We start from the raw sequence: 48,322 nt of genomic DNA, 5'->3' as shown, positions 1-48,322 counted from the left end.
AATGCGGTGAAATATAAGGAACAACGTGAACATATTTTACTGCGTTGCAATCCGCCAACTGATAAGGCGGCAGTTCAACAACGGTCGTAATGACTGCTAAAGCCCAGCTAGCTAAGTGCGTATTATGTATCTTATGTTAAATAGAATTCTTAATACAAAGCACCATATGGTCATTCGCCTATCCTAAATACATTAATGATATAGGCATTGGATGCTTTGTTCATTGATGCTCTGTGAAGGAAGTGCGTCTTACGTGGTAATCGATACCGAAGCGTATCTTTTAGCAACGTAAAATACGTTAGGCAAACTGTTTTGTTCCATCCAATGCCATTTGGGAATATGTTAAATGTCATCATTTCCATTATCAAGTCGTACCGCTACGAGTATTGTTTCCCTTAATTGAGATCAATTAAGGGAAACTGTCGATGAAATATATCTGTATGAACTGCGCTAGTGAATACACACCCACCCTACTATTAATTAAGTGTACATGCGGTTCTGCTCTATGGGTTAAACCGGAAACTTCATTCAATAAGAACGACTTAATTGAGCACGATTTAACGATATGGCGGTATTCCCACGCTTTTCCGATAAGAGAACATGACACTCAGGTTTCGTTCAATGAGGCCATTACACCGCTTGCGAAAGCAAAAGTATCGGGTGTTTCGATACTGGCAAAGATGGATTCACTACAACCAACCGGATCATTTAAAGATAGAGGTGCGGCACTTGTCATCAATTATCTCAAAAATCTAGGTATAAAAAGTATTGCCGAAGATTCAAGTGGTAATGGCGGCAGCGCCTATGCTGGTTACGCAGCGAAAGGGAAAATAAAGTGCAACATATTTGTACCTGCAGGTACATCTCTTGGAAAAACCACACAGACCAGAATGTACGGTGCAAATTGTATTGAAGTTGAAGGTACGCGAGAAGACGTTGCTCAAGCCGCAATAAATAGTTCTAAAACACATGGTAGTTACTATGTAGGTCATAACTGGCATCCACTCTTTATAGAAGGCGTAAAGTCCATTGCTTATGAAATTTGGGAACAGTGTGGATATAAAGCACCCGATAATTTTGTTGCACCTGTTGGCAACGGAAGCTTATTAGCTGGGTCTTATTTAGGTTTCTCAGAATTACTTAGAAATGGAGAAATAGACAAGCTACCTCGTTTATTTGGAATTCAGAGTGAAGGTATTCAACCATTTGTCCAAGCTTTCAATGGCAAGGAAATTAAAACAATCTCTATGAGTACCATCGCTGAAGGCATCAAGATTCAACGCTCTTCCCGCCTGAATGAAATCATCGAATTTGTACGAGCTTCTGAAGGCCGTTTTATCAGTGTCAGTGACCACCAGATCAAAGTAGCTTTAAAAGAAATGGGCCAACAAGGCTTCTTTATCGAGCCCACATCAGCAGCAGCATTTGCTGGTATTACTCTTCTTTTAGATCGTGATGACATTGGAAAAGAAGACTTAACGGTAGGCGTGATAACCAGTAATGGGCTTAAGACGACGAATGCCATCCAACAGTTACTCAATGAACCCACAGATTAGGGGGAAAACTATGAAGTATATTCAAACGGATGATGCGTTAAAACCCGCCGGGCATTACTCTCAGGCGATTGTTCATAATGGGTTAGTCTACGTGTCGGGGCAATTGCCAATCAACGCGGAAAGCGGTGAGAAAGTGACTTGTGAAATCGAACTACAAACCCGCCAAGTATTTGATAATTTGATTAATATCCTTGATAAAGCAGGGACGAATTTAGATCAAACCTTGAAGCTTGTCGTCTATATTTCGGATGTCCATAACTGGAATAAAATTGATGCAATTTGTGGCCATTACTTTAAAAACCATAAACCAGTGCGGACAATAGTGCCAACGCGAGAGCTTCATTTCGGTTTAGGGATTGAAGTGGATTGCATCGCGATATGCAGGTGATAATAACAACTTGGTTGTCGCACTGTCTGAAATAGTGGCAACCACCTTTTGTATTCGTTCTAGTCGATAGTTATTTTGTCTAACACAAATAGTTATTGGCCTGAAAAGAGGTTTGAGCTCGTCATATTTGTGCAAGTACTTTTCTTTTATTCGCAATGCTTTCACAATAGAAAGTGGCACAAGTGCCGGCGCAGTACCCTGCAATGATAATTGAGCCGCCGCCGTATAGGAATCTAGTTGCATTACTGGTTGTATATTTAATTTTTCTAAAATGGCTGCCTGATAAGTGTTTGCGCCGTTGTTTAGGTCAGTAGTGATTAAAGTGTTAGGTAACGTTTTCAATGGTAATTTACTCACGATATAGAATGGTTCATCAAAAAGGTGAAAAGTGACTAAGCCATGGCTAGAGGGTAAGTTACCGGCACATAATCCTAGTATGGCTTTACCTGATTTAACATTTTCAACAATTCTTGGTGTGTGATTTGTGGTAATAGTGAAATTAGAGTCGTCTTGAAAACATTTTGTTAAAGCCGAACTGAAATAACCGGCGACGAGTGTTTCGGAACAATCCATTCGAAGAAGTGTGTTGTTTTCAAGTGTCTGCTGTTCATATATCTGTCCGCATAGTTCACTAAACGTTGGGCCAACACTTTCAATTAACGCCTTAGCATCAGCAGTTAGCCGTACATAACGTCCATCTGGTTCTATCAGCTTCTTTCCAAGGCGTTTTTCTAGTTTCGTAATGCGTTTGCTAACAGCCGATTGGCTAATATACAGTACACTTCCCGTGCGACTCATGGTCTTTTCTTGACCAAGAACTAAGAGGGTTTCAATACCTTCGAGCAACATAACATCAACAATGAAAATAAGGAATGATTCAAAAATTCTATTCGTATTTTACGTAGGTTACAATCATATTCTGATTGGCATTATTGAAAACTGTCTAAATTAATTACTAACCACTACCCTGTTTCGACCTTCACTTTTGGCAGTATAGAGAGCAGTATCTGCTCTTAATAAAAGTTGATTGCGAGATTCATCGTTTCGGTTCATCGCTACGCCCATACTTGCCGTCACCGAATATTGACCGTTTAAATCCAGTGTCTCAATTGCTATTCTCAATTTCTCTGCCAGGCTGCTAGCACCTACCAGTTCAGTATTCGGACAAATCACCAGAAATTCTTCACCGCCCCAGCGTCCAACAATATCCACTTTACGTACGGTTTCCTTTAGTGCCTTCGCTACCGCAACCAGCGTGTCATCTCCCGCCTGATGGCCCCAACTATCATTAATTGATTTAAAATAGTCCAAGTCGATAAGAATGACTGAGAACTTATGGGGGTAGCGGTTAGAGCAGTTAGTTTCTTCAGTCAATACTTGATCTAACCTATGTCTGTTAGATATTTGAGTCAGCGCATCGGTCACCGAATAGTACTTAAGTTTCTTTTCTAGCTCAACTTTCTTGGTTACATCTTCAATTACCGCCTGCATCGCAGGCTCACCATCCCACTCAATTCGATTATCGTAAACATTGAAGTAACGTTTTTTTCCATCGAAACAAATATTTTCAAGTACTGTATTTACTCCCTGAATCTTACCACTAATAATGTCGGTGTATTGTTGTCGTGCAAACTCATGTTCGCTCTCTGGGATGAAGTCCATGAGACTCACGTTGTTGAGTACATATTCTATTGATGGAGCATGCATTAAATCGACCCATGCCTGATTGACCATCACTGGTATAAAGTTCTTGTGAACCGTTATACCTTGTCCTGACGTCGTAATAAGCCTCTTGTATTTGCGTTCATTTTCTTTCAATTGTTGGTGAGCTTTTTCAACGATTGACATATCAATAACGGTAACTTGGATAGCGGGTTCCCCCTCCCATTCGATCACGTGATCGATAGTAAATACAGTGAAGGTACGGCCATCACGGTCAATGTTTTTAAATGTTCTACCGCGGGGAGTCATTTTACCACTTATCTGTAGGTAGTAGTTGTCACGGGCGGCTTGATGAAATTCAGGGTCAATGAAATCCAGAAATGAGCCAATACTACCCATTAACTCCGTCGCCGAGTTATACCCAAATATTCGCGCATAGTTGTCATCAACATAAACTGGCTCAAGATCTTTGAGTACGATTACACCATAGGTTGAATCGATAGTTAGTTCAGGCATAAAGCTTACAACTCCAAAGAAGGGACAGTATTACAGCTAGTTAATATACAGGTAGAATTGTGTGCCGCAACATATCCAAACATAAAACTATCTACTTTCATTGATTTGTCGTTAATTACCCTGCGAATTTCGGTGATTACAAATACATGATAGTAAATCTCCAGCGACAAAGAGAACCTAGACCTTGACGATAGGAAGGTTTGCTTTTACATCCGTAACGTCTTAAATTAATTCGTTTTACTTCGCCCACACCAACATAAAATTATTCGCTGGCATCGCTATTTTGGCAAGCAATTCCATACCTTTCGCCCAAGAGATCAAGTCTTCAATGTCTCGAATCCCTCCAAACCCTTTCCTAATTAATGACTCGTCAAATTCTTGGTTGCTATTGCTCGTGTACTCACCATTGACCATCATTGGTCCATACTGACAAAAAATACCACCTTTAGGGAGTTTTTTTGCAATCATTCTCATCATCAATTGTGCTTCGTCCTGTTGCATAATATGAGTCGTGTTTGCCGTAAATACAGCATCAACCTCTATATTAGGCCAACTATCCTGGCCAATTTTAAGTTCAATTGGATTGCGGATAATTTCTGAACCAGACTCTGAGATCCATGCATTAATACTTAGATGGTTTTCAGGCATATCACTGGTGTACCAACAATCAAGATTAGATATTTTAGGAGCAAGGAAGACGGCATGTTGCCCCGTTCCCGAGCCGATCTCCAAAACATTCCGACTGTTCTTAAAATAGATAGAAAGCTGTTCGAAGACGACTTGTTTGTTTCTTTCAAAGGACGGGCTAAAACACTTGGACATGGTTATATTCCTGATTGTTTTTGAATAAGTATGAACGGCACTCTATAGCAAACGAAACATCGTCCATTCTCACACAACGTAATGAAAGCCGCGTTTAATGAGTACTGAATATTATATTGCCGTAATAGGATTCTGCGTTGCTCCCGCTGTTATCTGTATCCGTCATAATGGCAACCATGTCTATATATCTATAGGCTTTTAGGTTCGACTTCTCGCTCCCTTTATCGCCGAAGTATTCGATTAAGTCATTGTATACATTTCGTTTTTCATTGTACCAACGTCCTAATTGAGCTCCCTGCCCTCTAACCGCGATCATTTGGACACTTGACCCAGTAAACGCGTTATCCCATACCTGCCCCTGACTTTGATTGCTAGACCAAACATAGCTTATCGATTTTGTTGTCCAGAGCATTAATCCGCCATCGATAACCACATAAACTCTAGCGACGTAATCATCGCCTTCCTTATTATGCTCGTTTAATAATGGCAGTTTACTTTCTGTTAACCAACGCCAGCTCATATAAGGAGTTTTGAGTAGGTCAATTTTCTTTTTTAAAACAAGGCCCGATGCCGAATTATCACTTATTACCTTTAAAGCAATGTGGCCTTTATAGGTAAGTACTTTGTACGTTGATTCGCCGGAAATGACTTCGTGTTCCCACTGTTTAATACCATTGTCATTTAATGACGTTAAGTTTAAAGATGCACTGGTATATAAAGATGTCACTAAACTGATGAGCAAAGCGATATATCTAACCATTTCATTCTCCACCTGTTGCCATTTGTCTCATTTTAAATAAGTAATAAAACCCAGCCCTTAAGATACTATGCAGATGCGGGGTAGATTTTTTTAAAATGCATCATCTTCATTATAAACACTGACAACATGATCACCATCCACAGTTTCAGATATCAAAAAAACAATGGGCTTACAACATACTTGACAATCTTCAATATACTGCTGATTGACGTCCGTGGAATCGATTAGAACAGCAATTAATTCGGCACAGTATGGGCACACTATAGTTTTTTCAACTAGTTGATCCATTTTGAAATCCCTCGAAATACACTCAAATAATTAGCACCGCAGTTACGCAATGACTATTATTGAGAAATAATTGAATTTATCCTCTTCGCACGATGAAATCAAAGAATAACCAGAAATGTTGCATGTACTAACGTGAGTTGAACGCTAAACTGAATAATAATCCACCCGATATTTCAGGCTGATAGATGAAAATAACCCATCAAATAAAGGTATCAATGCTTGTCGTGCTAATGGCGAGTACTGTTCACGCATATGAAGTGGAAAAAGTGAGCGACGGACTAATCATACCATGGGGATTGGCCTATATCGACGATAACACTATGCTCATAACGGAGAGAAGTGGTGCAATCAAAAGACTCAACCTGTTAACCGGTGAACATAAGACTTTGGCTGAGATTCCAAATGTTTGGGCGAAAGGACAAGGTGGACTTTTAGACATCGCACTCTCCCCCTTCGATGACAACAAAATATACGTTACCTACAGTAAAGAGAACAATAACAAAGGCACTTTAACCCTTGCATCAGCTACTTACCAGAGTGGGTTATTATCAGATTGGAAGGATATATTTGTTTCAATATCCCAAACCGATACCAATAGACATTTCGGAAGCCGAATTACATTTGATAATAATAGTCTTTACCTTTCAATCGGAGACCGTGGTGAACGAGAAAATGGTCAGAACACCCTGAATCATGCCGGCTCAATCTTGCGTTTGTACCCGGATGGTAGTACGCCACCAGATAACCCGTTTGTCAGCAACAAAAATGTACTAGACGAAATATGGAGTTACGGGCATCGCAACCCACAAGGATTATTCTTCGATCATAAGACCCAACAGCTCTGGTCAATTGAGCACGGGCCACGCGGTGGGGATGAAATTAACTTAATCAAAGAAGGCGCTAATTATGGATGGCCAATTACCTCACACGGTAAAGAATATTGGGGCCCAATCAATGTTGGCGAAGCAACTGAAAAAGAAGAAATTGAATCACCAATTAAGATATATATCCCTTCAATCGCTCCAAGTAGTTTGGTCTTGTATCGAGGTGAGATCTTTCCGGAGTTAAAAGGCAGATTACTATCTGGTGCGCTTAAGTTGACGCATATTAATGTCGTCACACTCAATAAGGACAATGACGATATCGCGGAAGACCGAATTCTATTAAATCTTGGTGAACGAATCAGAGACATTGAAGTGTCCCCAAACGGGGAGATATTTTTCAGTACTGATTCTGGTAACATCTACAAGCTTAAAAGGTGAAAACGTTATAGTTATTCTACTATTTACTAAAAATACTCAGAGAGGATCCCTACAACCTCGTCTAAGTGAGCAACGATATGATTTGCGATATCAAACTCCTTAGATGCCTGCTCAGGTATGGCTATTGTGGTTATTTTTGCGCAAACAGCAGATCTTACCCCGGTAATACTATCTTCCAAAGCAATGGCATTGTTAGTGGAAACACCCAACCGACGGCACACTTCTAAATATACATCAGGTAAAGGTTTTCCGTTTTCAACTTCATCAGCGCTTAGTGTAAGCTCAAAGACATCCATTATATCCAACTTCTCTAGAACCGCGGATATGATCGGATAACTGGATGAGGTTGCTAACGCAATACGGCAGCCTTTTTTCTGTAGGAAGTCGATCAACGCATGAACCCCTTCTCGGGCCGTCGCTCGTTGACATATTAAAGTGGCCGTCTTTTGCAAAAGAGAACTAGCGAATATGCTTTGATCAACCGTTAAGTTAAAACGTCCGATCCAAAACGCGGCAATATCATCTATACGCTTGCCCATTGTGTACAGAATGCATTCTTCTTCAGTTATATTGATACCAAGCTGTTCCAATAACTCAATTTGAGCTTTACGCCAATGCGGTTCGGAATCAAGCAACACTCCGTCCATATCAAAAATAAATAATTCTTTTCTATACATGTAACCTCTGTTAAAAACTTTACCGTTAAGTTGTTATTTATATTGGTTTATTTTAACGGAATTGTTCAATAAAAGCGTGATAATTAGGAAAAGCCAACCCAATTTGATTACACGGATTTGTAATGTAACGTTTCATTTATAAAAGAAAATAGCGCTTAAAAGGTGACAGGGTAACCCAAAATCAGCGGTGGTATAAAATACTGCAGCCCCTAATTAAAGGCTGCAGATTTATTTAATACATTAATTGATTCTATTGCCGATAAGGTTTCTTGTCTCCCGATAACATTGAACAACCCGTTCTCGCTGAACACTGGCACTTGTTACCTTTAAAAGCTTAGCGTCTATATTATTTTTATAATGATATATCGAATAGTGAGGCCTTCTCGATTTTGTCAGAATATGTTCTAAGAAAACCAACGTCGCTATAAGATGAAAAATTTGACGCGGAAGTTGATATGTCAACCGACTCATTGGTTCAAAACATTCGGGATAACTGAAGGTTAACTCTTGTGCCGCCGATTTATCCATACCAACAGAATGAAGAATGTCATTCACATTTTCTCTACACCTGCTTTTCTCCAAATATTCGAACATACGCCTCCCCAAAACAACATAACATTGGGGTAAATAATAACGTTGCGTTAGCGAGTTATTGTACGCGTGATGTCAGAAATAACTTTGATTTGTAAACAAATATTACACGACAATAAAAGTGGGATTATTTACCGCAACATTTCTTGTATTTTTTCTTACTACCACAAGAACAAGGATCATTACGTTCCGGTTTTTTGTCAAAGCGTTGAGTCTTGGGTTTATTTAATACCGCATCGAGTTCGCTAATATCTTCTGCGGCTTCGCTATCTATTTCAATATTAGCGAAAAGCTGATGTTGTTCAATCAAACTCTGAACTTCATCCTTACGTTGCTGGCTAATCACGGTTAGTGACAATGGATAATTGGATGTTCCGGGCTTGACCTCTGCGTTTGTTTTGTAACCATTTTTGCCGTAATTCGACATAATATCAGGGGTGCCACGATAGAAAAATTTAGACATAAAGTATCTCAAAGGGAGAAAAACCGCATCTTAACAACTTAAAGAGAGATAAGCGAAATAAGTTTAAAGTAACATCCCAACGAGGAGGAAATACATAATCACCCAGAGCACTGAAAGGTTCAGGGTCTTATAAAGATAAAACCCTAAAACCACTATTGCAACATCAATAGACGAGGTGATTGCCCCACTAAAAATAGGATAATAAAGGGCAGAAAGGAGTAAGCCAACAACGGAAGCATTCACCCCAAGAAGGGCACCAGCCATCTTGGGGTTCCCCGCCAGGTGTTGCCAATTCTTTAAGACCGCGAGTAATAATAATAAGCCAGGTAAGAATACAGCGAGTGTCGCGGCAAAGGCGCCCAATATTGGCGACGATGACATCTGATAACCAATATACGTTGCCAGAGTAAACATCGGGCCGGGCACGGCTTGAGCCGCCGCATACCCTGTCATAAATACATCCTGACTAACTTGTTCGCCAATTAAGCTCTGAAGTAAAGGAAGAACCACATGACCACCGCCAAAGACAAAGCTTCCTGCTTGGTAAAAGTGACCGAATAGATCAATCATTGAGGAGTAATGACTGATAAGTGGTAAACCAATCAATAACACCATAAATAATACCAAAGGAATTATAGATGGTTTAAAAGGTTGAAGATCACTCTTCGCTTCTGTTCTCATAAAGCTCCCCCCTATCAGAGCAGCAATAACCAGGGCAACCATCTGCGCACTAATACCCGGAAGGATAAGAAGCGAACACGTAGTTGCGACGCAAATACCTGCCGTTAACTTGGTTTTACAGAAATTTTTATACATACCCCACGTAGCATCTGCAACGACGACGACGGCAAGCAATTTCAATCCGTGCACTATGCCTTGATAGACACTGGTTCCTATTATTTGACTACTTGCCGTTGCTAGCCCCAGCATGATCAACATGGAAGGAAGGGTAAAACCAACAAACGCAGCGCATGCACCAAGTACGCCCCCCTTTTTATATCCAAGCGCAAACCCTACTTGACTCGATCCCGGTCCAGGAAGAAATTGGCTTAGGGCGACAATTTGGGCGTACTCGTTATCATCTAACCATTTATGTTTTTCAACAAATGCTTGACGAAAATAACCAATATGCGCCGCTGGACCGCCAAAGCTAACCCAGCCAAGAATAAAAAACAGTTTAAAAATTGACCACATTTGAATGTCACTCTTTTATAGCGTTGTGATCAATTTAATTAATAAGCTAAAATGAATCAAATTAATAGTTTTAATAGACTATATGAATCATATGGGACGAAGTGTATGAATGGTGTTAAATGGAAAGATGTCGACCTCAATTTGATGGTCGCTTTTCAAGCCCTTTACAAAACGAACAGCGTTAGCATGGCCGCTGAACGTTGCTTTATCAGTCAATCCGCAATGAGCCATACCCTTCAACGCATTAGAACGCTATTCGATGATTCGTTGTTCACTCGCGTAGGCATTCATATGGAACCGACACAGAGAGCCCATGAAATTGCACCGGTAATCGAAGAACTTCTCTATTCTATACAAACGAAATTACTCATTAAGCCTGCCTTTTTTGCAAGTGAATTCGAAGGTTATTGGAAAATAGGACTGACTGATTACGCTGAACAGCTCTTCGCACCTTCTATCTATGATGAGATTAAAGCACAGTCACCAAAGTCTCAAATAGGGTTTTATAACGTTAATCGTGGTAATTACCGCCAAATGGTCGAAAGTGAAACAATAGACATTGTCATTGGCAGTATAGAAAGTTTGGATAAGAGGTTCATTTCAGACCATTTATATACAGAAGACCATCTCTGCCTATTTGATCCAGATTCGGTATCATTTCGTACCACTTTAAGCGTAGAGGAATTTATCTCGATAGAACATGCCTTAGTTAGCCCCGACGGTCATCTACAAACAAAAATTGATAACGAATTAAATAAGTTAGGTCTTGAACGCCGAGTAAGCGTTGCCTCAAGAAACTTCTTAACTATCCGTCGTCTATTGTTAGGGAGAGAATTAATGTGCATTGTGCCTAAACGATTTGCCGAAACGGAAATGTACAGTCACTCACTGATGGCACTGCCTCCGCCTATTCCTGTCTCCAGTTTTGACATCAAACTGGTTTATCTAAAATCCGTTCAACAAGAGAACAAAAATAGTTGGTTGCGACAATTAATCACCAACATCATTACGGAATTTTGAGTGTATTTCTTCTTGATAAAACTATCGAAAATCAGAGTTTTCTACCGAAAATTGATATAACGTGCCTTTTCTAACAATTGGTCCTGTTTTGATAATCTGATTCGTACGGGCAGACTCTCAATTTTCAGTAACCAATGGTCCAATTTAACCTCTAATATCGCCTCTGAATTGACGAGTTCAAGAGTGAGTTCTTCCTCGACCGTAGTAGAGGATATACGATAATTATTGTCCTTCTTTTGCCATTTTAAGCTGACATTCATCGAATCATTTTCGATAATGCAATCCTGTTCGACATAACATAAAACATCATTATTTGAGTGAGTTAGGCTACGCCATGTAAACGCGATAATGAGTATACCTAACATGAATAAAATTTGAGCTAAGCGCCCTTTTGTCAGTTTTTCTGCGGCCATTTTTTATATTCTCGTGCAACAAGCTTCAAACTTTTAGTAATAAATGAACTTGCAATGTAAAAATTGCAGGTTAAATCGTTGTCATTAAAATGTTAATTCAATTATCATGTCGTGTGAAAAATCACTCCAAACCGTGTTTTGATAGAACAGAAAGATAGATTGACGTTTTTTTAATCACCTTTGGAATGTATTACGACACAAAGTCAAAAAAAAGCAAATAGTCACTTAAAAATTGGAAGAAATATAATGAGCCAAGTACAACAACTTGAGCACAACTATAACTATACAGTCGTACGTCAATTTACCCTAGTTACCATACTATGGGGAATCGTTGGTATGTCTGTAGGTGTGTTGATTGCTGCTCAGTTAGTTTGGCCACAGCTAAACTTTGATACGCCGTGGTTAACCTACAGCCGTTTACGCCCGCTACATACTAACGCTGTAATTTTTGCGTTTGGTACCAGCGCCCTTTTTGCAACTTCATATTATGTCGTTCAACGTACATGCCAAACACGTCTGTTTGGTGGAATTCTCGTACCCTTCACTTTCTGGGGATGGCAACTTGTTATATTGCTTGCTGCTATCACACTCCCTCTTGGGTACACAACAAGTAAGGAATATGCGGAACTAGAATGGCCAATCGATATTTTGATTGCCGTCGTCTGGGTCGCCTACGCCATCGTGTTTTTCGGCACGATGGTTAAGCGAAAGACATCGCATATCTATGTGGCCAACTGGTTCTTCGGTGCATTTATACTTACTGTTGCCGTTTTACACATTGTTAATAGCATGGCAATACCAGTTTCTATGGGTAAATCTTACTCATTATACTCTGGCGCGACCGATGCAATGATACAGTGGTGGTACGGACACAATGCGGTAGGCTTTCTACTGACTGCTGGTTTCTTAGGAATGATGTATTATTTTGTACCTAAGCAAGCCGGAAGACCTGTTTATTCATATCGTTTATCGATAGTCCACTTCTGGGCACTTGTTTCTCTGTATATTTGGGCTGGTCCTCACCACCTTCATTACACTGCACTGCCTGACTGGGCTCAATCACTCGGTATGGTGATGTCTTTGGTTCTGTTTGCTCCATCTTGGGGTGGCATGATCAACGGTATAATGACGCTTTCTGGTGCTTGGCATAAATTACGTTATGACCCTATCTTACGTTTCATGGTTGTTTCCCTTTCATTCTATGGCATGTCCACGTTTGAAGGTCCAATGATGGCAATTAAGACAGTTAATGCGCTCTCCCACTATACTGATTGGACAATTGGTCATGTGCACTCAGGTGCGCTCGGTTGGGTTGCGATGGTTTCTATCGGTGCCATATATCACTTGATTCCAAAGCTATTTGGTCAAGAGAGAATGTATTCTGTTGGATTAATCAATGTACACTTCTGGTTAGCCACTATTGGTACCGTGCTCTATATTGTCGCGATGTGGATCTCAGGTGTAATGCAAGGTCTGATGTGGCGTGCAGTTAACGCGGACGGTACATTAACCTATAGCTTTGTAGAGTCGGTTCAAGCATCTTATCCGTTCTACACAGTACGCTTCATCGGTGGCTTAATTTTCCTATCAGGTATGTTCTTGTTAGCTTATAACGCATACAAAACAATAACGGCACCTGAAGATAGCTTACAAGCTATCGAGCAACCGGCATAAGGAGATTTATTAATGAGTTCAAACTCAAATAATCGCCATGATCTAGTCGAACGTAACGTCGGTTTGCTAGCGATTTTAATTATTTTAGCTATCAGCTTAGGTGCTTTGGTGGAAATTGTTCCACTGTTTTTCCAAAAGCAAGTAAACGAACCTGTTGATAATTTGAAGCCCTATACAGCCCTTCAGATGGAAGGTCGTGACATTTACATCCGTGAAGGTTGTAGCGTATGTCACAGCCAGATGATTCGACCTTTCCGCGCAGAAACTGAGCGCTATGGTCACTATTCTGTCGCGGGTGAAAGCGTTTGGGAACATCCATTCTTATGGGGTTCTAAGCGTACAGGTCCAGATCTCGCTCGTGTTGGTGCTCGTTATTCAGACGAATGGCACCGTGTACACTTGTTGAATCCAAGATCTTTGGTTCCTGAATCGAATATGCCAGGCTTCCCTTGGTTAGCAGAAAATGTGTTAGACGGCGAATTAACGCAGGCCAAGTTAACCTTGTTCCGCGATCAATTTGGCGTTCCATATACTGATGACCAAATAGCAACTGCTAAAGCAGATGTTGTTGGGAAAACGGAGATGGACGCATTAATCGCTTATCTTCAGTCTCTCGGCCATGCGATGAAATAAGGAGGAATCATTATGACTATTGGTACTTTCCATTCCATCTGGACCGTTGTGCTATTTGTTAGCTTTTTTGGGGTCGTTTGGTGGGCTTACGGTAAAAACCGTAAAGGTCGCTTTGAAGAGGATGCAAACTTAGTGTTTGCTGATGAGAAAAAAGCGACAACCAAAAAAAATAAAGGAGTAAGCAAATAATGACGTCATTTTGGAGTGCGTGGATTATCATTCTCACAGTCATCACACTGGTTGGGTGTGCTGTGATTTTGGCTTGGGCCTTAAAAAACAATGTCGGTGTCGAAGAAGGCGCCGAAATGGATCACGAATATGACGGTATTAAAGAGCTAAACAACCCGCTACCAAAATGGTGGAGTTTTTTGTTTATTGGTACCTTTGTGTTCACCATTATTTATTTGGCATTATTCCCAGGTTTGGGGTCTTTTAAAGGCCTACTGGGTTGGACGAGTTCTAACCAAGTGGTTAAGAATCTCGAAGAATCTAAACAGTACATAGTGCAAGCGCATGCGAATCAAACCCTTGATGAGTATGCTAGAGCACTGGATGATGCAAATACTTTCTATGGTGAGGCATTCGATAAACTTGCTTATAGTTCAAACGGAGATTTACGTTCTATCCCCGAGATAGCCGCTGATCCGGAAGCGCTTAAAGTTGGTCAACGTCTGTTTCTACAAAACTGTTCTCAGTGTCACGGTTCAGATGCTAGGGGGCAAATTGGCTTTCCTAACCTGACAGACAACGCTTGGTTGTACGGCGGAGAACCAGAAGCCATCCTGACGACTATCATGAATGGTCGTATAGGCGCAATGCCTGCATGGGGTGACGCTCTGGGTGAGCAAGGCGTTAAAGAAGTGGTCACCTATACTTTAGGCCTAGCTGGTCGTAAAGTGAATGCACGTGAAGCAGCCGCTGGTAAGCAGCGCTTTGTTGTGTGTGCGGCATGTCATGGTACAGATGGTAAAGGTAACCCGGCATTGGGTGCACCTGATTTGACTGATAATGATTGGTTATTTGGTGACTCGCGCGCAGAAGTAACGGCAACCGTAGCTAATGGTCGTCAAGGCGTGATGCCCGCTTGGAAAGACATTCTTGGTGAAGAGAAAGTACAACTCGTCGCCTCTTATGTTTGGAGCTTAAGCAACAAAGATAAGTAATCCACTGCAAAAGAATAGCCCCAATTTTTGGGGCTATTCTTTTTTCCAATAACCTCTTTATGTCCTAGAGACATTTTTCATAGAGAATCTCATGATAAAACCTTGGTATAAACAATTTTGGCCGTGGTTTCTGATCACATTACCTTTGTGCGTCGTAATAGCAGGTTTTACAACCCTTGCCATTTTTACTCAAAATTCAGTTTCTCTTGTTGCCGAAGACTATTATAAAAAAGGCAAAGGGATTAATATTGATCTCTCAAGAATTAGACAAGCAGGCGCTTTAGGCCTTTCTGCTAGCGTGTCATCCGACGCTGATTTTGTCTCTGTTACTTTTGATAAAGGTGACCTTGAGTTTTATCCAGCGCTGACTATTGTATTTAGCCATAGAACCTTAGCCGATCGTGACTTCCAAAAAGTAGTTAGTTCAGATGCAAAGGGGCAGTATCGAATCAAATTGGATCGCGATCTTAGTGGCCCATGGTTTGTAGAAATTCAACCTCATACAAAAGAATGGTTATTGCAAGGGAAAGTCTCCTTCCCTGCTGTTAGTCCTATCCTTCTTGTTAATTAATAACAGAGAGTCACTATGGCACACTCGTGTTATCACTGCGGTGAAGATGTACCAGAGAACACGGATTTTATTGTCGAAATACTTGGTGAAGCGAGGGAGATGTGTTGCCCAGGTTGCCAAGCTGTCGCGCAAACTATTATAGATAGTGGGCTGGTTAGCTATTATCAATACCGCACTGAAAAGGCAGAAAAAGCAGAACTTGTGCCTGAACAGTTGCAGGCTTTAATCAATTACGACAACGAGGAAGTTCAATCCGAGTTTGTACGTAAAAGCGATAATACCTCAGAGGTAACGCTTTCTTTAGAGGGTGTCACCTGCGCGGCTTGTGCTTGGTTAATTGAAAAACAGATTAACGATAAGCCGGGCGTAAATTTAATTCGTGTTAACACCACGACCAATAGAGCAATAGTAAACTGGGATAATACTCAAACCAAATTGAGCGACCTTCTGTCTTCTATCCATAGGCTTGGTTACAAAGCGGCCCCGTTCGAAGCTGATGCCCACGAAGCCACCTATCATCAATCTATGAAGCAGTACTTGTATCGTTTGGGAATCGCAGGCTTAGCCTCTATGCAGGTCATGATGCTTGCTGTCGCACTATACTTTGAAGTTTTTGGTGACCTTGATACTGAATTCAAACAATACCTCCGCATCGTCAGTTTATTATTTGCCACCCCCGTTCTGCTTTACTCTGCCCTACCTTTTTACCTAAATGCGTGGCGTAGCATAAGAGGTCGAACACTCGGCATGGACGTTCCAGTGTCTATTGCCTTAATATTCGCTTACGTGGCCAGTGTTATCGCAACGGTACAAGAACAAGGTGAGGTCTTCTTTGAGTCCGTATCAATGTTTACCTTTTTCTTGCTACTCGGTCGATTCTTAGAGATGAGAGCAAGAAGGAAAGCGGCAGCCGCGAGCGCTAACTTATTAAAACTGATCCCGGCGATGGCAACTAAAATCGATGGGACTCAAGTACCAGTGCGTGTATTACAGCCGGGAGATCGTGTTCGCGTTTTGCCAGGTGAGCATATACCCGCAGACGGCCTAATTATAGATGGTCGCATTCACGTAGATGAATCGATGCTTACTGGTGAATCTATCCCTGTGGTTAAAAGCGTTGACGATAACGTCTATGCTGGCAGCATTAATACTGACGAGGCCTTTGAGTTGGAGGTCACCGCAACCAAAGCTGAATCGATGTTGGCGAGTATTGTTCGCCTTCAAGATGAGGCTCAAATGACGAAACCCAAGATTGCTCAGATTGCTGATGTTATCGCTCGATATTTTGTTGCTGCCATCCTAACAATAGCATTTGCAACATGGTTATATTGGCACCAACATCAACCCGACGATGCATTCTGGATCATGCTATCGGTTCTTGTCGCCACTTGTCCTTGTGCGTTATCACTTGCCACTCCAACGGCAGTGACATGTGCGACATCACGAATGGGCGACTTAGGCTTGTTGCTTCGTAAAGCGCACGTTATAGAAACGTTTTGCAAAGTGAATCACTTGGTTATTGATAAAACGGGCACGCTAACAAAAGGTGAGATACACATCGATAATGTCGCCCTTTATTCAGTGCAAGATAAAGACACGTGTCTGGCGATTGCGGCTGCACTTGAGAAGCATGCCAATCATCCAATTGCGAAGGCCTTTAAACAGACAAGCAAAAAAGACGCGACAGTGTCAGAAGTAAAAAATGTCATTGGTTTTGGTATCCAAGGCCTGTGGCAAGGACAAGAGTGTCGAATAGGTAACGCACAATTTGTATTGGGTGATGAAGCACTTTCTACTCCGTCCTCTATTTTCCTCTCTGTTGATAACCAACACATTGCCACATTCAGTTACCGCGATCCAATACGGAATGAAAGTAAAGCCTTCATCGAGCAACTACATTCACTCGGTATTAAAACCACCCTTTTAACGGGTGACTCGTTAATAAACGCAAATAGAGTGGCACAGGAAATCAATGTAGGTAAGGTGGTTGCCGATGCGTCTCCAGAGAAAAAGCTGGCTTACCTGCGAGCGTTAGGTAAAGAGGATATAACCCTAATGGTTGGCGATGGAATAAACGACGCACCAACGCTTTCGGGTGCTCATCTTTCTATTGCTATGGGCGGTGGAACGGATGTGGCTAAAGCCTCTGCGGATATTGTGCTCCTTGGCGATAAATTAAGTCATATTTTACATGCTCGAAAACTTGCGCTAAATACCCGCAAGGTAATTAGGCAAAACCTTGCTTGGTCGTTAGGGTATAATTTACTGATACTTCCTCTTGCAGTAATGGGCCATGTCGCCCCTTATATAGCTGTTGTTGGCATGTCTGCAAGCTCTATCATCGTCGTTACCAACTCATTAAGGTTGCTAAAAAAAGATGGATAGTCTCTACATATTAATCCCTATTGCCATCATCTTCGTGTGTATCGCGGTTGGCATCTTCTTATGGGCAGTAAAAAGTGAGCAATTTGAAGATCTAGAAAGACAAGGTCAAAATATTTTATTCGATGACGAATTAGAAAAGAAGAAAGATGATCACAAGTGATTGGTTAGGTGCAATGATGGTCGGTTTTTTGGGTTCAGCGCATTGTATCGGAATGTGCGGGGGCATCGCCACCGCAATGAGTATAAACTCCGTGGCAAAATCTGATCGTTTGCTAACTACCCTGCTCTATAACACTGGCCGAATTATCAGTTACTTGATCGCCGGCGCGATTGTAGGCGGAACAATATCGAGTGCCGCTTCTCTTGTTACTGACTACTCTATACTCAATTGGCTGAGAGTATTGTCTGCCGTTGTAATGATTATTCTTGCACTGCATATCGGAAAATGGTGGCATGGACTTGTCTATGTAGAAAAGCTTGGTCAGAACTTGTGGAAACATCTTTCCCCATTCAGTAAAAAGTTATTGCCCTTACCGACACCATTTCATGCATTGCCATTAGGGCTCTTATGGGGTTGGTTACCTTGTGGTTTAGTATACTCCGCTTTAACTTGGTCTGCGGTTTCTGGTAGTGCTGTAAACGGTGCCTCTATCATGCTTGCATTTGGAATAGGTACGTTACCATCAATGCTGTTTATGGGCGTTGGCGCTGCTTATTTGAATAAATTAAAAAATTCTGTCTATTTTCGTCAAACCGGTGCTGTTTTACTTTTATCGTACGGCATCTACATTCTGGTGCAAACGTCCAACTTGTTACTATAATCTAGTTAACTTATTGATTTATTTGTTAATTATTTAACTATCCTTTCCGTCATAGCAATGCTAAAATATTGATGTATATCAAATAGTGACTTGGAAATTATGATTTCAGAAAAACCAGCAACCAAAAGAATTCAGTCGGGCGGATGCGCTATTCACTGCCAAGATTGTAGTATTTCTCAACTCTGTATCCCATTTACTTTGAATGAATCAGAGCTCGACCAGCTGGATCAAATTATCGAGCGCAAAAAACCGATCCAAAAAGGCCAAGAGATTTTCAAAGCAGGCGATGACCTAAAATCTCTTTATGCTATCCGTTCTGGAACAATCAAAAGCTACACGATAACCGAACAAGGTGACGAACAAATTACTGCGTTTCATCTAGCAGGCGATTTAGTTGGTTTTGATGCGATAAATGGTAATGCTCACCCCTCATTTGCTCAAGCACTTGAAACCTCAATGGTTTGCGAAATTCCTTATGAAATTTTAGACGACCTTTCGGGAAAGATGCCTAAACTCCGCCAGCAAATAATGCGTTTAATGAGTAGCGAGATTAAGGGTGATCAAGATATGATCCTATTACTCTCGAAGAAAAATGCAGAGGAAAGATTAGCCGCATTTTTATTCAACCTCTCTACTCGATTCTCACAGCGTGGATTTAGCCCTAGAGAATTTCGTTTAACCATGACTCGCGGTGATATTGGTAATTATCTTGGATTAACCGTCGAAACCATCAGTCGATTGTTGGGACGCTTTCAGAAATCAGACATTTTAAGTGTTAAGGGTAAGTACATTACTATTCTTGATCACGAAGAGTTAAAAATTCTGGCTGGTATCTCTACTGAAGAGTAGTTAAAAAAGCAGTAAACAAGTCAAGATGAAGTGGCTCTATAATGAGCCACTTCATATTTCTAGAGTACGATCATTTCTTTTGTTAAAATATTCCTCCCAAATAGTCTACAGTTAGAGTAGATTTAATAACTCTTTGGTTCTATTCCATAAAAAGGGAATTGTGATGAGTATATATAACAAAATTTTAGTCGTTGCGAATGTAAACGATGAACCTCAACCCGCACTTGCTCGTGCCATGCAATTAGCTCGCAAGAGTGTCTCGAAAAGTAACATCACCTTTTTCCTCTCTATTTATGATTTTTCCTATGAGATGACGTCGATGTTGTCAATAGATGAACGTGACGCAATGCGCAAAGGGGTTATCGAGCAACGTTGCACATGGATGAATGAAGTCGCGGCGCCGTATATTGATGATAGTGTTGATTTTAACGTCAAAGTGGTCTGGCACAACCGTCCTTATGAAGCTATTGTCGGCGAAATATTTGGGGGAGACCACGACATTCTTATTAAGGCGACAAGAAAGCACGATATTTTAGAGTCCGTCATTTTCACACCGACTGACTGGCACCTTCTTCGTAAAGCTCCCTGCCCTGTGTTACTTGTTAAAGAGCACGAATGGCCAGAGAACGGTAATGTGATCGCATCGGTTCATGTTGGCTCCGAAAATCCCACGCACATTGAATTAAACGATTGTATGGTTGAGCAGTTAAAGAACCTTTGTAGCCGCTTAGACGCGCAGCCTTATCTTGTAAATTCTTACCCGGTTACTCCAGCTAATATAACCATTGAGCTGCCCGAGTTCGATCCAACAACCTATACTGACGCGGTGAGAGGCCATCACCTTAAGGCGATGAAAGCACTTAGACAAAAACATGGGTTGGACGAGCAATATACGAGAGTTGAGCAAGGCCTTCCTGAGGATGTTATTCCTGCGGTAGTTCAAGAATTAAAAGCAGGATTGGTTATATTGGGCACCACCGGTAGGACAGGTATTTCCGCTGTGTTTATTGGTAACACAGCAGAGCATGTTATCGACAAGATAAACTGTGATGTCCTTGCACTTAAACCCAGAGGTTTTGTTAGCCCACTGGACCCGAATCAACCAACATAATGTTTAAACACAAAACCACCTGTTTACAGGTGGTTTTTAAATAGGGTTGAATTGAAGTTAATAACTAAATATTTGAAACGTCAATGAACATTGATTCATCGATGTTAGACGAGGAAACTTCGGCCTCGTCGAAAGCATAAGCTTTCCTTTCACCTTCTCTATCTATCGGCAGGTTTACAAAGTCAAACAACGCTTTATCGGCTAGCTGACTTGGACTGACATTCTGAATAGATTTAAATACCTTCTCTACGCGTCCTGGTGTCTTCTTGTCCCAATCAATCAACATCGCCTTGATACTTTGACGTTGTAGGTTTTCTTGTGAGCCACATAGATTACAGGGGATAATTGGAAACTGTTTATAATCCGCATACTCTATTAGGTCTTTCTCCCTGCAGTACGTTAATGGGCGAATAACAACGTTTCGGCCATCATCTGAACGTAACTTTGGTGGCATCGCTTTTAACCGAGCGCCGTGAAACATATTCAAAAACATCGTTTCAACGATATCGTCTAGGTGATGACCAAGTGCTATTTTTGTTGCTCCGATTTTTTCTGCAAATGAGTACAACGTACCTCTGCGCAAACGTGAGCAGAGTCCACAAGTTGTTTTCCCCTCTTCTATCTTCTCTTGGACGACAGAATAGGTATCCTTATCAACGATGTAATATGGGATGTTAAGGTTTTCAAAATACTCTGGGAGTATATGTTCAGGAAATCCGGGCTGTTTTTGGTCTAGATTAACGGCGACAACATCAAAATTTATCGGTGCAGCTTGTTTGAGCTTGAGTAATACATCTAACATTGCAAATGAATCTTTACCGCCACTGATGCACGCCATAACAACGTCATTTTCTTCTATCATGTTGTAATCAACAATGGCATTTCCAACACTACGTCTTAGACGTTTTTGGAGTTTATTGAATTCTAATGATTGTTTATTTGTATCAATTTGGTTCATTTCGACTTCTCATGCTGCCGAATCTAGTGCCGGCGTTTCTTTACTGAAAATATTGTTGATAGAATATTTAAATCTCAACATTATTTTTAATGACCACTATTTGTTCGCGAAAAACGGTTTGTTAGCGTAACAATTACATACTAGCAATAACAATAGTTGGGCGCGGATTATACTGTGTTTTGACAGGAGTGAAAACAGGCAATATTCATTGCGCCATAATCAAACAAAATACTCGTTCAGTACATTATTTACTTACGGCCCAAAATAATAGGTGTTGGATAGAAACTATTTAGCAGAAGGCAACCAAGGTAACACTCTGGTTGTTGGCTCTGGCAATTCAATATAATCGCCGGGTTTAAGATCTGCCAACAAAATACGTGCCTTTCCTTTTACTATATCCACTGACAAACCATTAGAGAATGCTACTTTACCGGTGCTCTGTTCAGTAAACTCTAAGGTTACGCCTTCAACATCCGGTGTAAACCAACTCGCAAACATCCCACCAAGGTCTTCTAACATACTCTGCATTTGAGGCAGTAGTTTTTCGATATCTTTATAATAAACCTTGTCAGAAAATGGCTCCTTAGTCATGACTACCATAGAGAAATCACAACGCTTGTCCATTGGCGTTCTAACAAACACCAATGGATTCGCTGATTTTAGATTGCTGTCTAACGGTACGAGTAACTCTTTACCATTCACAGGAGTAAGTTCTTCGTATTTTGCCTGTTTTTCCATCCATGCCTTTTCAATATTGCAGAGTGTTTTGGTATCAGCATTAGTAAAGAAAAAGCCAATTTTCACATCTTCATGCCCTTCTTTAGCATTGTTCTTTAGTTGAGAATGGAGCTTAGAATAGGTGAACATATATTCTTGTGCGACAAGCGTTGGCGTGAAAGCAGTTAGGCCAATGGCACAAATAAATGTCGCTATTGTTTTGATTTTCATATTATTATTTCCAATTTATATTCTTCAACATTGACTCAATATCTAAGTCGCTACTGCTTCGTCCAGTACTTTGCGTTGATTCGAATCATCGTTTGTAGATCGTCTACATAATCTTGACCGCGTTCCGAGTAACGAAGTAATCCGTTGGTTAATGCGGTTGCCGTTTCAGAGCTCAATAAATCACTTTCATTTTTTGCGAGTTTGTTTCGAATTTCACGAAGTTCAGAATAGGCTCGGTTACGGTTAACGTTCATGAAATAACCATGAACCGACCCTGTCACGGACTTAAATTTTGCCACTTCATGGGTTGCCCCATCTTGTCTTCTGAGCGGTATCAATCCACAACCGGCTTTATAACACCATTGACCAAAATAGTTGTTTGCTTCCGTCGCAAAGCGAGATGTCCCCCAAGCGGACTCGTTAGCCGCCTGTGTTAACACAAGCGCATTAGGTAAGACGTTTACCTTTATCAGTATCTTGTTTAACCAGTCTGGTGTTATCCCTTCGGTTGGTAATGTAGAAAAATATCGTTCTCCAAGTTGACGAGCATATTGAGTATCATCTGCATTAATTGACTCAGACCTCAATGCTTGCTTTATCTCATTGAGGCGCTTTCTCTCACTGATTATTCTTCTATTTTCCAGTTGAATACTTGGTGCGAGAAAATCAAAAAAAGCTTGTTTCTTTTGATTTGCATCCTGCATTGAAGCAAAATCGGGTGTCTCACTAGGTAGCGTAATCGTAGCTTGTTCTGTTAAAGAACCTTGTTGCCTTAAGAAGACGACAGTCACGATTATTAATGTCGCAAGTACAACAAAAATTAACGTTAATTTTTTACGCATCAAATGTATTTGAACCTTGGCTATATTCTGACGGTTTGTCTATTTTCTTGGATTGACTGTCATCATTGTCATCATTGTCATCATTGTCATCAGTGTCATCAGTGTCATCATTGTCTTGATCATCGTTACCGCTTGTCTCTGTAGCGATTATTTTTAGCGAGATGCCGAACATGTTGCGGTAAATAATGCCCTTAGCGTGGAAAAAGAACGGTAAGGTAAAAATAAGCAAGAATCCGTAAAAAATCGCAGACAAAAACATCAAGACCGACAAGACCATATAGATACTCGCCAATGGGAATAGTTTTTTGTTCACGGCTCTTATAGACAGAAACAACGATTGCATTGGTGACATGCGTTTTTCACATACTAACAACACCGCATTACTAAATGCGATAGAAAAATACATAGAGAACATGGGCAGTAGCATACCCGCCACACCTTGGACAATTAAACTGATAAGTGTCGCAAGTATGATGGGAACTGTGAAGGCTAGCCCTTTCAATATATGATCTGGTTTCGTGACTAACCCTGCAGCATGACTCATCGCCATCATTGATACGCCAGCATAGATAGGCGCCGAAATCACTTCGTAGCTGAAGTTTGCAATAAAAATGGCTTCTATTATGCTTTGATCAAATGTCTCAGGATTTTGAAACATCTGTAAGATGACCGAAGGGTCACCTAACTGCAGTTTTAAGGCGATATAGAAAATCGCAATCTGAACAATTAAAAGAATGACAATGGCCGGCGAAAAAGAAACAAAGTTTTTAATAGTGAATTTCCAAGCCTCGTGAAGTACGGCACCTGGCTTTAACTCATATTTACCAGTTAAAGCGGTTTCAATTGAACCGCCTAACGTAAAGTTTTTTTCAATATTTTTAGTCATTTTTTATTCCGAGCGAGTTAAAAATTGCCAACGACGCTCTTGGTTAACAGAGAATTGGCGACAGTATACTTAAATTGTTTACAATCTTGAAACACAAACTTGTTTATGTTTATTAACCAATGCGTAGAAACAAGTTGAAAACTCAGGAAAAGAGCATTGCTTTAAGTTATTAATTTGTCAGTTCATTGACGAAAAAGACTTTGAATTACTAAAATAGAAGATTATTATTCGATCAATATTGATACCTAATTAATCTCACTTCCGCGTTTTAGCGCATGGTTAATCAGTTATCGTACGGTTTTTCAATGTTACGGAGCAAACTACGCGTTGAATCAGATTACATCGTCCCCTACGCCCGTTGTCAATTTGGGCTGCATATCAAAAAGTTTTGATGGAAAACAAGTCATAAATCGTCTCGATTTAGAAGTCAATCATGGTGAGTTTTTAACTATATTGGGTCCATCAGGATGTGGTAAAACAACGGTACTAAGATTAATCGCGGGCTTTGAACAAGCCGATGCCGGTGAAATATCAATCGACGGTGACACTGTCACTCATGTACCATCAGAACATAGACCCGTTAATACCGTCTTTCAAAGCTATGCGCTTTTTCCTCATATGACGGTATTTGAAAACGTTGCGTTCGGTCTCCGAATGCAAAAAGTGGCTCTATCAGAGATAAAACCGAGGGTCCTTGAGGCGCTAAAAATGGTTCGCCTCGAAGAATATGCCTCGAGAAAGCCCCAGCAATTATCTGGAGGACAGCAACAACGTGTTGCTATCGCAAGAGCTGTGGTGAATAAGCCGAAAGTATTGTTGCTTGACGAGTCTTTATCAGCACTCGACTACAAACTTCGCAAACAGATGCAGATCGAATTAAAGCAGTTACAACGCAAGCTTGGTATCACCTTCATTTTTGTTACACATGATCAGGAAGAAGCTTTATCTATGTCTGATCGTATTATTGTTATGCGTGATGGCATTATTGAACAGGACGGCTCACCTAAAGAGATATACGAGGAGCCCAAAAACCTATTCGTCGCTCGATTTATTGGTGAAATTAATGTGTTCAAAGCCAAAGCGTTAAGACGTGTCGATGAGAAGCGCGTACTTGTGGAAATAGATAGCGTGGAGTCGACCATCTATTTCGACGGTGACTTTAAACAAGGTGAGGAGCTACAAGTCCTCCTACGCCCAGAGGATCTTCGATTAGAAGAGATTACAGAATCTGAATCTAAAGGCATCGTTGGTCATGTGTTAGAACGGACTTATAAAGGGATGACATTAGATTCGGTCATAGAGTTAGAAAATGGTGATCGAGTCATGGTCAGTGAGTTCTTTAATGAAGATGATCCCGACGTCGACCACTCTCTAGGTCAGAAAGTGGTTGTCACTTGGGTAGAAAGTTGGGAAGTGGTATTGAAAGATGAACAACAAGTTTAACCTACAGAAAGCAATCATTGTCTTAATCGTTGTTTGGTTGACGTTGTTTGTTCTTCTGCCTAACCTGATGATTGTTGGCACCAGTTTCTTAACAAGAGATGAAGCCAATCTAATTGAAATGACGTTCACTCTGGGCAACTATGCCCGCTTGTTTGATCCGCTATACGCTAAAGTATTGGCGCACTCTTTTTATATGGCGATTATTGCGACGCTTTTATGTTTGATCATCGGCTACCCATTTGCCTACATCGTGGCAAAAATGCCCGTTGATAAACGCCCTATTATGTTATTTTTAGTTATCGTTCCTTTTTGGACAAATTCATTAATTCGTACCTACGGCTTAAAGATAGTACTTGGCACTCAAGGCATCTTAAATAAAAGCTTGCTCGCGTTAGACATTATAGAGAAACCAATTCGTCTTATGTATACAGAAACCGCTGTCATGATCGGACTCGTTTATGTTCTGTTGCCATTTATGATATTGCCACTCTACTCCGCTATAGAAAAGTTGGATAACACATACATAGAAGCAGCAAAGGATCTTGGTGCCAATAAAATTCAAACTTTTATGAGCGTCACCTTGCCGCTCACCATGCCTGGTATTATTGGAGGTTGCCTGTTGGTTTTATTACCCGCGCTTGGTATGTTTTATGTGTCCGATTTACTCGGGGGCGCAAAAAACTTGCTCATTGGCAACGTCATAAAGAGCCAAGTTTTAAATAGTCGAGATTGGCCGTTTGGTGCTGCTACTAGCATCGCATTAACGGCATCAATGGCTGTGATGCTGACTGTCTATTACAAGGTTGGGAAGATGCTCAACCGTAAGGGAGAGTTTTAGCTATGAAACGTATATTTCAATTCAGCTTCGTCAGTCTAGTGTATCTATTTTTATACCTGCCTATTTTCGTTCTCATCATAAATTCATTTAATGTCAGTAAATTTGGCATGAAATGGGGAGGATGGACGCTGAAATGGTATGAGTCCTTGGTTAACAACGACAGTTTGATGCAAGCGGCATGGCATTCTATCAATATCGCCCTCTATTCTGCGACCGTAGCAACCATCTTAGGAAGCTTAACTGCCGTGGCCCTGTTTCGTTATCGCTTCAAAGGTAAAGGTATGGTTAACAGCCTACTTTTCATTGTCATGATGTCACCCGATATTGTTATGGCGATATCGTTGCTCGCTCTGTTTCTAGTCATAGGTGTCCAGTTAGGCTTTGTTACCTTATTTATTGCACACATTACCTTTTGTTTACCATTCGTTGTCGTTACGGTATACAGCAGATTAAATGGATTTGATGTCAAAATGTTAGAGGCGGCAAAAGACCTTGGCGCGAGCGAGTGGATAATCTTAAAACAGATAATATTTCCATTAGCAAAACCTGCTGTAGCCGCTGGCTGGTTGCTTAGTTTTACCCTCTCATTGGATGATGTCATTATTAGCTCCTTTGTCACGGGTCCAGCTTATGAAATATTGCCGCTCAAAATATACTCCATGGTCAAGGTTGGGATATCGCCTGAAGTGAATGCATTAGCAACATTGATGTTGGTTGTCTCTCTAATTTTAGTCGCGCTTTCTCAGATTATCGCGCGAGAAAAGACGAAGTCGATTTAATTCGATTGCAAAGTAATTAACTTCGTTTAAAATTCACGTCGAATGATGTATTGCATAACGAATGATTCAGAGAGAATTACTCTTTGGACAGAAAAATCAACATGGTTGGAAAAATGATGAATAACTGGTCTAAAATTATTTCGAGCACGCTTTGTGCCGCGACACTATCAGCAAGTGCTTTTGCTGCTGATAATGAACTCTATTTTTATAACTGGTCTGAATACATTCCAAATTCAATCTTAGAAGACTTTACCAAAGAGACAGGTATCAAAGTCATTTACTCAACCTATGAGTCAAATGAAACCATGTATGCCAAACTCAAAACACAAGGAAAAGGATATGACTTAGTTGTTCCTTCCACCTATTTTGTTTCTAAGATGCGCAAAGAAAACATGTTGACGGCAATAGACAAAACGAAGCTATCGCATTTCAAAGATCTCGACGAGAACTACCTAAACAAGTCTTTTGATCCAGACAACACCTATTCCATTCCTTATATTTGGGGAGCAACAGGTATCGGCATCAATACTGATATGATGGATGCAAGCTCTATCACAGGCTGGGATGACTTCTGGGATCCTAAATGGGAAGGCCAGTTGATGATGATGGATGACTCTCGTGAGTTCTTCCACATTGCTTTGGTTCGCTTAGGCTACTCTACTAATACTACAAACCCAGACGAAATAAAGGCCGCGTATAACGAGCTTAAAAAGCTGATGCCCAATGTACTCGTATTCAACTCAGATTTTCCTGCAAACCCTTATTTAGCGGGTGAAACAGCCGTGGGTATGCTCTGGAATGGTTCCGCCTATATGGCACGCCAAGAAGGCGCAAACATTGATATAATCTGGCCCGAAAAAGGGACCATATTCTGGATGGATAGTTTATCTATTCCTGCTGGAGCGCAAAACGTCGATGCTGCACATAAGATGATCGACTTCCTATTACGACCAGAAAATGCGGCCAAGATAGCCCTCGAAATTGGCTACCCAACGCCAGTCAAATCCGCTTATCCACTTTTACCTGAAGAATTCGCGAACGATACGAATATATTCCCACCTCAAGAGGTCATGAATTCGGGCTTTTGGCAGGATGAGGTTGGCGAAGCAAGTGTTCTTTATGAAGAGTATTTCCAAAAACTAAAGATCGAACAATAAGACATTTCTGCAGCAATAAAAAAGCGGCTTAAGCCGCTTTTTTATTGCTCTACCCTATCCCTAAAGCCAACCTCTTTCTTTCCGCATTTATACTTCTATACCCGTTAGAGGTCCAGAACCTTGCGGTCTAAGCGCTTTTGGCATCTTGGTGGCTAAGCAACTCCGCAACCAGTTTTGGTACTTCTATACTGGCTTTACCGTATCTCTTCTCTTCAAACTCACTTTCAACCGCTGATGGCTCTAGGTTTATTTCGACTGTGTGAGCGCCATGCATACGCGCATCATGTACAAAGCCAGCCGCAGGATAAACCACACCAGATGTCCCAATAGAAATAAACAGGTCAACTTCCTCGAGCGCGGAATAGATATCGCCCATGCGAAGAGGCATTTCACCGAACCAAACAATGTGTGGTCTCATCTGTACAGGGATCTGGCAACAATGACAGAGCTCTCCCGTTTCAATGTCATCTTTATGTTCAACAACTTGCGAAGATTCTGAACAGCGCGCTTTTAGAAGCTCACCATGCATATGAATAATATTCTTTGTGCCGCCTCGCTCATGTAGGTTATCAATGTTCTGCGTAATAACCGTCACCTTTCCATCCAACTCTGCTTCTAAACGCCCTAAAGCTTTGTGGGCTAGATTGGGTTTTATCTCTTCACTTTGAAGTTTACGACGTCGCTTGTTATAAAAATCTTGTACTAAATCAGGGTTGGCATGAAAGCCTTCCGGTGTGGCGACATCTTCAATTTTATGGTTTTCCCAAAGCCCATCTTGTGCACGGAAGGTTTTGATTCCAGACTCAGCGGATATCCCAGCACCAGATAATATAACGATATTTTTATATGGAAATGACATTGAACTTCCCTTTTGCTTTGTTATTCATCTATAAGTAAAGTTTAGCATTTAGGAAATACCACTTATAGTGCAAGGTTTTAGACTATAGTCGAAAAAAAACGACTAATTAGCCGTTTTTTTCAAGAAATGAGAACTCGCTGTTTAATCCTCATTAATAGAGCTTATTTTATGTATCGCTAAATCCGCCCCCTTAAACTCATCTTCTTCACTCAATCGTAGGCCAACAAATTGATTGAGCATGCCGTAAACTAAACCAGCCCCTATCAATGCAACCGAAATGCCCATCAACGTACCCATAAATTGAACGGTAAAGCTAATGCCACCTAAGCCCCCCAGAGCCGTCTGGCCAAAGATACCCGCAGCAATGCCACCCCAAGCACCACAAACGCCGTGTAATGGCCATACACCTAGTACATCGTCAAACTTTGTTTTATTTTGTATGTAGGTAAACAGCCATACAAACATACCACCCGCAATCGCCCCCGTTACCAGAGCGCCAATAGGATGCATTAAGTCAGACCCAGCACATATAGCAACCAGACCCGCTAAAGGACCATTGTGGATAAATCCTGGGTCATTTTTACCAACAACTAGTGCCGCTAGAATACCTCCCACCATGGCCATCAATGAGTTCATCGCTACTAAACCACTAATCCCATTTAGTGTTTGAGCGGACATGACATTAAATCCAAACCAACCAACCGATAGAATCCAGGCACCAAGAGCTAAGAACGGAATATTCGAAGGTGCAAAGTTTGTGTGCTTGCCCGCACGGATACGCCCTTTACGCATACCTAGAAATAGTACGGCAACAAGTGCAATCCAACCACCTACACCGTGCACAACGACAGAGCCAGCAAAATCATGGAATCCGGCGCCAAGATTAGACTCAAACCAAGATTGAACACCAAAATTTCCGTTCCAGATAATGCCTTCAAAAAGTGGGTAGATAAAGCCAACGGTAAAAAAGGTGGCAAGCAAAATAGGATAAAAACGCGCACGCTCAGCGATACCACCTGAAACGATCGCAGGAATAGCGGCGGCAAAGGTAAGCAAAAAGAAAAATTTGACTAACTCGTATCCATTACCGGCAGACAAGGTTTCTGCACTTGAGAAAAAATTAGCATCATAAGCGACCCAATAACCAATAAAGAAATACGCTATTGCTGATACACCAAAATCAGCAAGGATCTTAACCAGTGCATTCACTTGATTCTTCTTTCTTACTGTACCGACTTCTAGGAAGGCAAAACCAGCATGCATCAGAAACACCATTATTGCGCCCAATAACAAAAAAAGCGTGTCTGAGCTCTCAGTTAATGTCTGTACTGCGCCATGAATTTCGTTAGCGGAAATACTCATTCTAAATACTACTCCATGTATATCGCACTATTACTGTGCACTTTGTCTGTTTTCTAACCAAAATGGTTATCTACTCTATTGGTTGTTGACGAAGCAAGTAGTGTTCCAAAAAATGAGTCTATTAAAATTATAAGATGAAGATACATATCACTCTGTTTTAAAAGGATATATTTGAAATTAACGGAAATTATAAAACTAGAACTCCAAATTGGTTGCCCCATAAAGGTTCATTAAGCACCAAATTGATCCATTCATTAATCATTCGTGATGCGCCAAAATGGGACTAAAAATAATAAGGTGCTCGGAAAGCAAAGCAAGCAGACAAAGGCTAGCCTACTCGGCATTCAGCTAATTTGGTGTCAGGGTGACGTTTTAAGGGTTAGCGTTCTATTTCTTCAATGGGGTCATCAAGATCGAGCATCACGTATTTTTTTAAGAATATGCTGAACGTTGAGCCAATACCAACTTTTGATTTTACCTCAATTTTACCGCCTATTTGGTTGATCAAACTCAGCGATACAGCCATCCCCAATCCAGTGCCATCAGATTTGGTCGTATAAAATGGTTTAAAAACATTTGCTATCTCTTCCGAACTGATCCCACAGCCTTTGTCTTGAATATGAATTATTGCACCATTAACTTTTGAGTCTACTAACCAGTCTTCGGTAAAGATGCCTAGAGAACCCGTGCCCTGCATCGCTTGTATGGCGTTCATTAATACGTTTATGATAATCTGCAATAGTTGATTACGATTACACTGTACCGTCTCACTTTCTGAAAAATGAGTAACAAAATCGATGTTCTTAACGTAAGTACCCGTTCTAACGAGCGTGATTGCTTTTTGCAGCACATCTGAAATTGATTCATCCGTCAACATTTCTAGTTCATTGCCAACGCGACTATATTGCAACAGGCTTGAAGTTATATTGGTTATCCTATCTATCTGATTCACAATATTTTCTAACTCATTTGCAACAGATGGATTCTCATTTGCAAAATCGAGCTGCAACAACTGTATATTGCCTAAAATTACCGTGATTGGATTGTTTAACTCATGCGCAATACCCGCAGTGAGTTTTCCAAGAGCCGCGAGTTTCTCGTTGTTAATTAACTTGTCTCTCGTTACATTGAGTAATTCAATATGTTCTTCTAGTTCTTGAGTTTTCTGATTTAGGCTCGCAGTACGAGAAGCAACTTTATATTCGAGTTGGTCGGCTGCACTCTGTATTTCATTCTCTCTTTTCTCAAGTTGATCTAACATGCTGTCAAATTGTGAGCCTAATTGCGCTAGCTCATGTTCCTGATCAAGTTCAAGGTTGCCGATACGCCCATTTTTACCATTTTTAATCAACTTAACCGTGCTGGAAATACGCTGTATAGGATAGAATATCTCATTGGTATTTCGGTACACCAGAATCGCTAATATCAACAATACCAGCAAAATGGCACATGAAATTTCAATCAGGTGAACGACGTAAGATTCAACGAGAGGCCATACCTCATAACCCGTATAAAAAATACCCACTACCTTCCTTTGATGGTCATACACTGGTTGGTAGGCAGAGATATACCAATCGTCAAAAACGAAGGCTTTATCAATATAGTTTTCACCCCGTTCTAAAACGGCCTCTTTCACTGTGTCTGAAACTCGCGTACCTAGCGCACGTAACCCATTCGATTTTGAAATTACATTGGTACTGACACGCACGTCTCCTAAGAATATAGTGACCGTCCCGTGCTCTGAATTTTGTTCGCTCGTAAAAGGATAAATAAGATCTCTATACTCATCGACAACAGAAAGATTATTGTTTAAAAGTATGCCTCCGTCGAGGTAACCAAGTAAACGCCCATCGTTATCCCGCACTGGATAGATGGCTCTACTAACAAAACCATCTGTTAAAGGTAATAGCTCTTGTTGAATCGTAATACGGGCTTTATCTGCCAACCCCGTTCTGAGTTCATTAAGTTTGTTTGCGGTCAATATGTCAAAAAATGCCGGGATCTGGGTGCGGGAAATATAAGAGAATTCAGTCTCTATTTTGTCTGCTGGTACCCAACTTACAAAATCAAAGTGTTGAAATGGTTCGTGTGATTGAATCCAATGATTTATCTCATCGGAGCTACTATTTGTATCATGAAGTTGTTGTTTAAAACGATATGAATCTGAATAACTCCGCAATAACTCGTTTTGCCTTTCCTGCATTGTTTTGATGTTGAATTCAACAATATTAAGTTTCTCAGACACGTCTTGAAGCGCATTTTGCCACGTGTGATTGACGGTCCAATAAAAACTAAAGGCAATCAGTGAGAACAATGTAGTAATGATTGGCAAAAAAATTAAAATAAAAAGGCGATACCTAAGTGTTGTCCTTATTTTCTCCTTTATTTTGCTATACATGTTAACACCCGTTTATGTACCCCATTCTTTAAATTTTCTATCTAGTGTTTTTCTGGATATTTTAAGTTTTTTAGAGGCGGCCGTTTTATTACCATCGCAGCAATTTACAACCTGCACGATATGCGCTTTCTCAACCGCCTTAATTTCCCAGTCATCAGGATAACCAACTATTTCTTCATCCATTACCATTGGCAATGAGTTGTTACCACCGATATTTATAACCTGTCGGTGTTTATCTAACGTTGGGTTATGGGATATTTCATGCCAATGGTGTGCGATCGAATTTCCGGTCAGAATACAACGCTCTATTAAATTGCGCAGTTCTCTGATATTTCCAGGCCAATGATAGTTTTGCAGCGCATCAATCTCTCCACTGCCCCATCCTGGTACTTTTACACTCTGTTCGTTTGCTAAAAGCTTCGTAAAATAGGGAATCAGCTCGATCAGGTCATCGCTTCGTTCTCTTAAAGGGGCAACATGAATACTTAAAACGTTTAGACGATAATACAAATCTTGTCTAAACTCGCCTTTATCCACCTGAGTTTTTAAATCCTTATTCGTCGCCGCTACGATTCTTACATTGGTCGTAAATATTCGATTGGCACCTAAAGGTCGCACGACCCGCTCTTCAAGTACTCTCAACAGGGCTGACTGCATGTTGTGGGGAAGTTCACTTACTTCGTCTAGAAACAAGGTTCCGCCATTTGCGATTCTTAATAGTCCATCACGGCATGTATTGGACGTATGTGCATCGCAATATCCAAACAATTCGTTAGCCAAATTAGCCGCATCCATTGCACCACAGTTCAAAGGTACAAATGCGCCACTGCGACCACTTCGTAGGTGTAGCTCGCGGGCAACTAACTCCTTACCCGTCCCAGATTCACCTTGTATTAACACCGCCGCATTAGATGGTGCATATTGATTAATCTGCTTGTCCAGTGTGCGGCTCTGAGCTGAATTACCAATAAGTTTGGCGGGTCGATATCGCAAGACGTCCCTTTTTAAGGCCGTTATATTTCTTTTTTCAATTCGATTATCAATGCATTTCTTAACCGCGCAATAAATTTGATCAATATTAAACGGCTTAAGTATAAAGTCGCTTGCGCCAAGCTTTAGTGCTTTGATAGCCATTTGCAGGTTTGCATAACCTGTAATGAATATGACGTCAGTGCTATTGGACCCGTTTTCAAAGACTTCATGCCAGTCCATACCAGAACGGTCTGGAAGATTGATATCCAGCAATACCAGATCATATTGATTTCTTTGCCTAAGTTGCTCAGCTTGCCTGATAGTCGACGCTGTATCGATCTGCCTAAAAAGCCGACTTAATGCTTTAAAAAGAAGATCGCAGATGCCATCTTCATCGTCGACGATTAATATGGATATTCCTTGATATTGCACATCAATTGGAAAGGGATGGTCTGTGGTATACTTCGCGGTTGTTGGCATATAAGACAACTAATATTAGGGTTTAAAGACGTAATTGGCAAAGACACTCATTGCATAGCGAAGATTATATATAATAGCTATCTGTCATGCTAGTTACTATTCAACCGATTGAGTAAAGTGTAACCTACATTTATATTAGTTATTGTTTAACAACACATTTTAAATTACACAAAAAATAAGAACACAAATGCATAACAATTCTTTAAGTTGGGTTATATTGGCTGGCGGCCGTGCATCCAGAATGGGCGGCAGCGATAAAGGCTTATTAATGCTCAAGGGTTCGTCTCTTGTAGAAACAGTGTATTCACGTTTAAGCGATCAAATTGAATTGATCCGCATAAACGCAAATAGAAACCAAGCAAGTTACCGTAAACTCGCCGAAGTACACAGTGACCAGATAGACGGTTTTCAAGGCCCGTTAGCTGGCATTCACGCGTCGCTAAACTCTTCTAAGACACAGTGGGTTGGTTTTACTCCCTGTGATACACCAAACATCCCCAGCGACCTTGTTCGTCGACTGAGTGCTAAATTAGATTCAGATGTTGATGTTTATGTCGCGCATGACGGTAAACACGCTCAACCTGTATTCAGTGTTTGGAACAAACATGCTCTTCCTAAACTAGACGCTTTCTTGCAAGCGGGAGACCGAAAAATAAAACTACTATTAGATAGATGTAATACTGAGTATATCGACTTCTCCGATAAACCAGAGACTTTTGTTAATCTAAACACGCCAGAAGAACTTACTCAATTTGGTAATAAAATGCAGAGACCTACGCTACCGTTACTTGGATTTGCCGCTTATAGTGGAACAGGAAAAACGACACTTTTAGAAGCTATACTACCGAAAATCAAAGCCCATGGTGTTCGAGTTGCCGTGTTAAAGCACGCGCATCATGATTTTGATTTAGATACACCTGGAAAAGACAGTTATAGACTGCGTAAAGCGGGCGCGGATCAAATGCTTATCGCCTCCGGTAACAGGCATGTACTATTTACTGAAACACCAGATAAAGAAGAAAACTTCGAATATCTATTAAACATGTTTGACCATTCCAAATTAGACCTTATCCTTGTAGAAGGTTGCAAGACACTCTCCTTCCCTAAGATCGAGCTTCATCGAAATGAGGTTGGTAAACCTTGGTTATACAACCAAGATCCAGACATTATTGCAATCGCAGCCGATGCAAGAGTTGATAGCGCACTACCACAACTTGATATTAATGATATTGACGGAATAAGTGAATTCGTCATTACTTATGTAAACCAGTTTAACAAGGGATAAAAATGGCCAGAACCATTCTTTATGTATACAAAACAGAAGAAAAAACACTCACATTTTCATATGAAAAGCACCGCACCATTCAAGAAGCCGTGGCGGAAGCTGAAGGCCTAGATATTTCTGACTTCCTAAAAATGGAACAGCAGATAGAGGCCGTATCTACAACCAAAGCGGTAAGAGATTACCGAGATAATTACTTTAAAAAGCTTGGTTTTGGCAAGATTACGTTGGCAAAAAAAGAGAATCGCGGTGTAGGTGAAAAGTAATATTAATCGTTTAAACCAATCTAATTAGACTGTCCTCGCGAGAACTCAATTCTAAGATTCCCGTTTACACGTAATGCTGTTCGATTAGTGCTAAATACTTCGTCATTCCCGTGAAAACGGGAATCTTGGTGACATATTAGATCCCCATTTTCATGGGGATGACGTTGGTTTTCGTGGAAATAGATCAATGTTATTCTAAGATGAACCACCTTAAACTTCATACGGAGAGTTTGCGTTTTAGGCGGCTCAACTCGTTACTTAATATTCAAGAATGCAGCACCGCGCACACCGCCAGAATCGCCATGTTTTGCCTTGATGATTTTAGGGCACTTAGCAACAGACATCAGGTATTTAGGTATACGCTTTGGCAGTTCTTGGTACAGTAAATCATAGTTTGATAAACCACCGCCTAATACCACAACATCGGGGTCAAGACCGGTAAATAGATTAGCGAAACAGATTGCCACTAATTCCATAAAACGTTCAACGTGCTCAACTGCGTTTGCGTCGCCTTCAGCTTGTGCCTTAATTATGTCAATCGCTTTCTTTTTCTCACCATAGTAATGGGCATAAAGTAATTCGAATCCACGTCCGGAAAGATAGTTATCTAAACAGCCTTTTTTATCGCAACCACATTCTAATAAGGGTGCGGTACCGGTATCACCTAAGTGAAACCATGCATCGATAGGAAGGCGTGTGTGCCCTACTTCACCGGCTACATTGTTGTGACCAGAGAAAATTTTTCCATCAAAAACAAAACCGCCACCAAAACCCGTACCTAAAATCAAACCGATAACGGATTTTTCATCCTGCAATTCTTCGTCCCACGCTTCTGAGAGCGCGAAGCAATTCGCGTCGTTTTCGATCAGGACTTTGCGGCCAATCGCACTTTCGAGATCACATCTTAATGGTTTACCTTTCGCCGCTTTGATGTTTACCGTTAATACTGTTCCATCGTCTGCATTTTCCATTCCTGGAAGCCCCAAACCTACGGTTCCTTTGGTCTCAAACTGTTGGTCGTATTTCTTAACCATTCCCGCGATCGTATCGACCAATAATTGGTAATCGTCACCCGGTGTTGGAACGCGCTCTGTTGCTACGCGTTCAAGTTTTTCGTTAAATGCACCAAATTCAATTTTAGTGCCGCCGACATCAAAGCCGTAGTACATGGTTCTCTCCTAATGAAAGATTCCAAATAGGGAATCAAAAAGTAAATAGTAAAACGTTGACATTATCCACAACACCTGTGCTACATACCGTGACCTGAGCCAAGTTTTGCTGGGCTATAATGGTTAGTTCGTCAGTATATAAGCGTCTTATATCATGCTGTTAATGCGACATAGTTAGTTGATGCGACGTGGTTAGTTAATGCGACATAGTTAGCTAACGCAGGCCGAGAAAGGTCTGCACCCATACGTGTCTTGGTCAATAGATAGCTTTCTCTAAATAATTCAAACCATAGACGCAAATTATGCGCTGCTTTATCTTCTCCAACCATTTCCAATATGATATTGGCTACTTCTGCAGTAGAAAGGTGGTTTTCATTGTCTGACTTTCGCATTACATACTGAGACATTATGTCTGGCTTTATCGATACTACAGGTAGCGAATCTAGATAAGGTGACTTACGAAATATCTTTCTTGATTCTCGCCAACTGCTATCAATAAACACCAATAGTAATCGTTTACCGCCAGGTTTTGCAGTTAATGTTACCAAGTCTGAATGCTCCAATACTCTCTTACTATCAATAACATACTCTTCGGGAAAAACAATAATCGGTTGATAACATGTTGAACTGAGTAGCGCGATCAGTTCTTTTTCAGGTTCTGTTCTGTTCCACTGAAAGGTATAGGTATCTTTAATAACGTCCGCAATAAGTCGTCCTGTATTACTTGGCTTTAATACCTCGTTTTTGGACATCAAAATGAGAGCGGAAACATTGCTGTCGATATCCGGTTGATAAGGACATATACAGTATATTTTTGCTATCTGGCAATACTGACATCGCACTACCTTAGAACCACGCGCGTTGAAGGCTTTGGTCGAGATAGAGTGTCTATGTTCAATGAGTTTATGAACAGAGTGAATTCGCATGTTTATATTTTGATCATTTAATAGTAGAAAGTTATGCCGATTGTACTTAGAGTAACGGTAATATCAAATACATTAGGCATTACTCATGAAAGACCCAGAGATTATTCGTCTAGCATTTTTTGTTTCCGCGTTCGGCCTGTTTGCTATTTGGGAATGGCTCAAACCCCGAAAAGCACTAACCCAAAAGAAATCGATACGGTGGATAAACAACCTAAGCCTGGTTATATCCAACAATGTTGTGCTCGCAGTGATCATGCCTATTCTTGCTTTTCAGGCAGCACAATTCTCAGAGGCAGAATCGTTCGGTCTGTTTCACCTCATTGATCTCCCGTTTTGGCTAACCGTCGTATTGTCCGTTGTAATTTTAGATATGGCTATCTACCTTCAGCATATGTTGTTCCATCGTGTCCCTCTTCTATGGCGATTACATAGAGTGCATCACGCAGATCAAGATATCGACCTTACGACAGGTTCTCGGTTTCACCCTATTGAGATCGTACTCTCTGCTTGGATTAAGATTGGATGCGTAATGCTACTTGGTGTTCCCGCAATAGCCGTTGTGATTTTCGAAGTAATATTGAACGTCAGTGCCATGTTCAACCATAGTAATGCCAGAATGCCATTGGCCTTAGATCGTTGGTTAAGAAGGGTTGTCGTTACGCCTGATATGCACCGTGTACATCACTCTATTGTTGCAAAGGAAACGCATTCAAATTTTGGCTTTTTCCTTTCTATTTGGGATAGGTTCTTTAAAACCTATATTAGCCAACCAACTGGCGGCCATGGCGGCTGCGTTATTGGTGTGCCCGAGTTTAGGGAGCCCAGAGAACAGTATTTAGATAAGATGCTTACTCAGCCATTTAGGGTGTAGATAAAAAGAGGGCTCCTATAGGAGCCCTCTTTAATCAGTCTATCTTAACTAAATCTTTGTTATCCAAACACATGCGCATCAAAAAGATCATTGACTAAATCAGTACTTGTACTAGAGAAATCAGCCCCTAGACCTTGCACAACAATTGTTTGCGTTACCACATCTGGACTGTCACCTGTGATAAGCAGATTTATATCGTTACCATTATCACTAACGGTAGCGCTAACATGTTCGCTTAGGAAGTGTTCTAACGTTTCGTTTTCATTTTCGCTCAACAGATCTGACAGGTTGATGGTATCACCCTCGGTTGTACTAAAGTCAGTGATAATATCTACGCTATCGCTGACAAAATCTGATTGAGTCCAAATAAACTGATCTGCACCGCCAGCACCGGTTAAAATATCATCGCCTGCTCCGCCTATTAATAGGTCGCCACCTGCTCCACCTACGAGTATGTCGGCTCCGTCCGTACCAAGTAACATAGTGGGCTCTTCAGAAGCGACGATCAATTGCGGATCACTATCAACATCAGGCGTATTGTCTTCAACGACAACGATATTAACGTTGGTTGGACTGCTCTCCACTGATACTGCACCCGACTCTGCTGCTATCGCAACAACGGACAAGGAAGCTGAGCTTTCTAAACCAACGATTTCCGCAGAATCCAAAGCATCTGCGTCGATATACCACGAACCACCACTCAACGTTGCACCCGTCACAGAAGCGGTGTCTGGCAAGTCAGAAATACGTATTGTTATGGTTTCGTCCGTATCAACATCTGAGGCGAAGACCAGATTAGCATTCAATCCGATAAGCGGAATACCAATAGCCGCAAGGTTACCGGAAACACTGGTTCTGATCTGCTGAGTTTGCAACGCAAGTTGTAGCTCAGGAATGCCAGATACAACCGGTGCAATAGTGATCAACGCAGTGTCTGTATCCAGTTCTATCGTACCGACAGAATCATAATTTCCGCCGTCATTTGTTACCATCGTCAAAGTATCGGTCGTAGAAGTGTTGCCACTACTAACCGTGTAGAAAACCCCTTCACCTTCATCCGAGGCAGATAATAGTTGATTTACTTCTGAAATTGGACCTTGAATAATAATCTGATTAGGATCCGAAGTATCAACGGTGACATTCAACAATGAACCTGGTATTACGGAAGTGAGAGTGCCTTGCAAGGTGCTTAACGTCACCGTTATCGGTGTTGTCTCAGGTCGCGTTGCATAGTCGATATCCTCTACACTTAATCCTGTCAGTTTCGTGACACTGCCTTCATCGACAGCCAAGCTATCAAACAGTGTATTCACTGGCGCGTCGTTAACGGCATTAACCGTGATATCAAAATGGTAGGTATCAGCGTCATGCTCATCCGCAACACCGGCGTCAGTTCCATTGTTTCCGCCATCGTTAACATCAACGCTGACAGATACCGTACCGTTAAAATCCGGGTCCGGTACAACAGTAAACCCTGTTGTGAGCAATGCATTAATTTCGGCAAGTGAATTCGTTAACGTATAGGTTCTGTCACCGTTATCCACTACCCAACTTGGTGAGCCATTGAACGTGACCGTACTATCATTCACAGACAGAATTGCCACATAATCATTGATTGCACCAGGGTCGTTAGAATCTATATCGGCAATTTGAATGTTATCGATTAGAATAGAGCCGCCTTCGTCAATCACGGCTGGGGTATTATTGTCGACTTCTATCGTTGGCTTGTCATTAATTGGATTGACCGTGATATCAAAACTGTAGGTATCAGCATCGTGTTCACCGGCGACACCGGTGTCCGTACCACTGTTTCCGCCATCGTTAACATCAACGCTGACAGATACCGTACCGTTAAAATCCGGATCCGGCACAACAGTAATCCCTGTTGTGAGCAATGCGTTAATTTCGGAAAGCGTATTCGATAACGTATAGGTTCCATCACCATTATCCACGGCCCAAGAAGGCGAACCGTCAAACGTAATATGGCTGTCATTCACCGAAAGAATCACAACATAATCGTCTAAAGCGTCAATATCTGCTGAATCTGGATCGGCGATTTGAATATTGTTAATTAGAATCGAACCATCTTCATTTATTTCGGGTGTATAGGTATCTGGTGCTTCTATGATTGGCTTGTCGTTTATCGACTCTATATCGAGCGTGATAGGAGTAATGGTTGATGGTTCGCCAAAGCTTACGTTTGTCCCCGTACTATCACTATCGATCGTTCTTACCGAAACAAATATTTGAGACAATCCAGAACCATTGTCCGGCCAATTGTTGCTATTCCAATCCGCTGAGTTGAACGTCACTTGAGTGACAGGGCTATCCGCGATGATTGTCCAAGTTCCATCAGCATTTAATTCAACCGAATCGGCATCTGCTAATGAAATCAACGCGCCTTCAGGAACACCGGATATCGTAATTTCAATTTTCTCTACGTCGTTTTCGGTGTAATCCAAGGTACCAGACGCGGCTTCTAGGCTATCTTGGTTATCGACGGTTTTCGCGTTGATGGCTAAGACAAAGTCCTCGCCTTCCGTTCCTGTTGCTGTAGCTACTACCCTTGTATCGATGTCATCACCTTTCGGTAAAACCGTAAGTTCGATAGATCCGGTTTGTTCTACTGGAATGTCAATGGTTTCTTCTTGAGTGTATACAACATATTGTAGATTAACTGTACCAGAAAAATCTTCTGCCGGAACAATCTCAATTCCGGATAAATCTAGGTCAGCGGCATCTATATTGCTACCCTTGAGTTGAATGCTCCATTCACCATTACCATTGTTTTTCACAGCGTATAGACCGGTAGATCCAGCATTCACTTGTAACTGAAAATCATCGGGAACATTAGTGAGTTTGATTGATACAAATTGCTCTGAACCGTCAGAGTCATCAAGACGTAGACCGATATTTTCTAACGATATTGCACTATCTTCATCACCCGATATGGCTACGTCGAGTAAACTACCATCAGCGTTTGCGGTCTCGACCCCATCAACCACCGCGATAATATCAAAACTAACCCTACCCAAGTCAACATCAACGGGCACCGCACCATGGTTTACTTGTTCAGTACCACCGTCCACATCAAATATTGTGGTGTCGCTCATTGTGCCAGATAATTCAAGCTCAACAACGACGCCACCTAGATCGTGATCAGGCGTAAAAATCAAATCATTGAGCACGTCTTCAGCACTAACACCATTATTCAATTTAGACGCATCAATATTAACACCTCCATTGACCAAAGTAAGCGCGCCAATCCCGTAGCTGTCCAGTGAGCCTTCAAAAGATAACGAGCCCAAGCTTGGGTCAACGAGTTTAACGTCTAGAGTATCAAGAGTCTCAATACCGCCTTCGCTCTGGAGTGATGAACCATCTAATTTATCAAACGTCAGGTTTAGGTGGATGACGCCATCTTCATAGGCCTTACCTGCCAAGACTGCTGCTGGTTCGTTATCGGTAAAGCTATCCGTAGTTTCGACGACTAATGTTGTTTCCTTTATACCGTCAACAACAGGGGTAACTTGTACTGGTAGATTCAACGTTGTGATGTTTTCATCACCTGACGTCTTATCCGTAATAACAACAGTGATCGGCAGTTTAAAATCACCTGAATAATTATTAGGCAATGTGAGCATTAAGCTTTCATTTGTTACGAAGCTTCCATCTGCATTGAGTTCGAAATCGATTGCGAACTTTCCATTATCGAAGTTTTCTTCACCATTAATCGTTAAACCGCCTAATGAGACAAATGGTTCAATCGAGGTGTCAATAACAATTGAAACAACATCATTTTCAGCATCTGTACCTTCAAATTTGAGTATTCCCAAATCCTTAAGCTGCTTCATTAAGTCAATAGAGTTATCTTCTTTGCCAACAATAACCGTATCTGGGGTAATAGCTGGGTCAGGTAAAAGTGTTGTGGCTAAATCATCTGGTACTTGAGTAGGGTTTGGGTCTGGAAAGACAACCTTAATATCCTTAGACACCTCTTTAGGAGCACTAGTGTCGTTTTCTGCGTCCACGTCACCTAAATCGACAACTTGAGCTCTAATCGTAACATTTAGCTCATATGGTTCTGCTTCTTGAACCCCAAACGCGTCAAGAGCATAAAGCCCATCAGGTGCCTTAATAGAAAAAGAATTCTCGTCTGTGACAGTCCATGTTCCATCGCCATTATCTATAGCACCGACAACGAACAATTGATCCATTAAATATTCATCAGCTACGGTCAAAGGGTCCGACAAATTTAAATCGATGACAATTTCTGACACTTTCTCATCGGAAGATGGATCAAGGTCTTCGAATCCTAGAGAAATATTATTTGCCATAGTGCCAGCATCAGTAGTAAAGCTAATATCACCATCGCTAACTCTATAAATACCGTTATCATTATCTATACCAGTGTCATTAACCGTATTGTCAGTGATAATAAATTTGGCCCCTTCTTCAACAACTGGGGTGACGTTCACGTCAATAGTACCTTTAACAGATGTTTGCGTTGCTATAACTGCAGCATCGTCAACATCGATTTCTTTGATAGTCAGTTCTGTTTTCAGCTCAAAATTAGCACTAGAGTCTTTTTCTGGTAAAACATCAATACTCAAATTGTCTTTAGTTAACGTAACACCGTCAATGGCGTTGATAACAATTTTATCCGCGGCACTGAAACTGTATGTTCCAGCGACAGCAACCGCACTGCTGCCGTTAACGTAAACCTCATATTGGGGACTCTCAGCTATTTTAATAACTGCGTTAGAAGGGCCACCATCTAACGTCACAGAGGTTATAAATTCATTATCTACCGTTGTTTTATCATCGAGAAGGTTCGGATACCAATTGACGCTTATCGCAGTATCCTCATCACCTGTTGAAGTCGTTGCATAGGTATCTGCGCTGCTTATGACTGGAGTAACTTCTATAAAAATATCTTTTTCTTCTATTCTTGTATTACCGTCATTTTCAGTCACAATTATTTTCGCGATAACGTGTATATCGTTTGTAGAGTTGGCTAATGGTACGATTTTAATATTTGTGCTTGATACATTTGCCTCGTATTTTGGATAGCCGTTTTCAGTACCGACGTAAGTTAAACTGACTTCATTACCTGTAGCGAGGTCGATTATTTTATATTCTCCAGCATCACCACCACCTGCATCCGAAAGAATAATAGAGATCGTTTCGGAGCCATCTCCAGGGCTTACTATCTCACCTGTCTCAATAGCAAAATCGAGCGTAACTTCAGAATTCTCATCGATTGTCGTTTTGATGCCCGTAATCTCATCGCCAGACTGAATTACATTCCACTGTCCGTTACCAACGACAACTGGTGCGTCCGCAATGCCTTTTATATCAACATGAATAACTTGATCCGGAATACTTACATTGGTGTCAACCGTATTTCCGTTATTAAGGTCCGCCGTGTCTTCAATGGAAGCTCTAACGGTGAAGTCAAAATCGACATTGCTATCTTGAGGTGGCGTGATGGTTGTGCTTGGATCTTGAATGACATCATAGGTAAAAATAAGGTCAACAGGGTTAGCTACATCAATAACATTGCCATTAGAATCCAGTTCTAATCCTTTTCCATCGGCATTAACGATCAGCGTGATAGTTTCGCTGCCATCTATGTAGCTAAAGACACTTCCCTCAGGTAGGCCTATTAACTCGATATAGGCTTGTTCAGAATTATCGGTGAGGTCATCGAACAGATTCACGGTGATATGGTCTTGGGTTAAGAATGCCGTGTCTTCATCAACATTGACACGACTTACGATTAACTCACCCTCATCGGCAACAGGGAGTACATCAATAATCACGGTATCCGTTATGTAAGCTTGTTCTTTACCAGCCTCAACTAATCTATTGTTGTTGTTCTCTGTTGATATTGCCGTTACTTCAAGTTCGATGACACCACTAAAATTGTCTTCTGGATTGACTTGCAGTGTTTTGACCTGTTGAGAGGTGACGTTGTAACCCAATACAACGTCGCCGTTCGGTAATGTGATCGACTCCGCGACTAAAATTGTACCATCGGCTAGTTCAAGAGTATGGTTCGAATCACCGTTTTTAAAGGCCACAACATAAGTAATCGTTTCGCTATTATTATCTTGTGTTACTGCCTTGATATTTAAGACTATATTACCTTCGTCTTCCGTCCCTGATTCATAGGTGTCTAGGTTCCGCCAAGTAGGTGTATCCGCAATAGCGTAGACGTCTATGGTTAATCTTCCAGAGATGGTTTCTAGTTCTACACTACTATTATCATCTGTTCGCGATATCACAGCGCTGATGTTATATTTAAAGCCGTTACTTCCACTTGACCTATCATTCGTCGGCACAAAGTACAGGTTATCTAAAGACAATTTGTCGCCATCAAGCGAAGAAGATTTTATTTGGTTTGCTGTTAATTCACCACCGGAGACGGCAATATAGTTTCCATAGCTATCTAGATAATAGAAACTGCCATTTGGGTTGTTAGAAACCGAAAAGGAATGTAAGCTTTCATTGGAGTCAAGGTCACCGACGTTTACCACGAAATCGACTTTAATTGGGGCATTTGTGGCATCGACGTTGTCATTGGCATTCACGACATTATCAGAACCAACGATCGCGGTGTTACGGCCAGCATCTTCCGTTCCTGATGCACTCAGTGTTTCAATAGTAGATGTGCTATCAGAAATATGGATATTTATAGGGGTTGTTGACGTATCACCATCCCTGTCAGTCGCCGTAAACGTGATGGGAATATCAAGTCCGTCGACGCCAGTATCGATGTCTTTTCCAAGGCTTGTGTAAGTTACTTTGCCTCCAGGTTTGACCTCTAACGTTCCAATCTCTTCGCCTTTGAATATGATCGTATAATCGCTTTTACTGTTGGTTGTCGAATCCAGTCTTAGTTCTACCTCTGAGTTAGCAGGACCTGAATATTCCGTCTCTGTTATTTTCCCTAAATCAGCGCCTCGATGGTTATCAAGTTTCCCGTCGTTATCGTCATCCACTGCGACGAAGATATTAATGCTATGGCTTCGAGTACTGCCTTCTGCTAATTCAATTACTTGGTCGGATTCAATTACTGGTACGTCGTCGACGATGGTGACACTAAACTCATTTGTCGCGACGTCGCCATCTGTATCTGTCGCAATAACTGGCACGATGAACGTAACTTCATCATCATTTCCATCAGCTTTAGAGTGTGTAATTGCTCGTACTAATTCAAAGTTAACCTGACCAAAAGTATTCGACGTGTCATCGTTATTTACAGTCACATTAATGATGACATCTCTTACGTCACCATTATTCTTTAAAGTAACACCTTGATAAACACCGACAGATACCTCTATAAATACAACTTCTCTTCCACCAGAAAGGATCGGTTCTGCGTCTAATAGGGAATTAAGCTGCACTAAATCTACTTCGAATGTCTCAATGTTGTCGACATTTTGGGTGACACTGATCATCGTTGAATCATGCTCAGTCTCCAAGTAATCGGAACTGCCTTCAACTTGGCCTGACGCTTTGTCTATGCCACTTTCTTCTAATCGGACATTTTGAATGTTGGAAATTATTGGGTCGGAGCCATCCGTTATGGTAATTCCGATCTTGGCCGCATTCGTTACTGTGTCATCATCCGTATCGGTAATATCAACACCGATGACCAGCTTATTGCTATCACCATCGCCATTAATCTGTTCAATCGCTTGATGCTGAGTAACACTGTAAGTGCCATCGATATTGATAGTTGCAGACAGCACATAATTAGCCGCATTACTGCTGTCTGAGCCAGTATAAACGACCACCTTAGTACCATTTTCAACAATGGCGACATTGGTATCACTGTTGTTGCTAGTTAACTCTCCCCACGTGCTATCTAATAACACATTACTGTTAAACGTAACTGATTGGATATCATCACTGCCTTGAACAACCGCAACAGTTAAGTCATCGCCAGTAATCGTTTGAGGACCTTGCGTCTCCGTAAAGGCAACGTTGCTATCAGTCGCGGTTGCGAGCGCACCGTCCGCTATCGTGATGTTGATATTGGCGGCATTTGATACGGTGTCACCATCGGTGTCAGTAACATCCACTCCGATGGTTAGCTCATTAATATCGCCATCACCGTCAACTTGTTCTATCGCTTGATGTTGAGTAATGCTGTAGGTGCCATCGATATTGATGGTCGCTGACAGAACATAGTTAGCGGCATTACCGCTGTCAGAGCCAGTGTAAACCACTACTTTGGTCCCGTTTTCAATAATGCCAACGTTGGTGTCATTGTTATTACTGGTTAATCCTGCCCATGTATCGTCTGATAATACGTCGATATTGAACGTGACTGATTGAACTTCGTCACTGCCCTGAACAACCGAAACGGTCAAATCAGCACCCGAATCATCTGTACTTATCGTTTGACCACTTCGCGTTTCAGTCAAGGCAATATTGCTATCCGTCGCCGTCGCTAAGGCGCCATCTGTTATGGTAATTCCGATATTCGCCGCATTCGATACCGTGTCACCATCGGTGTCAGTAACATCCACTCCGATGCTCAAAACTGTCTTATCTAACGGCTGATTATTTTGTTCTATCGCCTGATATTGTGTAATGCTGTACGTACCATCAATATTGATGGTCGCCGACAACACATAACTAGCGATGTCGTTGCTATCATTGCCCGTATAAACAAGAACGGTTTTGCCGTCATCGCTCACCTTCACTGAAGTCTGTTCGTTATTGCTGGTTAAACTGTTCCAAACCTCATCATTTTCAACAGCGGTGTTAAAGGTAACTGATTGAACATTATCACTACCTTGGACAACAGCAACGGTTAGATTTGCACCTAAACTGTCGGTACTAATAGTTTGTGGGGCTTGCGTTTCCGTTAAGGCAATATTGCTGTCAGTCGCCGTCGCTAGGGCACCATCGGATATCGTAATCCCGATATTCGCCGCATTCGATACCGTGTCACCATCGGTGTCAGTAACATCCACTCCGATGCTCAAAACTGTCTTATCTAACGGCTGATTATTTTGTTCTATCGCCTGATATTGTGTAATGCTGTACG

The 48,322-nt window shown here is 41.3% G+C and carries 40 protein-coding genes and 2 pseudogenes; 22 read left to right on the top strand and 20 right to left on the bottom strand.

Going from position 1 to position 48,322, the window contains the following annotated elements; translation table 11 throughout:
• Window positions 1-425 precede the first annotated feature (425 nt).
• On the top strand, window positions 426-1,556 hold the full coding sequence (locus tag AACW90_RS22115; RefSeq protein ID WP_390239036.1) for a threonine synthase: 1,131 nt from the start codon (window positions 426-428) through the stop codon (window positions 1,554-1,556).
• Between the two features lie 10 nt (window positions 1,557-1,566).
• On the top strand, window positions 1,567-1,944 hold the full coding sequence (locus tag AACW90_RS22110) for a RidA family protein (protein WP_390239034.1): 378 nt from the start codon (window positions 1,567-1,569) through the stop codon (window positions 1,942-1,944).
• Here the strand turns inward: AACW90_RS22110 and AACW90_RS22105 are convergent.
• The 5 genes from AACW90_RS22105 to AACW90_RS22085 all read right to left on the bottom strand — a co-directional run bounded on the left by AACW90_RS22105 (window position 1,906) and on the right by AACW90_RS22085 (window position 5,992).
• The gene (locus tag AACW90_RS22105) at window positions 1,906-2,793 is read right to left on the bottom strand and encodes a LysR family transcriptional regulator (protein ID WP_390239030.1); all 888 of its coding nucleotides are present in this window, start codon (window positions 2,791-2,793) and stop codon (window positions 1,906-1,908) included. The genes AACW90_RS22110 and AACW90_RS22105 overlap by 39 nt on opposite strands.
• 99 nt (window positions 2,794-2,892) lie before the next feature.
• Window positions 2,893-4,122 carry a sensor domain-containing diguanylate cyclase gene (locus tag AACW90_RS22100; RefSeq protein WP_390239027.1) on the bottom strand — a complete coding sequence of 410 codons (1,230 nt, stop codon included), beginning with the start codon at window positions 4,120-4,122 and terminating at the stop codon, window positions 2,893-2,895.
• Between the two features lie 237 nt (window positions 4,123-4,359).
• Window positions 4,360-4,944, bottom strand: a complete 585-nt coding sequence (locus tag AACW90_RS22095; protein ID WP_390239024.1) for a DUF938 domain-containing protein — start codon at window positions 4,942-4,944, stop codon at window positions 4,360-4,362.
• Between the two features lie 94 nt (window positions 4,945-5,038).
• A complete protein-coding gene (locus AACW90_RS22090) occupies window positions 5,039-5,704 on the bottom strand; it encodes a DUF3047 domain-containing protein (protein ID WP_390239022.1) in 666 nt (221 codons plus the stop codon).
• A gap of 90 nt (window positions 5,705-5,794) precedes the next feature.
• Window positions 5,795-5,992: a CPXCG motif-containing cysteine-rich protein gene (locus AACW90_RS22085; protein WP_390239019.1), complete on the bottom strand. Its 198-nt coding sequence runs from the start codon at window positions 5,990-5,992 to the stop codon at window positions 5,795-5,797.
• A gap of 215 nt (window positions 5,993-6,207) precedes the next feature.
• On the opposite strand from AACW90_RS22085, the gene AACW90_RS22080 reads away from it, so the two are divergent.
• Window positions 6,208-7,254: a PQQ-dependent sugar dehydrogenase gene (locus AACW90_RS22080; RefSeq protein ID WP_390239044.1), complete on the top strand. Its 1,047-nt coding sequence runs from the start codon at window positions 6,208-6,210 to the stop codon at window positions 7,252-7,254.
• A 26-nt stretch (window positions 7,255-7,280) separates the two neighbouring features.
• Here AACW90_RS22080 and AACW90_RS22075 read toward each other — a convergent pair whose 3' ends face one another.
• The 3 genes from AACW90_RS22075 to chrA form a co-directional block, all read right to left on the bottom strand.
• Window positions 7,281-7,931 carry an HAD family hydrolase gene (locus AACW90_RS22075; RefSeq protein WP_390239016.1) on the bottom strand — a complete coding sequence of 217 codons (651 nt, stop codon included), beginning with the start codon at window positions 7,929-7,931 and terminating at the stop codon, window positions 7,281-7,283.
• Between the two features lie 718 nt (window positions 7,932-8,649).
• Complete coding sequence (locus AACW90_RS22070) at window positions 8,650-8,985, bottom strand: PBPRA1643 family SWIM/SEC-C metal-binding motif protein (protein WP_390239013.1); 336 nt, start codon at window positions 8,983-8,985, stop codon at window positions 8,650-8,652.
• Between the two features lie 63 nt (window positions 8,986-9,048).
• A complete protein-coding gene (gene chrA / locus AACW90_RS22065) occupies window positions 9,049-10,179 on the bottom strand; it encodes a chromate efflux transporter (protein ID WP_390239010.1) in 1,131 nt (376 codons plus the stop codon).
• 105 nt (window positions 10,180-10,284) lie between these two features.
• On the opposite strand from chrA, the gene AACW90_RS22060 reads away from it, so the two are divergent.
• Entirely contained in the window at window positions 10,285-11,199 is a 915-nt protein-coding gene (locus tag AACW90_RS22060) for a LysR family transcriptional regulator (protein WP_390239007.1), read from the top strand.
• Between the two features lie 41 nt (window positions 11,200-11,240).
• On the opposite strand, the gene AACW90_RS22055 is transcribed toward AACW90_RS22060, so the two are convergent.
• Entirely contained in the window at window positions 11,241-11,612 is a 372-nt protein-coding gene (locus AACW90_RS22055; RefSeq protein ID WP_390239005.1) for a hypothetical protein, read from the bottom strand.
• 246 nt (window positions 11,613-11,858) lie between these two features.
• On the opposite strand from AACW90_RS22055, the gene ccoN reads away from it, so the two are divergent.
• From ccoN to uspE, 10 genes are all read left to right on the top strand, one after another.
• A complete protein-coding gene (ccoN, locus tag AACW90_RS22050) occupies window positions 11,859-13,286 on the top strand; it encodes a cytochrome-c oxidase, cbb3-type subunit I (protein ID WP_195703279.1) in 1,428 nt (475 codons plus the stop codon).
• A gap of 12 nt (window positions 13,287-13,298) precedes the next feature.
• Window positions 13,299-13,919, top strand: coding sequence for a cytochrome-c oxidase, cbb3-type subunit II (gene ccoO, locus AACW90_RS22045; RefSeq protein WP_275136633.1), 621 nt, complete (start codon window positions 13,299-13,301; stop codon window positions 13,917-13,919).
• Window positions 13,920-13,931: 12 nt separating this feature from the next.
• The gene (locus tag AACW90_RS22040; protein WP_390239000.1) at window positions 13,932-14,108 is read left to right on the top strand and encodes a cbb3-type cytochrome oxidase subunit 3; all 177 of its coding nucleotides are present in this window, start codon (window positions 13,932-13,934) and stop codon (window positions 14,106-14,108) included.
• Window positions 14,108-15,082 carry a cytochrome-c oxidase, cbb3-type subunit III gene (gene ccoP / locus AACW90_RS22035; protein ID WP_390238997.1) on the top strand — a complete coding sequence of 325 codons (975 nt, stop codon included), beginning with the start codon at window positions 14,108-14,110 and terminating at the stop codon, window positions 15,080-15,082. The genes AACW90_RS22040 and ccoP overlap by 1 nt, the downstream gene beginning before the upstream one ends.
• A 91-nt stretch (window positions 15,083-15,173) precedes the next feature.
• Window positions 15,174-15,653, top strand: a complete 480-nt coding sequence (locus AACW90_RS22030; protein ID WP_390238995.1) for a FixH family protein — start codon at window positions 15,174-15,176, stop codon at window positions 15,651-15,653.
• A gap of 15 nt (window positions 15,654-15,668) precedes the next feature.
• Window positions 15,669-18,038 carry a heavy metal translocating P-type ATPase gene (locus tag AACW90_RS22025; protein ID WP_390238993.1) on the top strand — a complete coding sequence of 790 codons (2,370 nt, stop codon included), beginning with the start codon at window positions 15,669-15,671 and terminating at the stop codon, window positions 18,036-18,038.
• The gene (gene ccoS / locus AACW90_RS22020) at window positions 18,031-18,198 is read left to right on the top strand and encodes a cbb3-type cytochrome oxidase assembly protein CcoS (protein ID WP_195703285.1); all 168 of its coding nucleotides are present in this window, start codon (window positions 18,031-18,033) and stop codon (window positions 18,196-18,198) included. Before AACW90_RS22025 ends, ccoS begins: the two co-directional genes overlap by 8 nt.
• Complete coding sequence (locus tag AACW90_RS22015; RefSeq protein ID WP_390239042.1) at window positions 18,188-18,859, top strand: sulfite exporter TauE/SafE family protein; 672 nt, start codon at window positions 18,188-18,190, stop codon at window positions 18,857-18,859. The genes ccoS and AACW90_RS22015 overlap by 11 nt, the downstream gene beginning before the upstream one ends.
• 99 nt (window positions 18,860-18,958) lie before the next feature.
• Window positions 18,959-19,708 (top strand): fumarate/nitrate reduction transcriptional regulator Fnr, encoded by a 750-nt coding sequence (fnr, locus tag AACW90_RS22010; RefSeq protein ID WP_195703286.1) that lies wholly within the window; start codon window positions 18,959-18,961, stop codon window positions 19,706-19,708.
• Window positions 19,709-19,871: 163 nt separating this feature from the next.
• Window positions 19,872-20,819, top strand: a complete 948-nt coding sequence (gene uspE / locus AACW90_RS22005; protein WP_390238989.1) for a universal stress protein UspE — start codon at window positions 19,872-19,874, stop codon at window positions 20,817-20,819.
• A 64-nt stretch (window positions 20,820-20,883) separates the two neighbouring features.
• Here uspE and ttcA read toward each other — a convergent pair whose 3' ends face one another.
• The 4 genes from ttcA to AACW90_RS21985 form a co-directional block, all read right to left on the bottom strand.
• Window positions 20,884-21,777, bottom strand: a complete 894-nt coding sequence (gene ttcA / locus AACW90_RS22000) for a tRNA 2-thiocytidine(32) synthetase TtcA (RefSeq protein ID WP_390238986.1) — start codon at window positions 21,775-21,777, stop codon at window positions 20,884-20,886.
• Between the two features lie 285 nt (window positions 21,778-22,062).
• Window positions 22,063-22,725, bottom strand: coding sequence for a DUF2987 domain-containing protein (locus AACW90_RS21995; RefSeq protein ID WP_390238983.1), 663 nt, complete (start codon window positions 22,723-22,725; stop codon window positions 22,063-22,065).
• A gap of 50 nt (window positions 22,726-22,775) precedes the next feature.
• Window positions 22,776-23,567, bottom strand: a complete 792-nt coding sequence (locus AACW90_RS21990) for a glucosaminidase domain-containing protein (RefSeq protein WP_390238981.1) — start codon at window positions 23,565-23,567, stop codon at window positions 22,776-22,778.
• The gene (locus AACW90_RS21985) at window positions 23,560-24,453 is read right to left on the bottom strand and encodes a hypothetical protein (protein WP_390238979.1); all 894 of its coding nucleotides are present in this window, start codon (window positions 24,451-24,453) and stop codon (window positions 23,560-23,562) included. The genes AACW90_RS21990 and AACW90_RS21985 overlap by 8 nt, the downstream gene beginning before the upstream one ends.
• 327 nt (window positions 24,454-24,780) lie before the next feature.
• Between AACW90_RS21985 and potA the strand changes: the two genes are divergently transcribed.
• From potA to AACW90_RS21965, 4 genes are all read left to right on the top strand, one after another.
• The gene (gene potA / locus AACW90_RS21980) at window positions 24,781-25,896 is read left to right on the top strand and encodes a spermidine/putrescine ABC transporter ATP-binding protein PotA (RefSeq protein ID WP_390238976.1); all 1,116 of its coding nucleotides are present in this window, start codon (window positions 24,781-24,783) and stop codon (window positions 25,894-25,896) included.
• A complete protein-coding gene (gene potB / locus AACW90_RS21975; RefSeq protein WP_390238974.1) occupies window positions 25,880-26,734 on the top strand; it encodes a spermidine/putrescine ABC transporter permease PotB in 855 nt (284 codons plus the stop codon). Before potA ends, potB begins: the two co-directional genes overlap by 17 nt.
• Window positions 26,735-26,736: 2 nt before the next feature.
• On the top strand, window positions 26,737-27,513 hold the full coding sequence (gene potC / locus AACW90_RS21970; RefSeq protein WP_390238972.1) for a spermidine/putrescine ABC transporter permease PotC: 777 nt from the start codon (window positions 26,737-26,739) through the stop codon (window positions 27,511-27,513).
• A gap of 116 nt (window positions 27,514-27,629) precedes the next feature.
• Entirely contained in the window at window positions 27,630-28,670 is a 1,041-nt protein-coding gene (locus AACW90_RS21965; protein WP_390239039.1) for an extracellular solute-binding protein, read from the top strand.
• 127 nt (window positions 28,671-28,797) lie between these two features.
• Here the strand turns inward: AACW90_RS21965 and cobB are convergent, their stop codons facing one another.
• The 4 genes from cobB to AACW90_RS21945 form a co-directional block, all read right to left on the bottom strand.
• Window positions 28,798-29,529, bottom strand: a complete 732-nt coding sequence (cobB, locus tag AACW90_RS21960) for a Sir2 family NAD+-dependent deacetylase (RefSeq protein ID WP_390238970.1) — start codon at window positions 29,527-29,529, stop codon at window positions 28,798-28,800.
• 141 nt (window positions 29,530-29,670) lie between these two features.
• The gene (locus tag AACW90_RS21955; protein WP_390238968.1) at window positions 29,671-30,891 is read right to left on the bottom strand and encodes an ammonium transporter; all 1,221 of its coding nucleotides are present in this window, start codon (window positions 30,889-30,891) and stop codon (window positions 29,671-29,673) included.
• Window positions 30,892-31,270: 379 nt separating this feature from the next.
• Window positions 31,271-33,289, bottom strand: a complete 2,019-nt coding sequence (locus AACW90_RS21950; RefSeq protein ID WP_390238965.1) for a sensor histidine kinase — start codon at window positions 33,287-33,289, stop codon at window positions 31,271-31,273.
• Between the two features lie 12 nt (window positions 33,290-33,301).
• Window positions 33,302-34,741 carry a sigma-54-dependent transcriptional regulator gene (locus AACW90_RS21945; RefSeq protein WP_390238962.1) on the bottom strand — a complete coding sequence of 480 codons (1,440 nt, stop codon included), beginning with the start codon at window positions 34,739-34,741 and terminating at the stop codon, window positions 33,302-33,304.
• A 187-nt stretch (window positions 34,742-34,928) separates the two neighbouring features.
• Here AACW90_RS21945 and mobA point away from each other — a divergent pair.
• From mobA to AACW90_RS21930, 3 genes and pseudogenes are all read left to right on the top strand, one after another.
• Window positions 34,929-35,498, top strand: a pseudogene (gene mobA, locus AACW90_RS21940) (molybdenum cofactor guanylyltransferase MobA); the annotation flags it as partial.
• A 6-nt stretch (window positions 35,499-35,504) separates the two neighbouring features.
• A pseudogene (mobB, locus tag AACW90_RS21935) lies at window positions 35,505-36,020 on the top strand (molybdopterin-guanine dinucleotide biosynthesis protein B); the annotation flags it as partial.
• A gap of 8 nt (window positions 36,021-36,028) precedes the next feature.
• Window positions 36,029-36,289, top strand: a complete 261-nt coding sequence (locus AACW90_RS21930; RefSeq protein ID WP_195703298.1) for a DUF2960 family protein — start codon at window positions 36,029-36,031, stop codon at window positions 36,287-36,289.
• A gap of 254 nt (window positions 36,290-36,543) precedes the next feature.
• On the opposite strand, the gene nagK is transcribed toward AACW90_RS21930, so the two are convergent.
• Together nagK and AACW90_RS21920 are read right to left on the bottom strand one after the other, a co-directional pair.
• Window positions 36,544-37,458, bottom strand: a complete 915-nt coding sequence (nagK, locus tag AACW90_RS21925; RefSeq protein WP_390238960.1) for an N-acetylglucosamine kinase — start codon at window positions 37,456-37,458, stop codon at window positions 36,544-36,546.
• A 152-nt stretch (window positions 37,459-37,610) separates the two neighbouring features.
• Window positions 37,611-38,384, bottom strand: coding sequence for a tRNA-uridine aminocarboxypropyltransferase (locus AACW90_RS21920; protein ID WP_390238958.1), 774 nt, complete (start codon window positions 38,382-38,384; stop codon window positions 37,611-37,613).
• A gap of 85 nt (window positions 38,385-38,469) precedes the next feature.
• On the opposite strand from AACW90_RS21920, the gene AACW90_RS21915 reads away from it, so the two are divergent.
• Window positions 38,470-39,255: a sterol desaturase family protein gene (locus AACW90_RS21915; RefSeq protein WP_390238955.1), complete on the top strand. Its 786-nt coding sequence runs from the start codon at window positions 38,470-38,472 to the stop codon at window positions 39,253-39,255.
• Between the two features lie 59 nt (window positions 39,256-39,314).
• Here AACW90_RS21915 and AACW90_RS21910 read toward each other — a convergent pair whose 3' ends face one another.
• Window positions 39,315-48,248 (bottom strand): DUF5801 repeats-in-toxin domain-containing protein, encoded by an 8,934-nt coding sequence (locus AACW90_RS21910; protein ID WP_390238952.1) that lies wholly within the window; start codon window positions 48,246-48,248, stop codon window positions 39,315-39,317.
• Between the last annotated feature and the right edge of the window lie 74 nt (window positions 48,249-48,322).

The organism is Vibrio frigidus (assembly GCF_042465995.1).
In the GTDB taxonomy this organism is placed as follows: Bacteria; Pseudomonadota; Gammaproteobacteria; order Enterobacterales; family Vibrionaceae; genus Vibrio.
Note: the sequence above shows the minus strand (reverse complement) of the source record. Positions and strands in the feature narration are given on the sequence as shown.

Excerpts from the sequence above, each read along its gene's own strand:
- AACW90_RS22115 (WP_390239036.1), top strand. The coding sequence starts at position 426 with ATGAAATATATCTGTATGAACTGCGCTAGTGAATACACACCCACCCTA.
- AACW90_RS22110 (WP_390239034.1), top strand. The coding sequence starts at position 1,567 with ATGAAGTATATTCAAACGGATGATGCGTTAAAACCCGCCGGGCATTAC.
- AACW90_RS22105 (WP_390239030.1), bottom strand. The coding sequence starts at position 2,793 with ATGTTGCTCGAAGGTATTGAAACCCTCTTAGTTCTTGGTCAAGAAAAG.
- AACW90_RS22100 (WP_390239027.1), bottom strand. The coding sequence starts at position 4,122 with ATGCCTGAACTAACTATCGATTCAACCTATGGTGTAATCGTACTCAAA.
- AACW90_RS22095 (WP_390239024.1), bottom strand. The coding sequence starts at position 4,944 with ATGTCCAAGTGTTTTAGCCCGTCCTTTGAAAGAAACAAACAAGTCGTC.
- AACW90_RS22090 (WP_390239022.1), bottom strand. The coding sequence starts at position 5,704 with ATGGTTAGATATATCGCTTTGCTCATCAGTTTAGTGACATCTTTATAT.
- AACW90_RS22085 (WP_390239019.1), bottom strand. The coding sequence starts at position 5,992 with ATGGATCAACTAGTTGAAAAAACTATAGTGTGCCCATACTGTGCCGAA.
- AACW90_RS22080 (WP_390239044.1), top strand. The coding sequence starts at position 6,208 with ATGCTTGTCGTGCTAATGGCGAGTACTGTTCACGCATATGAAGTGGAA.
- AACW90_RS22075 (WP_390239016.1), bottom strand. The coding sequence starts at position 7,931 with ATGTATAGAAAAGAATTATTTATTTTTGATATGGACGGAGTGTTGCTT.
- AACW90_RS22070 (WP_390239013.1), bottom strand. The coding sequence starts at position 8,985 with ATGTCTAAATTTTTCTATCGTGGCACCCCTGATATTATGTCGAATTAC.
- chrA (WP_390239010.1), bottom strand. The coding sequence starts at position 10,179 with ATGTGGTCAATTTTTAAACTGTTTTTTATTCTTGGCTGGGTTAGCTTT.
- AACW90_RS22060 (WP_390239007.1), top strand. The coding sequence starts at position 10,285 with ATGAATGGTGTTAAATGGAAAGATGTCGACCTCAATTTGATGGTCGCT.
- AACW90_RS22055 (WP_390239005.1), bottom strand. The coding sequence starts at position 11,612 with ATGGCCGCAGAAAAACTGACAAAAGGGCGCTTAGCTCAAATTTTATTC.
- ccoN (WP_195703279.1), top strand. The coding sequence starts at position 11,859 with ATGAGCCAAGTACAACAACTTGAGCACAACTATAACTATACAGTCGTA.
- ccoO (WP_275136633.1), top strand. The coding sequence starts at position 13,299 with ATGAGTTCAAACTCAAATAATCGCCATGATCTAGTCGAACGTAACGTC.
- AACW90_RS22040 (WP_390239000.1), top strand. The coding sequence starts at position 13,932 with ATGACTATTGGTACTTTCCATTCCATCTGGACCGTTGTGCTATTTGTT.
- ccoP (WP_390238997.1), top strand. The coding sequence starts at position 14,108 with ATGACGTCATTTTGGAGTGCGTGGATTATCATTCTCACAGTCATCACA.
- AACW90_RS22030 (WP_390238995.1), top strand. The coding sequence starts at position 15,174 with ATGATAAAACCTTGGTATAAACAATTTTGGCCGTGGTTTCTGATCACA.
- AACW90_RS22025 (WP_390238993.1), top strand. The coding sequence starts at position 15,669 with ATGGCACACTCGTGTTATCACTGCGGTGAAGATGTACCAGAGAACACG.
- ccoS (WP_195703285.1), top strand. The coding sequence starts at position 18,031 with ATGGATAGTCTCTACATATTAATCCCTATTGCCATCATCTTCGTGTGT.
- fnr (WP_195703286.1), top strand. The coding sequence starts at position 18,959 with ATGATTTCAGAAAAACCAGCAACCAAAAGAATTCAGTCGGGCGGATGC.
- uspE (WP_390238989.1), top strand. The coding sequence starts at position 19,872 with ATGAGTATATATAACAAAATTTTAGTCGTTGCGAATGTAAACGATGAA.
- ttcA (WP_390238986.1), bottom strand. The coding sequence starts at position 21,777 with ATGAACCAAATTGATACAAATAAACAATCATTAGAATTCAATAAACTC.
- AACW90_RS21995 (WP_390238983.1), bottom strand. The coding sequence starts at position 22,725 with ATGAAAATCAAAACAATAGCGACATTTATTTGTGCCATTGGCCTAACT.
- AACW90_RS21990 (WP_390238981.1), bottom strand. The coding sequence starts at position 23,567 with ATGCGTAAAAAATTAACGTTAATTTTTGTTGTACTTGCGACATTAATA.
- AACW90_RS21985 (WP_390238979.1), bottom strand. The coding sequence starts at position 24,453 with ATGACTAAAAATATTGAAAAAAACTTTACGTTAGGCGGTTCAATTGAA.
- potB (WP_390238974.1), top strand. The coding sequence starts at position 25,880 with ATGAACAACAAGTTTAACCTACAGAAAGCAATCATTGTCTTAATCGTT.
- potC (WP_390238972.1), top strand. The coding sequence starts at position 26,737 with ATGAAACGTATATTTCAATTCAGCTTCGTCAGTCTAGTGTATCTATTT.
- AACW90_RS21965 (WP_390239039.1), top strand. The coding sequence starts at position 27,630 with ATGAATAACTGGTCTAAAATTATTTCGAGCACGCTTTGTGCCGCGACA.
- cobB (WP_390238970.1), bottom strand. The coding sequence starts at position 29,529 with ATGTCATTTCCATATAAAAATATCGTTATATTATCTGGTGCTGGGATA.
- AACW90_RS21955 (WP_390238968.1), bottom strand. The coding sequence starts at position 30,891 with ATGAGTATTTCCGCTAACGAAATTCATGGCGCAGTACAGACATTAACT.
- AACW90_RS21950 (WP_390238965.1), bottom strand. The coding sequence starts at position 33,289 with ATGTATAGCAAAATAAAGGAGAAAATAAGGACAACACTTAGGTATCGC.
- AACW90_RS21945 (WP_390238962.1), bottom strand. The coding sequence starts at position 34,741 with ATGCCAACAACCGCGAAGTATACCACAGACCATCCCTTTCCAATTGAT.
- AACW90_RS21930 (WP_195703298.1), top strand. The coding sequence starts at position 36,029 with ATGGCCAGAACCATTCTTTATGTATACAAAACAGAAGAAAAAACACTC.
- nagK (WP_390238960.1), bottom strand. The coding sequence starts at position 37,458 with ATGTACTACGGCTTTGATGTCGGCGGCACTAAAATTGAATTTGGTGCA.
- AACW90_RS21920 (WP_390238958.1), bottom strand. The coding sequence starts at position 38,384 with ATGCGAATTCACTCTGTTCATAAACTCATTGAACATAGACACTCTATC.
- AACW90_RS21915 (WP_390238955.1), top strand. The coding sequence starts at position 38,470 with ATGAAAGACCCAGAGATTATTCGTCTAGCATTTTTTGTTTCCGCGTTC.